This window comes from Photobacterium sagamiensis, assembly GCF_050337085.1.
GTDB lineage: Bacteria > Pseudomonadota > Gammaproteobacteria > Enterobacterales > Vibrionaceae > Photobacterium > Photobacterium sagamiensis.
Map to the genome: position 1 here is coordinate 57,672 of NZ_JAKJSP010000028.1, position 45,197 is coordinate 102,868.

The 45,197-nt window shown below is 44.3% G+C and carries 33 protein-coding genes and 1 pseudogene (1 of these 34 only partly in view); 19 read left to right on the forward strand and 15 right to left on the reverse strand.

All coding sequences use genetic code 11. The annotated features are described in order from the left end of the window. The 3 genes from L4D76_RS14615 to argF all read left to right on the forward strand — a co-directional run. Positions 1–1,149, forward strand: partial view of a YfcC family protein gene (locus tag L4D76_RS14615; RefSeq protein ID WP_428441623.1) — the 3' portion only. 300 nt of this gene lie to the left of the window's left edge; only the last 1,149 of its 1,449 coding nucleotides appear in the window; the start codon falls outside the window, past its left edge; it ends in the stop codon at positions 1,147–1,149. A gap of 183 nt (positions 1,150–1,332) precedes the next feature. After that, the gene (gene arcC / locus L4D76_RS14620; RefSeq protein WP_428441624.1) at positions 1,333–2,244 is read left to right on the forward strand and encodes a carbamate kinase; all 912 of its coding nucleotides are present in this window, start codon (positions 1,333–1,335) and stop codon (positions 2,242–2,244) included. Positions 2,245–2,319: 75 nt separating this feature from the next. After that, positions 2,320–3,324, forward strand: coding sequence for an ornithine carbamoyltransferase (gene argF, locus L4D76_RS14625; protein ID WP_428441625.1), 1,005 nt, complete (start codon positions 2,320–2,322; stop codon positions 3,322–3,324). A 77-nt stretch (positions 3,325–3,401) separates the two neighbouring features. Here argF and L4D76_RS14630 read toward each other — a convergent pair. From L4D76_RS14630 to L4D76_RS14665, 8 genes and pseudogenes are all read right to left on the reverse strand, one after another. After that, positions 3,402–3,551 (reverse strand): annotated as a pseudogene (locus L4D76_RS14630) (DUF6538 domain-containing protein); the annotation flags it as partial. A 336-nt stretch (positions 3,552–3,887) separates the two neighbouring features. After that, the gene (locus tag L4D76_RS14635; RefSeq protein WP_428441626.1) at positions 3,888–4,790 is read right to left on the reverse strand and encodes a LysR family transcriptional regulator; all 903 of its coding nucleotides are present in this window, start codon (positions 4,788–4,790) and stop codon (positions 3,888–3,890) included. A 353-nt stretch (positions 4,791–5,143) separates the two neighbouring features. Continuing rightward, positions 5,144–5,932 (reverse strand): nucleoside phosphorylase, encoded by a 789-nt coding sequence (locus tag L4D76_RS14640; RefSeq protein ID WP_428441627.1) that lies wholly within the window; start codon positions 5,930–5,932, stop codon positions 5,144–5,146. Positions 5,933–6,679: 747 nt separating this feature from the next. Continuing rightward, complete coding sequence (locus L4D76_RS14645) at positions 6,680–7,480, reverse strand: AraC family transcriptional regulator (protein WP_428441628.1); 801 nt, start codon at positions 7,478–7,480, stop codon at positions 6,680–6,682. A gap of 173 nt (positions 7,481–7,653) precedes the next feature. Beyond that, a complete protein-coding gene (locus tag L4D76_RS14650; RefSeq protein WP_428441629.1) occupies positions 7,654–9,066 on the reverse strand; it encodes a hypothetical protein in 1,413 nt (470 codons plus the stop codon). Positions 9,067–9,840: 774 nt separating this feature from the next. Continuing rightward, positions 9,841–11,097 (reverse strand): NupC/NupG family nucleoside CNT transporter, encoded by a 1,257-nt coding sequence (locus L4D76_RS14655; protein ID WP_428441630.1) that lies wholly within the window; start codon positions 11,095–11,097, stop codon positions 9,841–9,843. Between the two features lie 1,158 nt (positions 11,098–12,255). Next, the gene (locus tag L4D76_RS14660; RefSeq protein WP_428441631.1) at positions 12,256–12,534 is read right to left on the reverse strand and encodes a hypothetical protein; all 279 of its coding nucleotides are present in this window, start codon (positions 12,532–12,534) and stop codon (positions 12,256–12,258) included. A gap of 17 nt (positions 12,535–12,551) precedes the next feature. Then, positions 12,552–12,986 carry a Na+ dependent nucleoside transporter N-terminal domain-containing protein gene (locus L4D76_RS14665; protein WP_428441632.1) on the reverse strand — a complete coding sequence of 145 codons (435 nt, stop codon included), beginning with the start codon at positions 12,984–12,986 and terminating at the stop codon, positions 12,552–12,554. A gap of 458 nt (positions 12,987–13,444) precedes the next feature. Here L4D76_RS14665 and aphA point away from each other — a divergent pair, with 458 nt between their 5' ends. Beyond that, positions 13,445–14,158: an acid phosphatase AphA gene (aphA, locus tag L4D76_RS14670; RefSeq protein ID WP_428441633.1), complete on the forward strand. Its 714-nt coding sequence runs from the start codon at positions 13,445–13,447 to the stop codon at positions 14,156–14,158. Between the two features lie 818 nt (positions 14,159–14,976). Then, complete coding sequence (locus L4D76_RS14675; protein ID WP_428441634.1) at positions 14,977–16,821, forward strand: tetratricopeptide repeat-containing diguanylate cyclase; 1,845 nt, start codon at positions 14,977–14,979, stop codon at positions 16,819–16,821. 52 nt (positions 16,822–16,873) lie between these two features. Here the strand turns inward: L4D76_RS14675 and L4D76_RS14680 are convergent, their stop codons facing one another. After that, the gene (locus L4D76_RS14680) at positions 16,874–17,842 is read right to left on the reverse strand and encodes a glycosyl transferase family protein (RefSeq protein WP_428441635.1); all 969 of its coding nucleotides are present in this window, start codon (positions 17,840–17,842) and stop codon (positions 16,874–16,876) included. Between the two features lie 311 nt (positions 17,843–18,153). Between L4D76_RS14680 and dbpA the strand changes: the two genes are divergently transcribed. After that, on the forward strand, positions 18,154–19,542 hold the full coding sequence (gene dbpA, locus L4D76_RS14685) for an ATP-dependent RNA helicase DbpA (RefSeq protein ID WP_428441636.1): 1,389 nt from the start codon (positions 18,154–18,156) through the stop codon (positions 19,540–19,542). A gap of 137 nt (positions 19,543–19,679) precedes the next feature. Here dbpA and L4D76_RS14690 read toward each other — a convergent pair whose 3' ends face one another. Then, positions 19,680–20,102, reverse strand: coding sequence for an Hsp20/alpha crystallin family protein (locus L4D76_RS14690; protein ID WP_428441637.1), 423 nt, complete (start codon positions 20,100–20,102; stop codon positions 19,680–19,682). Positions 20,103–20,396: 294 nt separating this feature from the next. Here L4D76_RS14690 and L4D76_RS14695 point away from each other — a divergent pair, with 294 nt between their 5' ends. The 7 genes from L4D76_RS14695 to L4D76_RS14725 all read left to right on the forward strand — a co-directional run bounded on the left by L4D76_RS14695 (position 20,397) and on the right by L4D76_RS14725 (position 31,056). Beyond that, on the forward strand, positions 20,397–21,164 hold the full coding sequence (locus tag L4D76_RS14695; RefSeq protein ID WP_428441638.1) for a GntR family transcriptional regulator: 768 nt from the start codon (positions 20,397–20,399) through the stop codon (positions 21,162–21,164). After that, on the forward strand, positions 21,161–22,030 hold the full coding sequence (prpB, locus tag L4D76_RS14700; protein ID WP_428441639.1) for a methylisocitrate lyase: 870 nt from the start codon (positions 21,161–21,163) through the stop codon (positions 22,028–22,030). The genes L4D76_RS14695 and prpB overlap by 4 nt, the downstream gene beginning before the upstream one ends. Positions 22,031–22,293: 263 nt before the next feature. Next, on the forward strand, positions 22,294–23,463 hold the full coding sequence (gene prpC, locus L4D76_RS14705) for a bifunctional 2-methylcitrate synthase/citrate synthase (protein WP_428441640.1): 1,170 nt from the start codon (positions 22,294–22,296) through the stop codon (positions 23,461–23,463). A gap of 75 nt (positions 23,464–23,538) precedes the next feature. Continuing rightward, a complete protein-coding gene (locus L4D76_RS14710; RefSeq protein ID WP_428441641.1) occupies positions 23,539–24,990 on the forward strand; it encodes a bifunctional 2-methylcitrate dehydratase/aconitate hydratase in 1,452 nt (483 codons plus the stop codon). A 70-nt stretch (positions 24,991–25,060) separates the two neighbouring features. Then, positions 25,061–26,959 carry a propionyl-CoA synthetase gene (locus L4D76_RS14715; protein ID WP_428441660.1) on the forward strand — a complete coding sequence of 633 codons (1,899 nt, stop codon included), beginning with the start codon at positions 25,061–25,063 and terminating at the stop codon, positions 26,957–26,959. A 584-nt stretch (positions 26,960–27,543) separates the two neighbouring features. Next, positions 27,544–28,503, forward strand: a complete 960-nt coding sequence (locus L4D76_RS14720; RefSeq protein WP_428441642.1) for a phosphate/phosphite/phosphonate ABC transporter substrate-binding protein — start codon at positions 27,544–27,546, stop codon at positions 28,501–28,503. 15 nt (positions 28,504–28,518) lie between these two features. Further along, the gene (locus L4D76_RS14725) at positions 28,519–31,056 is read left to right on the forward strand and encodes an EAL domain-containing protein (protein WP_428441643.1); all 2,538 of its coding nucleotides are present in this window, start codon (positions 28,519–28,521) and stop codon (positions 31,054–31,056) included. Positions 31,057–31,080: 24 nt separating this feature from the next. On the opposite strand, the gene L4D76_RS14730 is transcribed toward L4D76_RS14725, so the two are convergent. After that, entirely contained in the window at positions 31,081–31,680 is a 600-nt protein-coding gene (locus L4D76_RS14730; RefSeq protein WP_428441644.1) for a TetR/AcrR family transcriptional regulator, read from the reverse strand. Between the two features lie 208 nt (positions 31,681–31,888). Between L4D76_RS14730 and L4D76_RS14735 the strand changes: the two genes are divergently transcribed. The 3 genes from L4D76_RS14735 to L4D76_RS14745 all read left to right on the forward strand — a co-directional run bounded on the left by L4D76_RS14735 (position 31,889) and on the right by L4D76_RS14745 (position 35,978). Further along, positions 31,889–32,938 (forward strand): HlyD family secretion protein, encoded by a 1,050-nt coding sequence (locus L4D76_RS14735; RefSeq protein WP_428441645.1) that lies wholly within the window; start codon positions 31,889–31,891, stop codon positions 32,936–32,938. After that, complete coding sequence (locus tag L4D76_RS14740) at positions 32,938–34,467, forward strand: MFS transporter (RefSeq protein WP_428441646.1); 1,530 nt, start codon at positions 32,938–32,940, stop codon at positions 34,465–34,467. Before L4D76_RS14735 ends, L4D76_RS14740 begins: the two co-directional genes overlap by 1 nt. A gap of 224 nt (positions 34,468–34,691) precedes the next feature. Then, positions 34,692–35,978, forward strand: coding sequence for an L-cysteine desulfidase family protein (locus L4D76_RS14745; RefSeq protein WP_428441647.1), 1,287 nt, complete (start codon positions 34,692–34,694; stop codon positions 35,976–35,978). A 113-nt stretch (positions 35,979–36,091) separates the two neighbouring features. Here the strand turns inward: L4D76_RS14745 and L4D76_RS14750 are convergent, their stop codons facing one another. From L4D76_RS14750 to L4D76_RS14765, 4 genes are all read right to left on the reverse strand, one after another. Then, on the reverse strand, positions 36,092–36,655 hold the full coding sequence (locus L4D76_RS14750; protein WP_428441648.1) for a CBU_0592 family membrane protein: 564 nt from the start codon (positions 36,653–36,655) through the stop codon (positions 36,092–36,094). A 348-nt stretch (positions 36,656–37,003) separates the two neighbouring features. Further along, positions 37,004–38,869, reverse strand: coding sequence for an ABC transporter ATP-binding protein (locus tag L4D76_RS14755; RefSeq protein WP_428441649.1), 1,866 nt, complete (start codon positions 38,867–38,869; stop codon positions 37,004–37,006). A gap of 208 nt (positions 38,870–39,077) precedes the next feature. Next, positions 39,078–39,551 (reverse strand): response regulator, encoded by a 474-nt coding sequence (locus tag L4D76_RS14760; protein WP_428441650.1) that lies wholly within the window; start codon positions 39,549–39,551, stop codon positions 39,078–39,080. Positions 39,552–39,987: 436 nt separating this feature from the next. Then, on the reverse strand, positions 39,988–42,393 hold the full coding sequence (locus tag L4D76_RS14765; RefSeq protein WP_428441651.1) for a hypothetical protein: 2,406 nt from the start codon (positions 42,391–42,393) through the stop codon (positions 39,988–39,990). Between the two features lie 198 nt (positions 42,394–42,591). Between L4D76_RS14765 and murQ the strand changes: the two genes are divergently transcribed. From murQ to L4D76_RS14780, 3 genes are all read left to right on the forward strand, one after another. Further along, on the forward strand, positions 42,592–43,506 hold the full coding sequence (murQ, locus tag L4D76_RS14770) for an N-acetylmuramic acid 6-phosphate etherase (protein ID WP_428441652.1): 915 nt from the start codon (positions 42,592–42,594) through the stop codon (positions 43,504–43,506). Between the two features lie 159 nt (positions 43,507–43,665). Next, positions 43,666–44,823 carry a YcbX family protein gene (locus L4D76_RS14775; protein WP_428441653.1) on the forward strand — a complete coding sequence of 386 codons (1,158 nt, stop codon included), beginning with the start codon at positions 43,666–43,668 and terminating at the stop codon, positions 44,821–44,823. A 174-nt stretch (positions 44,824–44,997) separates the two neighbouring features. Further along, on the forward strand, positions 44,998–45,197 hold a 200-nt coding region (locus tag L4D76_RS14780), incomplete at its 3' end, for a helix-turn-helix domain-containing protein (RefSeq protein ID WP_428441654.1).

A 45,197-nucleotide genomic window follows, 5' to 3' on the forward strand; every position in this document is an offset into this window, starting at 1 on the left:
TTCATTCTGATAATTGGCGGTTTTCTTGGCTTGGTGGCGAAAACGGGGGCGATTGATGCCGGTATTGAACGGGTCACGACTCACCTCGAAGGTCGCGAAGAATGGATGATCCCCATTTTGATGGCTTTGTTTGCTGCCGGCGGAACAATTTATGGTATGGCGGAAGAATCATTACCTTTCTACACACTATTGGTACCGGTAATGATGGCCGCTCGCTTTGACCCGGTTGTTGCAGCCGCGACAATCCTACTCGGAGCCGGTATCGGAACCCTGGGTTCGACCATCAATCCATTCGCAACAGTTATCGCTGCTAATGCTGCCGGGATCCCGTTTACCGATGGGATCGGGCTACGCATAGTTATCCTGGTGGTCGGCTGGCTTATTTGTGTGGGCTACGTTATGCGTTATGCCAAAATAGTACGCGCCGACCACAGTAAGTCCATCGTTTTTGATAAATACGAAGAAGACATGGAGCACTTTCTGGGTAACAAGGAAGGTCAGGACATACTGGAACTAACTACCACCCGAAAAGTGATCCTAATCATCTTCGGAGCGGCTTTCGGCGTAATGATCTACGGCGTGGCGGTATTGGGATGGTGGATGGCTGAAATTTCCGCGATGTTCTTAGCTGCAGCGATTATTATCGGCCTTGTCGCCCGTATGAGTGAAGAAGAACTAACCACAAGCTTTATCGAGGGGGCTCGAGACCTATTGGGTGTTGCTCTAATCATAGGTATCGCTCGGGGGATTGTGGTGGTGATGGATCGCGGGATGATCACTGATACCATTCTCAACGCAGCAGAACATGCCGTTACAGGCTTATCAACCATTGCATTCATAAATGTCATGTACTGGTTGGAAGTTTTATTATCATTCCTAGTGCCATCTTCATCCGGCCTGGCCGTTCTGACAATGCCCATCATGTCACCGTTAGCTGATTTTGCCGGCGTTAGCCGTGATTTAGTTGTTACGGCTTATCAGTCTGCATCCGGTATTGTCAACCTGATGACTCCGACCTCGGCGGTTGTTATGGGGGGCTTGGCCATTGCCCGTGTTCCCTATGTCCGCTGGGTAAAATGGGTGGCACCACTACTGTTGATCCTGACAATTTTTATCATGGTAGTGTTAAGTATCGGAGCCATGCTTTAAATCTCAGCAACTAGCCCAAAACCACAACGCTGTCGCATGACAGCTTTGATTTCACGTTCGAATGGGATCAGCCCGGGATATACCTTCGCTGTTATGTAGAATATCTCTATTTTACAGGTTTGAACCATCAGGCATAACACTGATATATATCAGTATTAATGAACCTAAAATAAGGTGAACACTATGACCAAGCAAACGGTTGTTGTCGCATTAGGCGGTAATGCTCTGTTGCGTCGTGGCGAACCACTCGAAGCCGACATCCAGCGTAGTAACATAGCCAAGGCTGCGAAAGCCATTGCTGAAATCGGCAAAGAATATAATGTGGTTCTTGTTCACGGTAACGGCCCGCAAGTGGGCCTGCTGGCCCTGCAGGGGCTGGCCTATAAAGAAGTTGGTCCGTATCCGTTAGATGTTCTTGGCTCAGAAACCCAGGGCATGATCGGCTACATGCTGATGCAGGAGCTTAAGAATTTATTACCGGATCAACACATTTCCTGCATGTTAACCCAAATGAGCGTCAACCCGGACGACCCTGCCTTTGCCGACCCGAGCAAACCCATTGGGCCAGTTTATGATGATTCCGAAGCTCATGAACTGGCAAAAAAACACCACTGGACAGTGAAGCCTGACGGCCAATACTTCCGCCGTGTAGTACCGAGTCCGAAGCCAACCGGCATTATTGAAAATGATGCCATCAATGCCCTGATAGGCCATGAACATCTTGTTATCTGTACTGGAGGTGGAGGCATTCCGGTTGAATACATAAATGGCAAACTAGTCGGGGTGGAAGCGGTAATTGATAAAGATATGTCAGCAGCCTTCTTGGCAAAGCAACTCAAAGCCGATGCCTTGTTGATCCTGACCGATACAAATGCGGTTTATCTGGACTGGGGGACACCAAGCCAGAAAGCACTGCGCAAAACCACACCCGCTGAGCTTGCCCAGTATGAATTTGATGTCGGCTCTATGGGGCCCAAAATCGAAGCCTCCTGCGAGTTCATTAATCAAGGCGGTAAGTTGGTAGGTATCGGTGCCCTGGAAGATGGCCTACACATTCTAAAAGGTGAAGCCGGCACAAATATTACCGCAGAATAACACGACAACTGTTCACTAAATCGCTACTCAGGCCATTTATGCCGGTAGTTCAGCGAGATTTAAGAGGATAACCCTATGGCTTTCAATCTTCGCAATCGTAATTTCCTAAAACTATTAGATTTTACCCCTCGTGAAATTCAGCATCTCCTTGAGTTGTCTGCAGAGCTGAAAAAAGCGAAATACTCTGGTTACGAGCAGCCACGGCTGACAGGCAAAAATATTGCTTTGATTTTTGAAAAATCGTCAACACGAACTCGCTGTGCGTTTGAAGTGGCCGCCTACGATCAGGGCGCAAAGGTTTCTTACCTGGGGCCATCTGGATCACAAATTGGTCATAAAGAATCAATGAAAGATACGGCTCGTGTATTGGGCCGTATGTATGATGGTATCGAGTATCGTGGTTTTGGCCAGGAAATCGTTGAAGAGTTAGGAGCATACGCTGGTGTTCCAGTGTGGAATGGCCTGACCGACGAATTCCACCCGACTCAAATATTGGCCGACTTCCTAACGATGCAAGAACAAAGTCGAGGTAAGCCGCTACATAAAATCACATTTGCTTATTTAGGTGATGCACGAAACAACATGGGTAACTCCTTGATGGTTGGTGCAGCGAAAATGGGGATGGACATTCGCCTGGTTGCCCCCAAAACATTTTGGCCGGAGGCCGATCTGGTAGCACAATGCCAAGACATTGCGAAACACACGGGGGCAAAAATCACTTTAACGGAAAATGTGAAAGAAGGAGTAAAAGGCTGTGACTTCCTATACACCGACGTTTGGGTCTCCATGGGAGAATCAAAAGATGCATGGGATGAGCGCGTAAAACTCATGACCCCCTATCAAATTAACATGGATACCATCAAGGCAACTGGCAACCCTCATGTGAAGTTCATGCACTGCTTGCCTGCATTCCACAACGATGAAACCACGGTGGGTGCAGAAGTTGCGGAAAAATACAACATGAAAGGCCTGGAAGTGACAGAAGACGTATTTGAATCTGAGTATTCAATTGTATTTGATGAAGCGGAAAACCGCATGCATACTATCAAGGCAATTATGGTCGCAACTTTGGGGGACTGATTGATCTGATTTAGCGCGGTTTTAAACGAGGGAAAATATCCGGGAGGTTGTTTCCCTAGCAATCTTCTGACCGATGCGGCCAAAGCCAAATTTCGGGTAACAGCCTCCTCCCGCCTTTTGATCAGAAGGCTGATTTTGAGATGCCTAGGGTAACCTAAATGGACAAGATCCCTAGGCATCACGATGCGAAAATAGTAAACACCACAGGTTTCTTTGAGCAAGTACATATGTCGGTTTTGTCGCAGGACTATCAAACCCGGTAATGCCGGCACTGGCCGCTAGTTGGAGCACTTTCATATAAAATAATACTGTATAAATACGGCTCTGTTGTACTTCTGTGTTGTATTGCTCTAACAAACACACTTTTGCCCCTTTCTGTGTTAGTGCTAATGCTCATTCATAGGCTGTTAATGTGGATTTGCCATATTTTAACTATTGCTATGGGGCAATTAAATGCAGTAACGCAGTTCTATTCTGCGCAAAACTCTAAGATCGTGGCCAATATTTGTTGGCCACTACAAAATCAAGAAAGATAGCCTTGAACACAATTAAGCATCAAGGCTTTATATGGTAGACATATGCTCTGACATGAATTCGATGAAACTTCTTACTTTAGGTGCGAGATGTTTACGTCTTGGATAAACGACATAAATCGGCAACTCTAGATCTGTATTCCATTCAGGAAGCAATTTTATTAACTGGCCGGTTTCTATTTCGTTAGTAAGTAAAAAAGTTGCCAAATACGCAACACCAAAACCCGAACAGGCAGCATCAAGTATGGCTGACGCATTATCAATACGGAAATTACCTTGGGCAAGAATCGCTTCGTGAATGCCGTCACGGGTAAACTCCCATTTCACGTATTTTCTATCCCGGCTTTGGTAAATAATGCAATTATGATGACGTAAGTCACTTGGCGTTTTAGGGGATCCATGTTTGCTTAAATACTCAGGTGAGGCGACAACGGCAAATTTACAGTTGGTCAGTTTTCTGGCTACCATTCCTTCGGGAAGGTACTCGTGTTCCTTAATTGCTAACCAGCAATCAAAACCTTCTTCAAGCAAGTTAGGGCGGTTATCAAATAATCTCACTTCAATTTCAAGCGTTGGGTGGGCTTTTTGGAACGCATCAAAAGCCGATATAATTTGTTTGTTGCCAAATGACTGTGCGACACCAACTCGGAGGATACCTTTAACTTCATTGCGATAACCAGCGACCATTGCTTCGGCTTCTTCTACCGTATCAATCAGTTGCTGACCATATTCAGCATATTGAATGCCGACCTCGGTTAAAGCAACAACTCGCGTACTCCGTTGCACTAATTGGTAACCCAATCTATCTTCCAGATATCGCACCTGCTTACTGACTTGTGACTTGGATATATTAAGTCGTTCTGCGGCACGAGAAAAACTCTGTTCATGTGCAACGGTTGCAAAAATAATGATTTGTTGAAAATTATCGAGCATAAAAGTACCGTTAAATCTAATTATCGCTGGGTTAATAAAATAACTGTAGCAGGAAAAGGGTTAAACAGAAGTGAAAGCTAATGAAAAATTAAATTATTAATAATCAATATATTACGCTACTCTGTAAGTTACGTTAACAATTTAAACTGTTGATTTAGGCACTTTGATATTTTCTTGCTCTTGTCCTAGTTGAACTGTGAGCCAATTAACGATAGATTTCTCAGCACACACATTGAAATCGAAGTCTTTTATGAACAATAAAAACCAAGAAGCAGAAACAAAAACGGCAGTCGAATTCGACTGCCGTTTTGTTAAGGCAGTTATCAAATTGATATTTAACGCATTATATCAATTTATTTATTTTGATCATGCAGTTTTTTGATTGTTTCACAACCCATCAGAGCTAATTTTTCAATATGCGTATCCGAATGGCAGAAGCCGCCCTGTGGATCAAAAACACCACTTTCACCGGTAACTTCCAATACATTATCAAGTGCTACTGAAATAGCGCCTGCGTTTAGCCCCCAGACTCTCGCCAGTACAAAGATTACACTTGCTTCCATTTCCGCGCCAATAACATTTAATCTTTTTAAATCTTCAAAGAAATTTTTCCAATTAGACTGCCAAAAATTATTAAATGACGATCCCGGACGTGAATGACAAGCATAAAATGTGTCAGCAGAACGAGTAATACCAACATGGGAATCAAAACCAAGAATTTTAGCTGCTTCAACAGCAGCACTAACCACCTCATGGCTAGCAACAGCAGGAAATTCAGGTGGAGCATAAAGATGAGAAGTACCTTCATGACGTGTTGCACCATCAGCAATTATCATATCGCCAACATTCACATAATCTTGCAATGTGCCACACGTACCAATTCTAATAAAAGTTTTTGCGCCTGCACGCGCAAGCTCTTCCATTGCAATAGCCGTTGACGGGCAACCAATACCAGTACTGGTACAACTAATCGGTACTCCTTTGTATATACCTGTATATGTTCGGAATTCTCTATTGTCAGCTACAAGCTTAGCTTCATCCCAATAACTCGCAACTACATCAACTCTTGCTGGATCGCCAGGCAATAATACATATGGTGCCACATCGCCTTCTTTAATACGCAAATGATATTGTAATGACATATAAACTCCTAAATATTTTGATTTCGCTTTAATGCTTACCAAATAACTATAGCAAGCTTAATCATTAGCCACCATCAAAGTAGTGTTTCCCCTGAGACATTATCTATTTCCTGCTTTATTGAATAAATTAGATTATACTATTTTAAGTTCAATCTGATCTTACCATTTATACAGATAACACTGATCGATGGTAAAACCAAACACAGAACGTTAAATTGGAAGCAAGATAATTATCTTTGTTATTATATGGATTTCAAAATATCAGAGCCAGGACTGACGATCATATAAATTATGGAAAGTAACGGCTACGGATTATGATATCCTCGACCTATAAAAGCTGCCATAATTACCCCTAATCTTTTATTAACCATAGATATTGCTCGTAAACGGCGAAATTTAATCCATAAATCATATCCAATTAATTACCACATATAAGCACGTTTATGGTTGCGAGTGACAACATCATGAATATTACGCTAAAATTGCTCAATTATATTAACTCCAGGAGTATATACAGGTTAAAAGAATAAAGTGAACTATGGATTATATGAAAGCCATTCTTCAGACTTTAGTGATAATGTAATCATTCACAATTAACGTGATTTCTTTTCCCGAAGATAAAGTTTTTACCTCACCTTAAACATGATAATTAACAAGTCAGTTTAATTTGGATAACAAAGTCCTCTTAGGGTGACTTTGTGACAAAATCATAAATAACATTGCTCAATTGGTTGTACCGAAATTAAGTTAGTTCGCTGCAATATTGTGAGGCGTAACACCAATTATGCGCTTAAAAATGCTAATAAATTCCCGTTGACTATCGAAGCCGACTGTAAAAGCTACAGAGTTAATTGGTCGACCTTCAATTAACATTAGTAGAGAGGCATAGATTTGGATTCTTCGCCTATAGAGCCTATAGTTCATGCCTATTTCACTAATGAATGTTTTTCCAATTGTACGAGAATTGGCACCAACAACTTTTTCCCAGTAGTTAAGATTAGCTTTTTCGGACGGAGATTGAAGAATAGTCTCCGCTATATAACGAGCACCGGGGTCTGAAGGCATTGGCAAATTAAATTTTTTCCTTGGAGCTGTCTGCATGCAATCAATTAATGCGCTAACTAGTCGTGACTGTGGGCCACCAATAGGATAACTTTCATCTAAACCAGAAACTTCATCGATAAGCACTTGCATTAACTGTGTCATACCTATGATATAACAACAGCCATTAGAGCTTTCTGTTAGGCTCCCCGGAAATAGGTTGATCGTTCTTACCTCTGCATCGGTTGGAAAGTCTAGGCTATACACAACTCCAGCGGGAATTATTATTCCGTTGTTAGGAGGGACGACCAACAAAGCTGATGGTGTCGATACTCGAATATGCCCGCTCATTACAAGTAAAACGAGCAGTTGTTCGCGTTGAGAGTATGATTCACAGTAAGATCCTGAACTGAAAGTTTTTTTGGAAATTCGTAAAGGGCAAAAAGGTGTCAGCTGCGAGGAGTTAAGACTGTTTTTAGAATTATTTTTTTGAGCAAGTACTATCATGTATAGATCCCTTCCTTCTAATTAGCCATGAATTCAGCAATGACTTAACTATTTTACCGTAAAGGAAAAATTGCAAAATGAATCAATACCCACATATATGGCTAATGTCCTGACCATGAGTTTATCTATATTAAAACTTTTGGTTATGATTATTCTACATATAAATCCATGTGCTACTCATGGATGCAATTCGCTAATTCATTAATAGGTAGTGCTATTGATGTAAGTGACAATTTCTGTGCAGGGGTTAAGCCTTCATCATCTTGGCGGCATAGATTATGCCAAGCACAATAAATATCTAACAAATGAATAATTAACTTAGATGGTTGACAAGAAGTTACATCGTCAATTAGTGTAACTAACAAATTATGAAAGCTATTTTGATAGTCGGAAATTTTATTATAACTTGCTTTTTCTAACCATCTAGCCTCTTCTTGCCCCTCTTTATTTATATGGCTGATACCTTTTGTGTATCTTTTGTTAAATGCCCATCTCTCTTTCCGCCTCCCAACAAACGTAATAGTCATACCTTCAGCGTTATCTTTACATATATACTCAGGGTCTTCTATTACATAGATTAAATCAATAGCTTTGTTTAGTATTCTGTTGTGAAATGCAGCAATAGTAGCCGCTCGTAAAACTGGCTCTTGAGGTATAAAAAAGGCCAATTCCTTTGTCATTTTTAGATATTTAGCTATTTGTATATAATGAGCGTAAGCAGTATATTGAAAATGCGTTAAATTCAAATCTTTTGAAATATGGTAACTTTCTGTATCTCCCAGTATATTTTCAACATTTGCACGACACATAGCTAATCGATGAGTAATATCTACTTTAATTAATACTGTATTATGCGTACTATTTAGTAAAGATAACGAGTTGACATTTTTATCATTATAATCAACAAATAGATTTTCAATGGTGTGCTTATTATCAGGTTCTAAGTTTAATTGTTGAGATATGATGTATCCGGATTTTGACTCACCAGTTACTAGCCATCTAATACCATTATGCTGATGCGGTAAAATAAAATCCACATTTGATGATAGATGTAGATCGTTTTGATATAATGTTGCTAACTTATCATTGAACATATTCAAAAGTGCACGACAGCTATTACTGATTTCTACGATTTGGCTATAGTATTCTCCTGATGTTAACAAGAATTTTTCACGTATAACTTTACTAGGGTTTCCGTTTAATAGCAGAGTTAATATCTCACGCTTGATACTATTATTATCAAGTGTATGTTCATTTGAATCGCTTGTTTTTTCACTATTTCCATATAAATCATGAACACTTAAATTTTGAACGGGTTTATCATGAATGTTATTGTTGTCAAAATCATATTTTCGTGTTTGTTCACGCTTATTTTGAACAGGGGGGGGACATGTCAAAAATAGCTTTTGATTATCTATCAATGAAGATTCATCGCCACAATGAAGGCAAATTAAGACTGGTAAGTTTGAATCTATATATTTTGCAACGTAGCGTTGATCCTCTTTAACACTAAAATTTGGACAAGTTATTCTTTTGCAGAAGTTCACTTGAATTTGATTAACTTTGTGATAATTATTGAGTTTCATAGATAACATCATCACATCCTTATGCAATATCCAGAAGTAAGTCAAATATACTCATCTGACAATATTTATATTATATATGAACTATTGCCTAAAATTATTGCCACTCGGAAATTTTGATATTCAATTCAGTTGAATGAAAGCAATACCCTCAATAATTGATGATAAAATCAATATAATAAATACAGTATATTTAATGCCTTTTAAGGCAAGTCTGACAATGCTGATTATTTAGGTTAAACAGGTGGCTTATATTAGAAGTTGAGGTGAGACCATATATAGTTATTAAACCTAGAGAGATTTTACAATTGCTTGATATGTTAAGAATACCCCTGGGTAGATCTCCGTCATCACTCATTATTTTTAGCATTATGACTATCAACTTCTCTGGTCGCCACTTTCCTTACGACATCATCCTTCAAGTTGTTCGCTATTACGTAGCTTATAAAATGTGCATTCCAGTTTGCGATATGACCATAATTATTGAGGTCATCCACTCAGACAGTCAAAGGGCCAAAGATAATAAGGCGCTTGTGAATTGAGGCTCGATTACATTCTTGGTTGATGATGATGCGTTATATTCTTGGTGTTGTTCCCCGATAATGAAACCGGAAAATCGCTAGCAAGACTTCGCTCATGACTGTTATCCCTGCCTAGCTAATTCAAGTACAATTTCTGGTGTGGCTTAACCAAAGACAGCACAATGCAGACTAAAATCCATATTAATACCTTGGCAACAACGCCACAGCAAGGCTGTGGCGTTTAATGGCTAAGTTTTTATAGCGATAAAAACAGACCTGCGATGGTTGCAGACATCAGATTTGAAAGGGTTGCAGCGGCAACTGCTTTCATTCCCATACTTGCGATTTCGTGACGGCGGTTTGGTGCCAAGCCACCCAAGCCGCCAAGTAGAATTGCAATCGAAGATAGATTGGCGAAACCACATAAAGCAAATGAGATGATTGCCTCAGTTTTAGCAGAAAGAACGACTTCTGCACCTTCAGCTAAGTATGGAGCGAAGTTCAGGTAAGCTACGAATTCGTTAACAATCAGTTTTTGGCCGATGAAAGACCCGGCGATGGTTGCTTCTTCCCATGGCACACCAATCAGGAATGCAAGTGGGGAGAACACATAACCAAGAATCAGCTCCATTGACAGTTCAGGCATACCGATCCATCCGCCGATACCACCCAGCATACCGTTGAGTAGCGCAATCATGCCAATGAAAGCAAGAAGCATTGCACCAACGACCATGGCTAACTGCATGCCAGAAGATGCACCGGAGGCAGCGGCGTCGATTACGTTTGCTGGCTTGTCATCGATGTCTTTATCAACAGTGGATAGCTCATTGATTGGCTCCTCAGTTTCAGGCTTGATGAGTTTTGCGAACAGAAGACCACCAGGGGCCGCCATGAAAGAGGCTGCAATCAGGTAATCCATTTGCACCCCCAAAGCGGCATAACCTACCAGGATACTACCAGCAACAGACGCCATACCACCACACATTACCGCGAACAACTCAGACTGAGTCATTCTTGATATAAACGGACGTATAACCAGTGGTGCTTCAGTCTGACCAACAAAGATATTAGCTGTAGCCGATAGTGATTCTGCGCGAGAAGTGCCCAGTGCTTTCTGAAGACCGCCACCAATGAAGTTGATGACAATTTGCATGATACCTAGGTAGTAAAGCACACCGATAAGGGATGAGAAGAATACGATGATAGGTAGTACACGCAAAGCGAATACGAAACCGCCACCACCGAAGACTTCAAACATTTTGTCTGACGTTAAACCACCAAACAGAAAATTAATACCTTCGTGACCGTACGCAACAATCTGAGTAACAGCGTCCGATGCTCCGTATAGAATATCACGACCTATAGGTACATATAGAATAAATGCCCCCAGTCCGACTTGGATAGCAAATGCGCCACCCACAGTTTTTAAATTAATAGCTTTGCGGTTATCGGACAAAAGTACTGCAATTAGTAACAGTACCATCATCCCAACTATACTCATAACCAGGCTCATGGTATATGACTTCCTTTAGTTAAATTTTGGAGTATCGACAGTTCGACCTTAAAATAAACCGTCGCATTCTAATCATGCGCTGCGGGACGCAATGAGGTGACATCATACTTTTCACGTAAAATAGGTGCTTATATTTAACGCCGTAACAGAAATCGCAATTCTTCTTCACCAAATAAGCATGTTGTTGCAAATTAACAACTCTTAATAATGGAAGTCGGCTATAAGATTAGCTTTGTCCCTATAGCTATCCCGCTCTAGCTTAGCTAATGGAATTACTGTTCCTATTAAATGATAGCGTTATCCACACCATCATAATTAAAAGCTGTAACAGCAAGGTTTTTTATGTTGGTGCTGTTTGATAATAGCAATATCAATCATTAGCTACCACTAAAGTTTGTTTCCCCTCAGACATTATGTTTTCACACCAAACACAGTTAAAGGTGCTGTGTAATAACCGTGTGGGAAATTCAAATATTATTTATGATTATACTTATCTTTTGGTTATGGTAAATTACGTAATAAAACAATTGGTTAAATTCAAAATGGAGGCCAGGATGGGCCATTCGATTTAGAAGGTTTTCGTGGAAATATAATAGGAAACACGAACTTGATTTAATTCATACGAGGATTAAATGTATCACACTATGAGCTAGATCTTTTATCAAGATTGGTGGGGGAATTTAAGAGATCTTTATCCGAACTTCGGATAAAAGGTTTTAGTTACAACAAGATCACAGAAAAAAGCATGACTTCAACATCCCTGCAAAGCTATTTACTTTCATGGTGATTGCAACGATTAATCATTTTAACCGTGGTAGCGAAAGATTATCTGATGACTACAGACGAAATTATTCCTTCGCAGATCGTTCCCTAAAGGCGATGTCAACAATATTGCTTATGCTGCTAATTTTTAATCTGTAGTAAGTAACACCGATGAAGTTAAACAAAAAGTCATAAACATATAACTTTAAGGTTAGACAACCGATAAATGATGGCTATCAATTTCGTAACATTATGACTAAAAACTTATGGAAAAATGATCCAAAATCTTATGGCAACATCAAAATATCTACGGTTATGATAACAGTACCTTATCAATATCTGTTACGTTATAGAATGAGCTAAAAGAGTAGCCATTGGCGACCCTTTATATTCGCTTCATAGAAGTAAATGATTACCATCAGCCCCTTTAATAATACCTTGGTATATCCGTTCGAGAAGTAATAAAGCTTGCTTGTTGGAAATAAATATCTCTTTTAATACATTATGATTTTCATCACATAATGAAGCCATATAAGGCGTAGGTAGACTAGTCGCTTCAAGTTGAAGCCAGGATGAAATAATAACACCATCAACATCAGTCTCTGTTGACGCCAACAAGTTATTTTCATTACCAGTCATTAACCATATTTGAATAAGTCCATTTTTTGTTTCCATCGACTTGTACCTGCAATTCACCACGCAATAAGAAACATGGTGCGCATACTCCTTTGGTTGTACAAATACCTATATCTAAAATCTAATACAACATTTTGGCTCTGTTCAGCATTGATGTTAGCTGTAGAAGACAGTGATTCCGTACGAGAAGTGCCCAGAGATTTCCGAAGACAACCACCACCGAACACTTCAAACAATTGGCCTGACGTTAAACCACCAAACAGGAAATTAATTCCATGATGACAGTACGCAACAGCGTCAGAAATAGCACAGGGTATGCCGTAAAGCACATCACGATCAATTGGTACATATCGAATAGATGCCCCCTGACCTGCCTGGATGACAAATACGCCACCGACAATTTGTAAATTAATAGCTTTGCAGTTATCAGACAAAAGAAATGCAATTAGCAACATTGCAATAATCCCAACCATGCTCATAACCAGGTTCATGGTATATGGCTTCCTTTCAGTTAAAGTTTGGAGTATCGATAATTCGACTCTTTAAGAGACCGTCGAATTATAATCATGCGACGCTGGACGCAATGTTGTGGCATCATACTTTTCACGATAAAAAAAATGGATGCGTACATTTACGTCCGCGGCAGAAATCGAAATTCTACCCACGCCAATAAGCAAATCGTAGTTGAACCTGCTAGTCGAGCCAAATCGTAGCGTAATTCACACCATCATAATTAAAAGCTGTAACAGTAAGAATTCTTTTATGCTGGTGCCCACTAATAATATCAAGCTCAATCATTAGTCACCATCAAAGTTGTGTTTCTTCTGAGACATTATGTTTTTACGCCTAGCACAGTTAAAAAGGTTCTAATGTGACTTACTTCTACTTCCCCGATGTCGTTGATGAGTATTCTGCATAACCATCTAATCACTGACAAAAAATAACAAAAATGAAACTAACTACAATTGCAATTTCTTCCCTGTTAGCTTGCGCTTTTACATCGTGTTCTGCGTTCGCTGATCCAAAATTACCAGGTACGGAAACGGGCTTCAGCTCAGTTCAAATTATGCGGCAAGGCGAACCGGCTCAGTTGCATTGGATATCGGTTGACGATATTGCGAAAAGCCTTAAAGGTAAGCAGCCAATAACTGTCGGCTTTGATATCGATGATACTGTGCTATTCAGTTCTCCTGGTTATCATCGTGGTCAGCAAGAATTCTCACCAAATAGTTTTAGCTACCTTAAATCCCAGAAATTTTGGGACAAAATGAACTGCGATTGGGAGAAGTTCAGTTTGCCAAAAGAGGTAGGTAAGAAGCTAATTGAAATGCATCAGAAACGTGGTGATGATATTTATTTCATTACTGGCCGTACAAGTTCCGACTGCGAAATTTCGACTCAGTATCTGAAAGACACATTTGGCATTAAGAACATGCACAAGGTGATTTTCGCAGGTTCAAGCAAAACGGAATACACCAAAACAAAATACATCAAGGCGAACAACATCAAGATGTACTATGGGGATTCCGATGGCGATATCATTTCTGCTCGCAATGCTGGTGCAGAAGGTATCCGCATCATGCGTACAGCCAACTCTAGTTACAAGCCCGTCCCTCAGAACGGTATCTATGGTGAGAAAGTCGTGAAAGACTCTCAGTACTAATATCAAACTGAATAATTATCTGGTCAGATTTATGGGGTTATCGCTCGAAACATTAAGAAGATAGCTCTAGTAGTGAGTTACCATTCAAGAACCCTCGATTAGTGCCATCATTCTAACAAGCTAATACCCCAAGCAATTTACCCAGTGATAATTCTGGATTTCGCAACGCACGCTTTTCAGAAAAGCGTGCGTCATTTTTGAAGTCATGTTGATCAGTTAGAAAAGTCCTACTCTCATTTTTCCCGTTTGCGAGCGTCACAGTGTGAATCAAAATGTCGATAGGCGCAGCGTAGTGCTTGATGGTTGAGATACTTTACCTTATGCGATGAGTCAGAATTGAAGCATAAGCTCTAACGAAGTTCTGTCCCTAAGTGTGTTTGCTTCTTATTGATGTTTTTTATGAAATTTTCTTACTATCCGCTAGATGCCAGTTTGGTATGTTAGAAAAAAGGACACTTTATGGTTTTGCTTTGGGACAACATATGGTTTTGGTCATTTTTTAACTGATTGATTTAAATAAAACAGATAGGACGCTTTATGGTTTCAGCGACAGTATTTCGCCTGCCTGTCAGGCAGGCGCTGGAAACAATAAAGTACAGTGTCTAATTGACTATTCTTACAGGGAATAGTTGACTCTCTAGTGATTGAATATGAAGATAGCTTATTGATTATTTTTTACTCTTCACTCTATGCCTGAACCCCATACAATAAAAAAATCACTCTGGCGTGCTGTCGTTATAGCAACCTCTTTCTTGGCGAGTTTCTGCCAAGTATCCGTTCAAGCCAACCCGGTATCCTCTTCTGAGTTTCTGAACAGTATGGCTGCTCCGCAGGATCGGGGGTTACTGGAAATTTACATGCTGGCTGATACCCAGCCAGATAAAGCCCGCAAGAGGTTGAAACAGCTGCCACTGGAACAAATCCAGCGGGACGAAGGTTTCCGCTTGGCACTTTACTACCTTATTTTGTTCAAGCTAGAGAATGCGCTGGGCGCACATGAAGTCTCTGCCGAAGAATATATCGATGATCTTAAAGCGCTGGGTGACCGTCAGGGGCAGGAATGGATGGTTGGTGAAGCCTTGCTTGAGTATGTTATTAATTTAATAAAGCACAGTGAGTTTGATGAAGGGCTGGAATTTGTCGGTCAGGTCATTGAGATTGCGGAGACGTCGGATTATTCGCACCTGCTGGCCCGTGCCCTCAAATGGCGAGCCAATATTCACGTTGAACGCTCTCATTATAACAGGGCGATGGATGATTATCGTTCAGCCATGAAAATCTTCCGCGAGCAACATGATGAAATTGAACTTTCAAAGGTGCTTTCAAATATTTCGACGGTTTATTTTCGCTTAGAAGAGTGGGACCGTGCGGCGAAATATAATCAGAAGGCTTTCAGCCAAATTGAAAATGGTGGTTATGATAACCCCAACCTCAAAGCTATGTTGCATATCAATGCCGGCATTATTGCCAGGCACTTTGATCTATCGGAGCAGGAAGCCGAGCATATCAGAGAGGCGGTGAAACTGTTTGAGCAGACAGGTGCCAAGTTTTCGCAACTGGCGGCTCTGAACAATCTCATTACAATGCAGCTTAAGGATAACGAGATTGAAGCGGCATTGGCCAACTCTTTTCGCTGCCTGGAACTGGCCACCGAAATATCGGACAGATCAGGGATGGCCCATTGCAATGAGTCTCTGGCAGAAGCCTATTTGATGCGGGGAGAGTTGAAAAAAGCCGCTGAGATTGCGTTGCAGGCGCTTGAGGTATTTAACCAGCTGCAAGATCAGAAGAACTATATGGAGACCAGTGAACTGATCGCTGATATCTATGAAGCGGCTGGCGATTATCAGCGTGCTTTGCAGTATTACAGGCAGTATGCGACAGAAGGTAAGGAATATCTGTTTGATGAGCGGCGCAAAGAGCTGTTTGCATTGCAGGAAAGCTATGAAGCAGAAGCGAGAGATCATGAGATAGTCTTGTTGAAATCAGAAAATGAATTAAAAACAGCTCGATTAGCCGAACAGGAAGCGCGCGAGGAGCTATGGATTTTTGTGACTGTTTTCACTGTTCTATTGCTTTATATTTTTTATCGGCGCTATAGCAATATCAGTCAGGATAACACCCAGCTGCAGCAGTCGAATGCAACATTAGCGACCCAATCGCTAAAGGATCCACTGACTGGCTTGCACAACCGTCGGCATTTGGAGCAGTGGCTCGAGTCTGTGGGAAATGATAGCCGATCATCGCCCTATCACTATTTGTTAGTGGAATTGGATTTGGATCATTTTAAACAGGTCAATGATCGCTGGGGCCATGATGTCGGTGATCAGGTCCTTGTCGAGGTTGCCCGTCGACTGAAGAAGAGTGCACGCAGTAATGATCTCGTGATCCGTTGGGGAGGGGAAGAATTTGTGTTGGTGTTGGCACTCAAGCCTGATACGGGCGCTGAACTTATATTAAACCGCCTGCGTGAGTCGATAGCAACAGTGCCTGTTAATACCAGCCAGGGAGATCTGAAGGTGACAGTTTCGATAGGGGCCGTCGGTGCAATAACCATTGACGTAATGATCAATGAATGGGATGTGTTACTGAATAAGGCTGATAAAGCACTCTATGCTGCCAAATCATCAGGCCGGAATTGCGTGGAGTTATCAAGTTATTAAAGGGAGTGGTGATGAACGCGAGTCCTTTCATCACCTATTATTTGAGTATATGTTAGTGGCGGGATTGCCACCAGTGCTCAGCCTGTGCCAGTGCCGAAGCCTGATCCGGACAGATCCCCATCAGTTTTAAGACGATCGAGAGGGTCGATATTACGGCATGATCACCGTAGTTGTTGTCGGCGTCACCGCGCCAGACCGACTGTAAATAATCACCACTGATCTCGCCATGTTTACCAGATGCGCCTTCAAGATATGTCGGCCACTCTTCGTCAAAACGCTGGCCGTTACAAACCCCCGCGACATGGCACGAAGTGCGTGGGCTACGCTCACTTTCGCCACCTTCGCCTTTAAAGGCAACCATATTTTTGTCGCCGACAAGGGCAGCCGCATCGGCATGTAATGTCTCATATCCCTGATGGAAGATACCGTGAATGGCAAACGGGGCGGTGGTTGGGTTCAATGCCCGAGCCACGGTATTTAGCGGGGTACGTAAACCAACCTGACCTCTCAAAGCCAGCAAATCAACCAGAGGCTCACAGTAGGATGCCAGTGGTACGTAACAAATATTGTCTAGCGATAAGATCTCTCTGGCCTGCTCGGGGGTTGTTGCCTGACGAATACCAAGTGCCGGGCAAGCGGATTCAATCTGATACTTCACCATATCGATGGCGGCATGGCCGTGAAGGAAAACACGAACACCGTTTTGGGCCAGCAGTTTTGCGGCCAATAACAACCAGGGTGGTTGACGGCGTTTACCTGCAAAACAGGGCCAGTCAAGATCGACACTCAGTGTCTGCCACTCGGGAGCAACTCGGCTGCGCAGCGCTTCAATGTACCCCGCGGCTTCTTCGCCTGTTTCACAACGTACCCGTTGCAGCATTAGCAGCACCGCCAGTTGCAACCGATCGGCTTTGCCATCGAGATAAAGGGTTAACGCTTCCCGCGCTTCATCCTGAGTTAACGGACGGCGGCCTTTCTCTCCGCGCCCTACCTGTTTAATAAATTCTGAAAAGGCTGGCATGCTCTGTCCCTGCAATATACGTTGCGTCTATTTGTCCAGTTTTGTTACTGGAAAGCAATGATAAGTTTATTTTCTGTTAAATCCTTTTGCTGGATATTGCGAGCAGTTCTCTGTTTCCCATGCCTGCGGGCTTGGTTTTATTCGTAATATCAATCGGGCAAATGTCTCGATTGATATTACAATCGAGGGTTGCCAGAAGTGTCGTCGAGGTAAAAACATCACATCCATTGTTTAGCGCTGCATAAACTGGTAGTGTCGCTGCCCTTGTAACCGTATTTTCGCGTTCAGCAAAGACTAATAGGACAATCACCTTGAGCCAAACTGCTTTTTCAACCCTTAACCTGCATTCTGATTTGCTTAAAAATATCTCTTCCCTTGGTTACGAGGCGATGACTCCGATCCAGGCGCAGAGCCTGCCGCACATCCTGGCAGGTAAAGATGTTATTGCCCAGGGTAAAACTGGCTCGGGTAAAACAGCAGCCTTCGGTCTTGGCCTGTTAGAAAAGCTGAATGTTAAGCGTTTTCGTGTTCAGTCTCTGGTGCTTTGTCCTACTCGTGAACTGGCTGATCAGGTAGCCAAAGAGATCCGCAAACTGGCGCGTACTATTCATAACATCAAAGTACTGACCTTATGTGGTGGCATGCCATTCGGCCCGCAGATTGGCTCGCTTGAACATGGTGCACATATTATTGTTGGTACGCCTGGTCGTATTGAAGAGCACGTTCGTAAAGGTACGTTGAACTTAGACGATCTCGAGATGCTGATATTGGATGAAGCTGATCGCATGCTTGAAATGGGCTTCCAGGACGCATTGGATGCAATCATTGATGCAGCGCCGAAACAGCGCCAGACTTTACTTTTCAGTGCGACATACCCGGATCAAATTAAGTCGATTGCTGATCGCATCATGTTTAAGCCGGTAATGGCGAAAGTTGAAGCGACCCACGACGACAGTAGTATTCAGCAGCATTTCTACAAGGTTGATGGTAACGAGCAACGTCTGACAGCTCTGCGTCTGTTGCTGTTGCAACACCGTCCGGAATCAGCGGTAGTATTTTGTAATACTAAGCGTGAAGCACAGGAAGTGTCTGATGATTTGGTCGACTACGGTTTTAGCTCAATCGCTTTACATGGTGATTTAGAGCAACGTGAACGTGACCAGACGTTAGTACGTTTTGCCAACAAAAGTTCATCAGTACTTGTTGCAACCGATGTGGCCGCTCGCGGTCTGGATATCGACTCGCTTGACGCGGTAATCAACTACCACCTTGCTCGTGATACTGAAGTGCATGTACACCGTATTGGTCGTACTGGCCGTGCAGGCAGCAAAGGTGTTGCGTGCTCTCTGTTCAGTGATAAAGAACACTATAAAGTGGCTTTGCTGGAAGATTATTTAGATAGGACTATCGAAGGTGAAGCTCTGCCTCCGATTAGCCTGCTTGATCAGCCTACATTCCGTCCTGCAATGACTACGCTTCAGATTGATGGCGGTAAGCGACAAAAAGTTCGCCCGGGTGATATTTTAGGTGCGCTAACTGGCGATGACGGTATTGCCGGGGCGGAGGTTGGTAAAATCCAAATCTTCGATAACTTTGCCTATGTTGCGGTTAAGAGTGAATCAGTACGCGCTGCGCTTAAGAAGCTGGAAAACGGTAAACTGAAGGGACGTTCGTTCCGAGTTCGCCAGATCCGCGGTTAATACCTAGGGTATAAAGCCAAGATCAATTGAACAAATGAAAAGCCCGCATAGTATCTGAGCGGGCTTTTTGCTTTCAGAAAAAAGGCTGATGGAAACATCAGCCTCTGTACCCATATTTTTATCACCTCAATTTGTACTTACTTCACCTTGATATGGGTGGTTTGAGGGTGGCTTGCTTTAACTTTGGGTACCAGAATTTTCAGTAAGCCATTATGGAATTCAGCATGGATATGATCTTGTTGAACGTTCTGGCCCAGATAGAAACTGCGCATAAATTTACCGGTGTAGCGTTCCTGCCGGATGACTTTGCCATGCTCCTTCTCTTCACTTTCTTTTCGTGTGGTGGCTTCTATCACCAGAGAACCTTCATTGAGCTGCAAAGAAATATTTTTTTTATTCACCCCAGGTAGTTCTGCTGTTATTTCGTAGGCTTTTTCTTTTTCAACAATATCAACTCGTGGTGTCATCATCTCGGTATCAAGTTTTGGCCGCAGCATTGGAAATGCATTGTCAAACATTTGAGGGAAATCAAACCAGGAGTCACGAGGGACTAAACTCATACTTGCCTCCAATCCATTAGTCGTTAACGCATCTATAGTCTAGTTCAATATTGTTAATTAAAGACTAAAAATTACCATAAATTGATTAAGGTCAAAAACTGTCCAAGGCTCAGATATTTCAAAAAAAAATGTAAAAATTGGGTTGGGTTATATTGTTTTTTTACTTTCCCCTCAAACCTTGCACTGTTAACGCAATAGACCAAGGTCTAATACACATTGTTAACAATTATCTTGAATTAATCCGATTTTAGCGCTAACTTTTGTTCATTAACCGATCAATTGTTGACAATCTGAATGAGTAAACAAGATGTAACCCTGAAACCTGTCGACACGTTGGCCGGGAATACGATAACCAAAGAACTGACAAAATCTGAGGATCTGACCGAGCGTCTGATTGAATCTATCGTCAGTGGTGAGTATCCGGCAGGAAGTAAAATATCCGAGCCTGAATTAGCGCGCTGTTTTGGTGTCAGCCGGGGGCCATTGCGTGAAGCCATGATGCGGGTGGAATCACTGGGTCTGGTTGAGCGGGTTCCTCACGTTGGTGCCAGAGTAGTCGAATTGAGTCAGCATAAGTTAATTGAAATTTATGCGGTGCGTGAAGCGCTGGAAGGCATGGCAGCACGCTTAGCCTGTATCAATATTACGGACGATGAGATTGATGCATTGCAGGATCTGTTAGAACAGCATCAACGTCATATCGAACAAGTTGACGGTGCCTCTTATTTCCATCAGCAAGGTGATTTTGATTTCCATTATCGAATTATCAAAGCGAGTCGAAACACCAAGTTGATTAGCCTGTTATGTGACGAGTTATATCACCTGCTACGCATGTATCGGTTCCAGTCACCGCGACAGCATTCTCGTCCAACTAAAGCACTGAGCGAACATATCCATATTCTTGCGGCAATACGTGAACGCGACGGGGAGCTGGCAGAAATGCTGATGCGCCGCCATATCATGCGCAGCCGCCAACTGATTGAGCGTCAATTAACGGCAGAGCAGTTAATTGAAGATGACTGTAATGATGACAATAAAGATGACAAGGAGACAGTATCATGAGTCCAGGGAAACGCTTCCGTAATGCGGTTGCACATAATCACCCATTACAAGTTGTAGGCACAGTTAATCCTTATTGCGCGATGATGGCTGAGCAGGTCGGGCACCAGGCAATTTACCTGTCAGGGGGCGGTATTGCCAATGCCTCCTATGGCCTGCCGGATCTCGGTATCACGACTCTGAATGATGTACTGGAAGATGTCCGCCGTATCACTGCCGCAACCAACTTGCCGCTACTGGTCGATATCGACACCGGTTTCGGCGGCGCGTTTAATATCGCGCGCACCATAAAGGAAATAGAACGTGCCGGTGCTGCCGCGATACACATGGAAGATCAGGTGGCGCAGAAACGTTGTGGTCACCGTCCGAATAAAGCCATCGTCAGCCAGGAAGAAATGGTCGACCGTATTAAAGCCGCGGTTGATGCCCGCACCAATGATGACTTCGTGATCATGGCGCGTACTGATGCGCTGGCTGTGGAAGGAATGGATGCCGCGATTGAGCGTGCCATTGCCTGCGTCGAAGCGGGGGCTGACATGATTTTCCCAGAGGCAATTAATACCCTTGAACAGTATCAGCAGTTTTCCGATGCGGTGAAAGTGCCGATTCTGGCGAACATTACTGAATTTGGTCAGACCCCGTTATTCTCTGGCGACGAGCTGGCTGAATGCGGTGTTGATATGGTGCTGTATCCGTTATCGGCGTTCCGTGCCATGAACCAGGCTGCATTGAATGTGTATCAACATTTAATTAAAGATGGTCATCAGCGCAATGTGGTTGATCAGATGCAAACCCGTGAACAACTTTATCATTATCTTGGTTATCACGATTATGAGCAGAAGCTTGATAAGTTGTTTAGCGGGAAATAACTAAATTCAACGAGTTATTTAAATAGAGCGGGATTAATAGAATAAGAGATTATTTAAATATAAATAACCTGAACAGAAAACGTAATTAAATTTCCGGCTAAAGCGGGAAGATAGAAAATAATAATTAAATCCAATTAATTTGTAGCTATTCAGCCTGAAGCTATTTCGACTCTTTGCACCTGTGATTTAGCAAAGAAAGAAATAGTAACGTGATGAGAGTTATAACCAATCCAATAACGTGAAACAACTAAAAGGAGTCTGCTATGTCTGCAATAGCCGTAGCTGATAGTCAAAAGGACAAAGCAATCACCAATGGCGCCGGATTACGTGGTCAAAGCGCGGGATCAACGTCGTTATGTACCGTAGGTAAAACGGGCACGGGGTTAACCTATCGTGGTTATGATATTACGGATTTAGCGCACCATGCTGAATTCGAAGAAGTCGCGTATCTATTGTTGAAAGGCAAACTGCCGACGCAAAGTGAATTAGATAATTATAAGCGGGCACTGAAAAGTATTCGTGGCTTGCCGCCGGCTTTGTGTCAGGTATTAGAAGCCATTCCTGCGGATGCTCATCCCATGGATGTCATGCGAACCGGTTGCTCTATGTTGGGTAATCTGGGTCAGGAAATGGACTTTTCCGAGCAGGGCGAAAAGACTGATACCCTTTTGGCTATGCTGCCTGCGATCATCTGCTACTGGTATCGATATAGCCATCATGGTGTACGCATAGATACCGCAAGCAGTGATCAGGACACCATTGGCGGATATTTTCTCAAAATGCTGACGGATAAAGCGCCATCAGAGCTGCATAAGCAAGTCATGCACTGTTCGCTAGTGCTGTATGCCGAGCATGAGTTTAATGCCTCGACGTTTACGGCGCGGGTGTGTGCCTCGACCTTGTCCGATTTACACTCCTGTATTACCGCTGCCATCGGTAGTTTACGTGGTCCGTTACATGGCGGCGCGAACGAAGCAGCAATGGCAATGATTGAGCAGTGGCAAAGTGCTGACGAGGCTGAAGCAGGGATCATGCAAATGCTGACCAATAAAGACAAAATTATGGGCTTTGGTCATGCCATTTACCGTGAATCCGATCCGCGTAATGCGCTGATTAAAGAGTGGTCTCGCAAGTTGGCGCAAGATGTGGGTGATACCCATTTATTCGCGGTATCTGAGCGTGTCGAGCAAGTGATGAAGCGAGAGAAAGGTTTGTTCCCGAATGCAGACTTTTTCCATGCCTCTGCTTATCACTTCATGGGGATCCCAACCAAATTATTTACCCCCATTTTTGTAATGAGTCGCGTAACAGGCTGGGCTGCCCATGTGTTTGAGCAACGAGCGAATAATCGCATTATTCGCCCGAGCGCCGATTACGAAGGGCCTGATCATCAAGACTGGCTACCGATAGAGCAGCGCACCTCTGCCAAATAGCGAGCCTTTTCTGAACAGCGAACATAGCCAGAATCAATCTGGCTAACGACCAGATAATGAATAGGGGAGTAAACCATGAGCATGAATGTCGAAATGAATGAACGTCCGGCACCTGATGAACTGTTAGTGCAAATTGCCGATTATGTTGCCAATACAGAAATTAATTCACCAGAAGTGTACGACACCGCCCGTAACTGTTTGATCGATACTTTAGGCTGCGGTTTGTTAGCACTGCGTTTTCCTGAGTGTACCAAGCACCTCGGACCGATTGTGCCGGGAACGACAGTACGTAATGGGGCCCGCGTACCGGGAACCTCCCATGAACTCGATCCGGTCATGGCGGCTTTCAACATCGGCTGCATTATTCGCTGGCTTGATTTCAACGATACCTGGCTGGCAGCCGAGTGGGGCCACCCCTCTGACAACCTCGGCGGTATTCTGGCAACCGCAGATTACCTGAGCCGGGTAGCCGTCTCTCAAGGTAAAGCGGCGCTCACCATGCGTGATGTACTGACTGCGATGATCAAAGCCCATGAAATCCAGGGCGTGCTGGCACTGGAAAACAGCTATAACCGCGTAGGACTCGACCATGTATTGCTGGTACGCGTTGCCTCAACGGCAGTGGTGACTAAAATGCTTGGCGGCAGCAAAGAGCAGATCATTGATGCCGTATCTCAGGCATGGGTCGACGGGTGTTCATTGCGTACCTATCGCCATGCACCGAATGCCGGCTCCCGTAAATCGTGGGCGGCAGGCGATGCCACTTCTCGTGCGGTTCGCCTGGCGATGATCACCATGAAAGGGGAGATGGGGCTGCCATCAGTACTGACTGCGCCTCAATGGGGATATTACGATGTGCTGTTTAAAGGCGAGCAGTTTAAAGTCAACCAGCCGTTTGGCAGCTATGTCATGGACAATGTCTTGTTCAAAATTGCATTCCCGGCAGAGTTCCATGCGCAGACGGCTGTGGAATGTGCGGTTCAGCTGCATGAACAAGTCAAAGATCGTATTGATGACATTGACCACATTGAAGTGACAACACATGAATCGGCAATTCGGATCATTTCAAAATCGGGGGGTCTGGCTAACCCGGCAGATCGCGATCACTGCCTGCAATACATGATTGCCGTCCCGCTGTTGCATGGCGATTTGATTGCTGAGCATTATGAAGATGATTTCCACCGTGGTGACGCCCGTATTGATGTGTTGCGTAACAAGATGGAAATTAAAGAAGATCCCCGTTACAGCGCGGAATATCTGGAATCCGATAAGCGCTCCATTGCCAATGCCATTCAGGTGTTTTTCAGTGATGGCACCGCGACTGAAAAAGTCGCAGTGGAATATCCGATTGGTCACCGTCGTCGCCGTGAAGAAGGGATCCCGGTGCTGGAACGCAAATTCAAGCGTAACCTGCAGACCCGATTCCCAGAGGGAACCTGTCAGAAAATTTTCGATTTGTGTTGCGATCAGGCGAAGTTAGAAGCCACGCCGGTTGATGAATTTATGGCGCTGTTTGTTATTAACTAAGCAAACCCATAACCATCATTATCTAGAATTTCATATCGAGATTGCTGGCAGAGCCTATCAGCCAGCTCACTTGAATAGGCGAAAGGAGACCACTATGTCAGCCTATCAGGACGCTTTTGATTTAGCGGCAAAGGAGCCGGAAATTTTCTGGAAACAGCAAGCGCAATCTATTGCCTGGTTCCGGTTTCCCCAAACTATCTTAAGTCAGGATGAGCACGGTATTGAGCGCTGGTTCGCCGATGGTGAATTAAATACCGCTTATCTGGCGTTGGATCACCATGTCGACAATGGCCGGGGTGATCAAACGGCACTTATTTATGACTCCCCGGTAACCGGAAAAAAAGCCCGGTACAGCTACCGCGTATTACGGGATCAGGTCGCGAAAACGGCCGGTATGCTGGCGAGTTTAGGGGTTGGCAAAGGGGATCGGGTGGTGATTTACATGCCAATGATCCCCGAGGCGGCCATGGCGATGCTTGCCTGTGCCCGATTGGGAGCGATTCATTCGGTGGTCTTTGGCGGTTTTGCCCCCAATGAACTGGCGGTCAGAATTGAAGATGCCGAGCCGAAGGTGTTGATGACCGCATCGTGCGGTGTCGAAATCAGCAAAGTGATCCCGTACAAGCCTTTGGTGGATCAGGCGATCATGGATAGCCGCTGGAAGCCCGATAGTGTAGTGGTATATCAGCGTAAAGAATGTCTGGCAGAATTAAGCCAGCAGCGGGATGCTGACTGGACGGCATTGCTTAACCGCGCCCAGCCCCATGATTGTGTACCTGTGAAAGCGACCGATCCGCTGTACATTCTTTATACCTCCGGTACCACGGGAAAACCCAAAGGGGTTGTGCGTGATAACGGGGGCCATGCTGTCGCAATGCAATACAGCATGAGTACGATTTACAATGTAAAGCCGGGGGAAGTGTACTGGGCGGCATCGGATGTCGGCTGGGTCGTCGGCCACTCTTATATTGTTTATGCCCCGCTTATTCATGGCTGCACCACCATTATGTATGAAGGCAAGCCCGTACGTACGCCGGATCCCGCAGCATTCTGGCGAGTGTGCGAGGAATATGGTGTCAGTGTGCTGTTTTCTGCTCCTACGGCGTTCCGGGCCATTAAAAAAGAAGATCCCGATGGCGAGCTATTAGCGCAATATCCGATGCCGAAATTGCGGACGATATTTATGGCGGGCGAACGTTTAGATCCGCCGACGCTGGAATGGGTAGAAAGTAAAACAGGGCGACCAGTGGTTGATCACTGGTGGCAAACCGAAACGGGATGGGCAATAGCAGGTAACCCGCTTGGCCTGGAGAGTTTCAGTCTGAAACCAGGCTCGACAACCAAACCGCTCCCCGGCTATCAGGTCGAAGTACTCAATGAGCTGGGTAAACCTCAGGTGGCTAACGGGCAAGGCTACATTGCGATAAAGCGGCCCTTGCCTCCGAGTTGTTTACCGACTGTCTGGCGCAATCACGACCGGTTTGAATCGGGTTACCTTAGCCAGTTCCCGGGCTATTACGTCTCGGGTGATGGCGGTTACATCGACGAAGATGGCTACCTGTTTGTGATGGGACGAATTGACGATGTGATTAATGTCGCGGGTCATCGGTTATCAACGGGGGAGATGGAAGAAGTCGTGGGGGCACACGAAGCCGTTGCGGAATGTGCGGTTATCGGCATTCATGATGAACTTAAAGGCCAGTTGCCATTAGGGCTGGTGGTGCTGAAAGACGGCTACATCTCCGAAAATGGTGCGATCGAGGCTGAATTGCTGCAACAGGTACGCGCTAAGATCGGCGCAGTAGCATGCTTTAAACGTGCATTGATAGTGGATCGTTTACCGAAAACCCGTTCAGGTAAAATTTTACGGCGGGTGATCAGACAGATTGCCGACGGTGAACAATATGTCGTGCCATCGACTATTGATGACCCTAGTAGTTTGAATGAAATTGAGCGGGCTCTGCTGTAAAAAAGCTGAATGGTCATTTGATTTTCCTGATTGCTATAACCCCGTTTTTGCGGGGTTATTTTTTGATTTGCAAGAAATCGTCAGAACCCGCCACAAATACCATCAATTATTTCGCTTGAATTGAATTCCCAGAGGAAGCTCTGAATCATGCATCTTGAAGTGGTTTGGGTATAAAGGTCCTACTTGACGACCACCATTATTAATTCCGTTGTGAAAACATCTTGCTAACCGACTCATCTTATAAATTACGACGGCTTATAAGAAAAGAGGTTTCTTAATGATATTTCTTATTGGAATGTCATTGTTTCTAGGCATCTGTAGCAGGCGGCTCAGAAGGGGTCTTATTAGTTGCATATGAAGTCGGTGTCATTGTTTTTGATGTAATATTCGCCTAAATCAAAATATTAGGACTAATATGTAGAAGGAGTATGGCAGTGTTAATCACAAGAGGAACACTATTGAGTGTCTAGTTATTTAAGCATATGCCGCCGTATACCTTGCAAATCAAGGTTTCAATTGGGCTGGAGCCAAGAGCACTTAGATTTTTGGGTAATTGGATAAACCTTAATTAAAAGGATACTGGAATGGAAATCGGTTCGCTTCGTTGTATTTTTCGTACTCTGTCTATCGCTATCACGATGTGCTTGGTCGGTATTGTTACGCCTGCTCAGGCTGGTTCTGAGACTAATCAAACAGATTCTGTTGAGTCTGTGAAGGGCTATGTCCTGAAGCTGGGGCGCATCTCGGTCAATCCGCGAAAAGACTACCCCAAATACAAGACACTCGGGGATTTTTTGGTAAAACGCCTTAATCAGGCGGGTGTCTCTGATTGGGAAGTGGTTTTTGCAACAAGTCAGCAGCAGATGAGTGAGTATGTTCGTGATGGTAAGGTCGATATCGTCCCCGCATCTGTGTACACCGCCATTGTGCTTAAAGAGCAAGCGGGTGCTGAGTTGTTACTAAAGGAGTGGCGCAATGGTATGAAAAGTTACCAGACTCTCTTTGTAACCAGTAAGGCAAGTGAGATTAATGAACTTTCTGATCTGCTCGGACAAAAAATCGCCTTCGAGACCCAGCATTCAACCCCCTCGTATTTTGTTCCCCGAATGGTGCTTGAGTCTCAGGGGCTGCCTTTGGTTGAGGTAGATAGCAGAGAAGTCACTCCGGAACAAACCCATATTGGCTACCTCTTTGCAAAGAAAGAAGTCAATATTGCCCAGTGGGTATCCTCTGAATGGGTGCAGGCCGGAGCAATCAGCAGCCGTGACTGGAATGATCCTAAATATATTCCAGAAGGACTAAAGAAGAAACTGCGTGTTTTTCACCGTACTGAACCGTTTCCAAGAGCGGTTTGGGCAGTCAGGAGTGACTTGTCAGAGCCGCTCAAACTTGAAATTCAAAATGTCTTGCTGGCTGTAGCAAATGATCCTGAAGATATTAAGGAACTAAAGCGCTACCGAGGTGTTACCGGGTATGAGTTACTAAAAGAGGGCGAACTCACCTGGTTTCATGAGCAACTTAAAAAGCATGATTCATCACTATAGTTAGAGAGAGCTAATATGCGTATTCGCTATCAGTACTTTATTGTGATCAGTCTGTTGCTTTTGCTTATGTTCAGCATGACATCTGTGATTCTTAGTCATCAGGCAGATAAGGGCATTAGCAATATGAGGTTGGAGAGTGAGCGCGTATTACGGCAGGCGATTATCGAGCAGTACGAACAACGCGGCTATCAACTTGCAGCAATGAGTGCTGGCGCTCTTACTAACCCGCTAATATTGAGTGATGTCGATGCGATTGGTGAGCTAATCTATGCGCTCCATGCTGAGTATGATATTTCGCAAATTTATGTTTACGATAAAACCGGCTCAGTTTTGCACGATGGCACTTCGGAGGTAAAACTGAGCGGAAGTAATATTCTGGATTTGCAATCTGACTTAACGGTCATTCCTGGCAATCTTGTTGCTTATCACGGGCGTGAATCCATTCATGTTTTTGCCCCGGTAAGAATCTTTAACGAGACCGTTGGCGGTATTTATATCTCCCTGCCTCTTACATCGTTGACCACTCAGCTTGATAATCTTCAGGCGGTACTTCTTGCTAACGGACAAATCATTCGAAACGAAAGCCAGCAGTCACTGTTGATTATGGGCATGGTTCTTATTGTTTTTTCTTTGTTCGTTTCTTTGTTTTTTTCTCGGAGCCTGAGCGCACCGATCGTCAACCTGACTAAGCAGCTACTCCGTGTCGGTCGTGGCGACTATGAAGCAAAGATTACCGTTAATCGTCGCGATGAAATTGGTGATTTGGCAGCGGCTTATCGCACGATGGTCGATGATCTGAGAAGGACTATTATCACCCGGGATCAGTTGGATCAAGTTCTGCAAAGTATGCAAGATGCTGTGATGGTCACGACCGCATCGGGAAAAGTCCGGATGATGAATCCGGCGGTTACCGCTTTGTTTGATGTGACGGAATCGGAATTGTTAGAACTGAAACCATTGGAATTTCTCGACTTAAATGATAGTGAAAGAGCCGATCTGACTCAGACTATAGAGCGTGATGGTGCAATCATGAGTCAATTAGGTTTGGTTCTGAGGGGGAATAACGGGCATAAACATGTATTATTTTCTGTAACCCAATTAGGTGCTTTGAGTGGTTTTCGAGGTGAAACGCTCTATGTATTTCATGATATTACTGAATTAAAGCAGGCCGAAGCCGAGATCCGCCGATTGGCCGAAACCGATAGTCTCACCGGTTTATCAAATCGCTACCATTTTAAGCGCCTGGCTGAGCAAGCACTGCTAAAAACCCAGCGCGAACAGTCTTTAGCCGCGGTACTCTTTCTTGATCTGGATAACTTTAAACGCATCAATGATACATTGGGACACGCCATCGGTGATCTGTTGCTAAAAGCCGTTGGTCAACGCCTGAGCGGCATTTTGCGCTTGTCCGATATAGGTGGCAGATCCTCACCGGAAGATTTGATCACTGCTCGGCTGGGCGGGGATGAATTTACCATTTTTCTTCCCCATTTATGTCACTCTGAGATTCCTTCGGTTGTTGCCAAACGACTGCTAAAGGCCCTGGCAGAGCCTTTCCAGCTTACGGGTTACAGCATTTCTATTAGCTGCAGTATTGGTATTGCGCTCTTTCCCAATGATGGTAGTGATATAGAAAGCCTGTTTAAGTATGCTGATACAGCTTTGTACAAAGCTAAACACAATGGTAAAGGGTGCTATCAATTTTATAATGCCTCAATGGGTATAGGCAATCTCAATCACCTGGCCATAGAACAGTCATTACACAGTGCACTGGCTAATGATGAATTCCAATTGGTGTATCAACCACAGCTTAATCTGAGCACGAATACAATAGTCGGATCCGAAGCCCTGTTGCGTTGGCATCATCCCGTTATGGGAAACATACCGCCTGATACTTTTATTCCCATCGCCGAGCAGACCGGATTGATTATTCCTATCGGTGAATGGGTACTTAGAACAGCCTGTAAACAGGCAAGAAAGTGGCAGGAATTGGGGTATCCAGCCATGCGTATAGCCGTCAACCTCTCAGCCCGGCAATTTGAACAAACTAATTTAGCCAAGGTTACCGCTGATATTTTGCAGGAAACGGGCTTGGCTCCTCATTATCTGGAATTGGAAATCACGGAAAGTATGTTGATGCGTAATGTTGAACATGCGATTGAATGTATGAAAAAAATCAAATATATGGGAGTCGATTTAGCCATTGATGATTTTGGTACGGGTTATTCCAGTTTGAGTTATCTCAAACGCTTTCCTATCGACCGACTTAAAATTGACCGTGCTTTTGTCAGTGATATCCCCCAGAATGGTGATGATAGCGCCATTGTATTAGCCATCATTGCGATGGCTCACAGCTTAGGGCTTAAGGTTATCGCAGAAGGTGTTGAGACTAAATCACAGATGGACTACCTGGCCCATAAATATTGCGATGAGTTACAAGGTTATTATTTTAGTCATCCTTTATCACCGGAAGAGTTTACTAATCTGCTGAGTAAGCAACACCATCTTCTACCATCGCTTGATCAGACAGACTCAATTGGTTCAGGTTATTAGTCTGTCATCAAGCTCATTCTTCGCCTATGCGGCATAACCATATAAGAAACACTTCACGGCCTGAGAGGCATATTGTTTCATTTCCTGATCTGTCGGGATGTCCATGCCTACCAGCGCTTCCTGGAAATAATCACCTCTTAGCATGCTCAGTAACTGGGTACAGGCAAATTTAGGATCATCTAACTTAAGCTTTTCTTGCTTAACCTGACTTAGCAGAAAATCAGTGAGCAGGTCGTGAATACGGTGCGGCCCACGGGATAAGAAAAGTGCGGCCAGCTCTTTATCGTGGCGTGATTCGGCTGATATGACTCGGTACATATTGAGTAACTCCGGCGAACAAAGTGCTTTGATGTACTCATAGCCAAATTGAGTCAGTTGCTCGTCCAGCGGGATCTCGCTGTCAGGTTCAAACTGAAACACCGCTTCCATTTCTTCTGTGCACTGGGTAATAACTTCGACCAGAATTCCTTTTTTGTCACCAAAGTAACGGTAGAGGGTCTGTTTTGAGCCCCCGCACTGTTCAATGATTTGATCCATACTGGTTTCAGGATAGCCTTGCTCGAAAAATAGCTTAGTTGCTACTTCAATGATTTTCTGTTGCTTTTTCAGGGTTGATGGACGCATTTCAATACCTCATTATCTGGCTACATTAGACCAGTTCTCTCAATTTCATGCAATTTATGACCTAAACCTTCTATCTCTGATCCGCAACATTTGTTCCTGTTTCGCTGATGTTTTTACAACCAGGCATTAAATATTACTTGAACTAAATATATCAAATGATTTATCGTACTGTCCAGTACGATACTGAAAGTCAGTGGGAAGATAAGATATGAAAACAAAAATTAAAGCGAGTGTGGTCGCTCTGGCCTTGGCTGTTTCGGGTTGCACAATCTACAGTACCTTTGCGCCTAAGGCCGATCAGGTGAAAACCGAAAACGCCTATGTGCATGGCGAGATCACCCAAATCAGTGCTGAAGCTTCAGGCCGCGTTACTCAAATATTTGTCACAGATAATCAGCAGGTAGAAGCCGGGGAACTACTGGCAACCATTGATGACCGTGATTACGTTGCTCGCCGAGATCAGGCGCAAGCCGTTCTGGCAATGGCTGAAGCGACACTGGACAACAATCTGGCGCGAATTGATTTACAGCAGGTAAAGATCAAAGAAACGGCGGCTTATCTTGATATCGCAAAAGCAGAAAATGGGCTCCAGCAAAGAGAATTGGTTCGCTATTCCAAGTTGGTTAAAAATGGCGCGATAAGTAAGACCCAGCACGATTTGCAAAAAACCAAAGCAATAGAATCCAGTGCCAACCTTGAGGCAACACAACTCCAACTGGCGGCAGCTAACCAACAGCTTAAAACCTTACATACAGAGCGCTCACAATTGCTGGCGCAGCAACAGCAGGCTAAAGCGGGACTAGATCTGAGTGAGCTGGCACTGGAAGACACGAAGATACTTGCGCCGATCAGCGGGATCGTGGGTAACCGCTCCCTGCAGGTGGGCAAGTTTATCAAAGCGGGTTCAGGGATTCTGGCTATCGTGCCAGTCGATGATCTGTGGCTGGAAGCCAACTATAAAGAAACCCAGCTGACCAATGTGAAACCCGGGCAGAAAGTGGATGTGGTATTAGATATGTTCCCTGACACGCAGCTCAAAGGCACGGTGAGCAGTATCTCACCGTCTACCGGTACCCAATTCAGCTTGCTTCCACCGGATAACTCGACGGGTAATTTCGTCAAAGTGGTTCAGCGCGTGCCAGTGAAAATTCAGCTGGAGATCCCCGCAGAGCTCAAAGGCCGCGTTGTGCCGGGCTTGTCTGCCGAGGTTATTGTTCTTACCAACAGTGCCGTAAGCACCCGTAATACAGGGGTATAATGATGAACCGGCGCTATGAACTTATTCTGCTTGTATCGCTGGCAATGATCCCGTTTGGCATCACGTCAGCAATCTATAACGCAAGTGCTGCTGAGATGGCCGGAGCCTTGGGCTTATCGGCAGATGACGCATCCTGGTTCAACATCCTTTATATCCTGGCCCAATTGGTCATGCTGCCTTTTGCTTCCTGGCTGACTTATCGTTTTGGTGCGACTCGCATATTCGGTGCCGGTGTTGTTATCGGTTTAACCAGCGCTGTAATCAGTGGTTTTACAATGGTGGAACCAGCCCACTATCTGGCATGGTTCGGCCACGGCATTGCCGCCAGCGCCATGCTTGTCGCGGCGCAGGTATTGGTACTGCGAAATCTAACGGTCAGAGAAATTGCTTATGCCGAGGGTTGTATGCTGCTTATGACCACCCTCTTGCCTTTCGGGGTATACCCATGGATATTTGCCGAGCTGGCTGAAAGCAACCTTTGGCAATTCTCTTTCGCTGTCCAGATTATTTTCTATATCGCATTGGTAGGTTGGCTTTGGTTACGTCCCTTCCCTGGTGAAGATGAGAAACAGCCTGTCACGTTTAACCTGATCCAGGCTTGCTTAATGACAGCTGCCATCTCGGGTGTGGTATTTGTGCTGATGCGTGGCCAGTTCTACAACTGGTTTGACAGCCCTGTCATCATTGATGCTGCCATGATAGCTGCAGCTCTGATCCTGCTTTGTGTCTTTGCGATCAGAAAACAGTGGGGAAGCGGCGAGTATCTTCGCTCTGATGTGTTGGCTTCAGGTAAGAACATAGTCTCGATGTACAACGGTGCCCTAGCGGGGTTTGCCGTGCTGGGCACATCGATGCTGATTACCAGTTATCTTTCGGGGGTGTTGCGTTATAGTCATAGCGAGCTGGGTTGGATCCAGGTTCCCGCTTTCGGCACGATGTTACTGGGGCTGGTGGTCAGTATCTGGATCAGTAACCATCCGCGGTTAAAAGCCGATGCGGTGGTTCCTGCCGGGGTACTGATGATCCTGATTTCCAGCGCATTTCTTTCCACCAGTAATGCCTCAAGCGGTGAAAGCGACATGTGGCTGGCACTGCTATTACGTGGTTTTGGTGTCGGTGTTCTGAATGTTACCGTGACCATCTCGATTCTTTCCAGCTTTGATAAAAAGCATATTCCTCAAGGGGTCAGCTACTTTTATCTGTTCCGGACACTCGGCGGTCTTGCTGGAGTTGCTTTGTTCTCCCGTTTAATGAGCAAAGAAGCCTCTGGCGTGATGAATGTGCTGGGTGAAAACTTCAATGAAACCAATAACGCCTTTATTCACTACCAGAATGCAATGGTTCAGGTTTTGCAAAATGGCATGCTGGAAGCGACTCCTGCCCGGGTTGCCACCTTGCTAAGTGGGCAATTAAAAACCCAGACGGCTGCTGTCGCCGGGGTAAATAACTTTCAGTGGTTTGTTATTTCCATATGTGTGCTTGCCCCTATATTGATAATTGGTAAAAAATGGGCGGGACGAAAGGCATAAACTGTGATCACTATAACAAACCATCTTTTCAAGCGCGTAATTGGAGAAAATTTTTCTATATAAAAGTGAATTGCTAGCAAAAAAAGCGAAAATATTCCTTAGAAGACACCGTATATTAATGCCATAGAAAGTTAAGGGTTAGCCCTTTGCAAAAATACATTTCAAGCAACCGTTGATGGTGGTTAGTCGATCATGTCTGCGTTGCATGCATTAAGGTGAAAGAAATGAAAACGCACCTATGGAATAGTTTCATTAATGTGGTTAAGCGAGAGGTTGTTCCTGCTTTGGGCTGTACTGAGCCAGTTTCAGTCGCGTTAGCCGCAGCGATTGCCAGGGGAAAACTAAATGGTAAGCCCGAAAAAATAACGGCGTTAGTTTCACCGAACCTGATGAAAAACGGAATGGGCGTCGGTGTACCTGGTACCGGAATGGTGGGATTACCTATTGCTGCTGCGGTGGGAGCGCTGGCTGGTGATGCAAAAGCAAAACTGGAAGTGCTTAAAAATATTACGCCTGAAGATGTGGCAGAGGCGAAGGCACTGATTGATGCTGATTGTGTCTCTGTTGGCGTCGCTGGTGTCAGTAATATTCTGTATGCAAAAGTTACGGTAAATAGTGGTGCTGAATTTGTCTCGGTCACTATTGCCGACAGCCATACGCATGTTGTGGCCATTGAAGAAAATGGCATCACAACGTATATCGCGGAGCCTGCCACTACAGACGCAGGCAATAAGTCTGATAACCCGTTTACAGAAGCTGTGGCAGAAGATATTTATGATTTTGCACTACACGCGCCGCTAGAAGATATCCGTTTTATTGAACAATCCTATGAGCTCAATGATGCATTATCTGCTGAGGGGTTAACGGGTAAATATGGCTTACAAATCGGTGCAACGTTCCAGCGTAATATTGACCGGGGTTTATTGTCTGGCGGGTTGTTAACCGATGTGCTTCGTCGTACTTCTGCAGCGTCCGATGCCCGCATGGATGGTGCAATGAAACCTGCGATGAGCAATTCAGGTTCTGGTAACCAGGGCATTGCGGCGACGATGCCTGTGGTCGTTGTGGCAGACTTCCTGAACGTCGATCAAGAAAAAACGATCCGCGCATTAATGCTATCCCATTTAATGGCTATCTATATTAAAAGCCACCAAAACAAACTCTCAGCGCTATGCGGCGCAACTACCGCATCCATGGGAGCGGTGGCTGGGATGACCTGGTTGCTTGGTGGTGATTTTGACAAAATCAGTAATGCTATTTGCAGCATGATTGGTGATATTGCCGGCATTATCTGTGACGGTGCAAAAACCAGTTGTGCCATGAAAGTCTCGTCATCGGCTGGCGCTGCGGTAAAGGCTGCGTTAATGGCGCTCGATGGTATTCGGGTGACGGGCAACGAAGGGATTGTAGCGGACGATGTTGATACATCAATTCGTAATCTTTCAGCGCTAGCCAATGGTTCGATGACTCAAACCGACGTACAGATTTTAGATATTATGGTAAATAAATAGAGGTGAAAACCTGAATAATATCCCGCGGGTTGGCTAGTCTATTAATTTGCCGCGCGACTAGGGGCTGTTTATCTTCCAATATTGAAGTAATTATGTTGAAAGATAAACAGGCCTTAGCACGGCAATATTGTTCTTACTTGCCTTGACCGGAACAGGCTGATTAGTGCGACGATCATCCAGATAGTGTTTGAAGCAAAGTTCGGCCAGTTTTGGTCGATATAAAGCACTGGCAGAATGGTTAGAGGAGCGATAACACCCCAACATCTGTATTGATGCAATGTTATGTTTTCACTAAGAAAAAGCGAGTAGCCTGCCAGGTATATCCAGGTTGAAATCCAGCCCAGCATATCTATCACCAAAGTCATATTCTGATGGTACAGCGCTCCAATTTGGCCAACCAGCAACCCGATAAAGCCTGCAGCAAAGGTACGGTTATCCACGTGTTGAAATACGGGGAGCTTTTTCTTGTGAGCTAACAGGCTAATGATGATCCACAGGCTATTAATAACAGCGATCTGATACGATGAAATAACCAATGAATAAATAATCAGCAAGGATGAACCTAGTGTATTAAGCAACAAGTAAAGTTTGTTGGCTGGAATAATCTTCAAGCTCAAGAGCGCAAATGCTGATAGGTAGAGCCCTGCTCCTAACCAGCCTAGAAAAAGTATGTCCATTGGTTATCTCTTCTATTACAAGATGCCTTTACTAATGCAGCCTAATACTGCGACAAGTCATTTCAGTTAAGTTATTTTTTAATTAGTGTGATGCGAAAGCGATTTTATTTGCATCGGGATGACACACCGTCCGTAATACCTTGTTGTACACCGTTTTGGTATTAAGTAATGTGATAGACATTCTTAAATTTAAGAAAAACCAACATATATTGTGATGTTATACGTGGTGAGGATATCTCTCGATAACTAGCGTCATTCAATTTTAGGATTGGTAGCGGTTGCGACAAAATGAAAAAAGGCTCCGACATGCCGGAGCCTTTTATTCAGGAGTTTTCGCTTAACCGGCAATTATACTAATCGGGACAATTTTTCCGGCAGGTTTTCAACGTCACTGCCAATAAAACCGCCAGTTTGGTGCGCCCAAAGCTGAGCGTAAATGCCATTCTTATTGATCAATTCCTGATGCGTTCCCTGCTCGACAATCTCCCCTTTATCGAGAACAATCAGGCGATCCATGGCGGCAATGGTTGATAACCGGTGAGCAATTGCGATAACCGTTTTGCCTATCATTAACTCGTACAGACTTTCTTGAATAGCCGCTTCCACTTCGGAATCCAGTGCTGATGTTGCCTCATCCAGCAACAAAATAGGCGCATTCTTTATCAATACCCGCGAAATAGCGATACGCTGGCGCTGACCGCCGGAGAGTTTGACTCCACGCTCGCCAACCTGGGCATCGTAGCCTGTATTGCCATATGTGTCGGACAGAGTGCTGATAAACTCATGAGCATGTGCCTGTCGGGTGGCAGCCAGTAGTTGTTCTTCGCTGGCATCAGGATTGCCATACAAGATGTTTTCACGGATTGAACGGTGTAGCAGTGAGGTATCTTGCGTCACCATACCAATTTGTCCGCGCAGCGAATCTTGAGTCACATCAGCAATATTTTGATCATCAATACTGATAGTTCCTGACTCCACATCGTGGAAGCGCATTAACAGGTTAACCATTGTTGATTTACCTGCCCCCGAGCGCCCTACCAGCCCTACTTTTTCACCCGGCTTGATATTCAGGTTCAGCTTTTCGATGACTCCGCTTTTTTCGCCATAGTGGAAACTGACGTTATCAAATTGTATTCCGCCAGATCGTACTGTCAGTGCCGGGGCATTGGGTTTGTCGACGATATCGACAGGTTTTGACAGGGTACGCATACCATCAATAACCGTACCGATATTTTCAAACAGACCACCGATTTCCCACATGATCCATTTCGACATCCCGTTGATACGCAATGCCAGGCTGACAGCGACAGCAATAGCACCGATGGTGATGGCGGAACCGGTCCATAACCAGATAGAAATAGCAGCAATAGCAAAGACCAACGCGTAGTTGATGATTTCTACACTGATGTTAATCCCCGTTACCAGACGCATCTGGCGGTGAACGGTATCAAGGAAGCCATTCATGCCTTGCTCGGCATATTCAGTTTCCCGATCAGTGTGAGAGAACAGTTTGACGGTCGCGATATTGGTATAACTGTCGACAATACGGCCCGTCATCAATGAACGGGCATCTGCCTGCTCGGTCGAAACGGCTTTCAGCTTGGGTACGAATAATAACTGAATGCCAATATAAGCCGCTAACCAGACCAACATTGGCAGCATTAAGCGAAAATCAGCTTGCGCCATCATGACAAGCATCGAGGTGAAGTAGACCGAAATGTAGACCAGCACATCCAGCAGTTTCATCACTGTTTCACGAACAGATAACGAAGTCTGCATCACTTTGGTGGCAATGCGGCCGGCAAAGTCGTTCTGATAAAAAGAGACACTTTGTTTAAGCAGGTAACGGTGCGCCAGCCAACGGATAGACATTGGATAGTTACCCAGCAAGGTCTGGTGCATCAGTAATGAGTGCAGCAACACCAGCAATGGGACGACAATTAAGACGATAAGCCCCATGCCCATCAACTTGCCGCCTTCTTCGGCAAGGAATGTGTCGGGATTATGGGTGGTCAGCCAGTCGACAAGTTGTCCCATGAAGCCGAAAAGCGAGACTTCAATGATCGCTATCAGCGCGCTGAGTAGTGACATCGCAAGCAATGGCAGCTCAAATCCACGGGTGTAATGTCGGCAGAAAGCAAACAGGCCTTCGGGCGGCTGATCGGGCTCTTGAGCGGGAAAAGCTGATGTCAGTTTTTCAAAAAATTTCAACATAAATGGACGTTTCCAGTTGGGACGTATTATATCAATCAGAAAATGATGCTGATTGCTACTCTTCCAAACTGATTAGTTGATGAGCTGTTGAGCTGTTGAGCGACAGTCTGGATTTTCGATAGGGTGTTATATCGATTGGTATTAAGCTGATTATCTATTGTGCACAATGGAAGGTAAAGGCTTATCATTACCGACGATCCATAACCGCTTACTCTGTTGCGATAGCGTTACGGCCACTGGTTTTCGCCTGGTACAAGCATTTGTCTGCACGACCAATAAGATCATGAATATTACTATCACCATTAACCACACCTGCACTGATATTTTCCAGACGCTTTAAGATCGGAATGATAGAGGCAATACAGGTTGGGCTGTCTTTAGGGATATAGTCGATAACCGTTTTCGCCAACACTTTTTCACGTGTTCTTTCATCCATTAAGGCAGTAAGAACAATCACTTTAATGTCAACGGAAAGACAGACATCAATGATTTCGCCATCCTGGCCATCAGGCAGACAATAATCAAGAATGGCACACAGAAAATCGGTATTCTCATCCAGTACTTTTTCGGCGTCGGCAATGCTTTCAGCGAACACGGGTGAAAACCCGGCTTTTCTGAGTTCAATTTCGATTACGCGTCGAAAAGGTCGGCTATCTTCTACAACTAATATTTTATTTTCCATCGATCACAACCTTTGAGGCGACACGCGAACAGTTGGCTCATTTTTTGGTGCGAGATTATGCGCCTTTTTTTAAATGGATACAATTAATGCTCTGACCAAATAGGAATATAAATATTGCGCTGCAGGAATATATAAAATCGAATGAAATGGCATTCATTTGATTGGTGTTGTGTATGTACTCTTAATTAAAGCAGTGTGTTTGCTTTTGTGTGTGGTGGATTAATAGGGGTAATTAAATGAAGATGCAGACATCTGATTTGATTTATGGTTTGGAATGATTACGCGTACTAATTGATGTTGATATAAATGATCTCCTTGCTGACTGCTCCTTCCAGAGGCGAATTCTCTCCATCGTCAAATCCTCCTCTTTGTAACGAAAGCAGATCCCCCTTGTGGAGGGGGGATCTTTGTATTTTATTTTTTGACTAATTTAAATCTATTTAAAAACAACCCCTGATATTAACAACTCTCCGTTGTCATGTTCTTCCTCATTATCATCCCACGCATCTGCGATATTTGAATAGTGCGTAAAGAAGTCCAGCGTATATTTTGCTGTTATATCAATTAATAATTTAGGCACAGCAACTTCAATGTATTGGGAAGTAGTGTGAACACTGGTTATGTCAGCAATTATGTCTGCTGTAGGATCGGGATTGCGACCGGAGTCCTTTATATTCCATAATGTTGGGTATGGTTTTGGGTATGGTTTTGGGTATAATGTTGGGTCTGCATTATCTCTAGCATGGAATAGCGATACAGCAAACTCTGGGCCCTCACCATTAGACTCAAAATAAACCCAGTAATTATAATATGCACCGTCAATTGGTAACTTATTCAACGACGCTTTATCTAAGCGTAGGTAGAGGTTAGTATCATCCTGTGCAAGATATATCGCCGTTAGATCCATGCTGCTAATACCGGCATCCCCTTCAGCATCAACTAAGGTTGGTTTTACACCATCCCAATCAGTGATTGCACCATCAACACTAATCGTTGCAATAGCAATTTTTACAGGGGGAGTAACGCTAAAGTTGTCTAAGATCGCATCCCTTGCCGCAGCATTAAAAATTAGTGATTCATCATTATCAGATGTTTCTTCCCAAACTTTCCTTACAAATCCTGCATGTTCAGCAAAATAAATTGTGCCGTCGTCATTAAAATGGTCGGTCAAGGTATAAACGGGTACTGGAGCAGTTACCTTTATTAGTATTTCGTCATAAGCACTGATCTCGCTCCAAGAGCCAGATGCTAGTGGTGTGCTTTCCAGATCATCAACTTCCCAAAAATCAACAGTTCCATCACTCTTGAGTTTTGCTGTTATCTCATTGGAACCGTGCCAACCTACCAGTAATTCATTCTCTTTTAGAGCAGATAATGTCGTAATATATGTACCACTCTGAGCAGTCGGAGTTTGTATGTAGTTACATATTCCGTTTAATTGGCCTTTAATAGTTTCTTGATCTAAGGTTCCACTACTATCATGGCACCATGAGTCATGTGATTCAAATTGGTATATGGCTTGTTGGCTGAAACTAACCTTGTAGCCAAAGGCCCCCTCAGGGAATGTAGCATCAATCTTAATAGTTTTTGACCAGGTATCATCACCGTCAGTGCTCTTTAATGCAGTTGCAATGTTTAAACCTGACAAGTCAATTTTAGTGCCAGTTACTGTTTCATCAAATTGCTCTCCATTCGCATAATGGAGTATGATTGAGTTATTATTGGCAGTAACTGATGTTATTGTTTCATTATCGTTAATCCAGTCATTACTTTTAGTCAGTACCCATGTTTCATCATCTACATTAAGACTAATGTTGTCAGTTGACCGTACCGTTTCAGACACAAATTCACCTGTCCAAAAATCAAACTCGTTAAACTGATCTTCTACTGTCTCATCTGATAATTTTAATGTGCCATATTCTAGCTCAGCTCCATTACTATCAGTTTCACCCCAGAACCAATTAATGCCATCTGTTTTCATCAATTCAATTAAGTTGGCAACAGCTGCCGACTTTTCGGCTTCTTTTTGTTTAACTTGCTCTTCCAGTGTACTGGGGTCAATTGCAACCACTTCACTATCAATATTTGTGGCGATGGAATCCGGATTAAATTCGACGGTGCTGTCTGCTTCTGCCTTTGTGACTTCCTGCGAAATTTCATCAAGAGCTTCAAACACCTCATCGACAATCAGGCTAACTAATTTATCGACGGCAATACCCTCGTTTGCTGCCGTATCTTCCAGTTTGGTCATGTTACTGGCGATAACACGGGCTGTTACCTGTGCTACCTGGTGTAACCTTTCAAACTCAGCCAGGTCCTCGCTGCTACCCTCTTTTTGGCCCGCTATATAATCTTCACTTAAGGGTAAAGTTGTGCCCAGTTTTTCTTGAACTGACTTTTCAGCATCCGCGGCGGTACTACCTTTTTCTACTTCATTTTGTACCATAGTGGTGATCGGGCTGACAAAAGTAAAACCGGCCGGCGCACTCAGTGTGTAACCTTCCGTCAGCGCAACGCCAGGATTATCTTCATCGATCGTCTGGCCCTCAACTACCTCTACCAACAACGGAAATTGATCAATTTGTGCCTGAGTGACCCCTGCTAAGGTAAAAACGCCACCTTCAGTGCTTGTTGCAGATGGTTCGCCTGTATCGCAAATTTTATTTTGATTTAGATCCAGACATACAGTTGCCCCGCTTAGGTAGCCATCTGCGACCTTACCAGAGAGGCTTGTAGTTGGGACTTCAGGAGAATCTGGAGAATCTGTAGAACTAGACGATCCCCCACAACCCGATATAGCAATTGCTATAAGTAATGAAAGTAGTTTACTTTGAAATTTCATGATTATTCCTTTAAACACTTTTATTGGGCGTTAGTCGCCTGCAAGATAATCAGGTTGATCTTGCTGGCGTAAAAAAATGGTATCACTATGGTAATAGCTGATAAGAAGGGAGTTGATGAGTCCCCATATGGGGACAATTTGAAAGCGTTGTCTTATTTATGAGATATTGGTCCAAAAAATTTGTCAATGAGAGAAATAATGAAGATTGATTTATCAAAGATGATCACAGAGAGCCGAAACGAAGCCAGCCAACACATCGATACTTTATCGACGCTGGATATGCTGAAAGTGATCAATGATGAAGATAAAAAAGTGGCTACAGCCGTTGAGCAGACATTGCCGGAAGTGGCTAAAGCCGTGGATGCCATTGCTGTTGCCTTTCAGCAAGGTGGCCGTCTGATTTACGCCGGCGCGGGGACATCCGGCCGTCTTGGTATTCTGGATGCAAGTGAGTGCCCGCCAACTTACGGCACGAAACCAGAGCAGGTCGTTGGTTTGATTGCGGGAGGGCACCAAGCTATCTTCAGCGCAGTAGAAAATGCCGAGGATAACCGTGAATTGGGTGCCGGAGATCTGAAAGCGCTCAACTTTAACCAGAAAGATGTGTTAGTGGGGATCGCTGCAAGCGGTCGTACACCGTATGTGCTAGGGGCAATGGCCTATGCTAAATCGGTTGGCGCAACGGTTGCCTGTATTAGTTGCAACCCGCAAAGCCCGATGACAGAGGCGGCAGAGATCAGCATCACCCCTGTGGTCGGCCCTGAAGTGGTGACAGGATCTTCCCGTATGAAAGCCGGCACAGCGCAGAAGCTGGTTCTGAATATGCTGACTACAGGAGCGATGATCCGCACTGGCAAGGTCTACGGTAACTTGATGGTCGATGTAGAAGCGACCAATGCCAAATTGGTTGAGCGTCAGAAGAATATTGTGGTTGCGGCAACAGAATGTACTCGTGAAGACGCAGACGCGGCGCTGCAAGCATGCGGTGGTCACTGCAAAACAGCCATTGTGATGATCCTTGCCTGCCTTAACGCAGAAGAGGCACAACAACTTTTGCAGAACAATGATGGCTTTACACGTCAGGCGATTAGAGATGCAGACCAGCACAAGTAAGTCAGGGCATGTCTGTACGTGCTGTCTGAACTGTTACCATTAGGGCTTATTTATCTTTTGGCAGCAACAATGTTGAAAGATAAACAGGCCCTAGTGTAATTTGTTAAGATCGATAGAATATCTCTAGCTGATCATTATCAATAAAAGGATGTAACTAACGTGCACGAGCTGGTCTTACCTAACATCCCGACGCTTTCTAAAATCAACGTTTTCCCGGTGAAATCAATTGGGGTATTGAGCCAGTCGCAGGCTTGGGTTGAAAAGCAGGGGCTCTGTTTCGACCGCCGTTTTATGGTGGCCCTGAAAGACGGCAGTATGATCACTGCCCGTAAATATCCACAAATGGTCAAGGTAACCGCCACGCTACAGTCTCACGGTATTACGCTCAGCTATCCGGGAATGTCTCCATTGGTGTTGAAGTATGCGAATTTCACCATGACCGAAACCAATGCTCAGGTCTGGAATGATCAGTTCAGTGCCTATACCACTTCATTGAGAGCAGATGCCTGGTTTACTCATATTATCGGTGTTGATGTTCGGCTGCTTTATACCGGTGAACAGTCGAATCGGGTGCGAGCAAAAATCCAGCAGAACGTCAGTTTTGCCGATGGCTATCCGTTATTGGTGATCAGTGAAGCCTCATTAGAGGCCCTTAACGATCGCAGCAGCCAGCATCATACGATGGATCAGTTCCGTACCAACCTTGTAGTATCAGGTACAGAGGCCTTTGCTGAAGACAGCTGGAAGCGGATCCGTATCGGTGAAGTGGAATTTGCCGCGGTCAAACCGTGTGCCCGTTGCATACTGACGACGGTCAATCCGAAAACCGCAGAATTTAATTCCTTGAAAGAGCCGCTTGCAACCTTATCGACATTCCGTGCGGATCACTCTGGTGACGTCTATTTCGGCCATAATCTGGTTGCACTCAACGAAGGGGTCATCCGCGCTGGCGATACCATTGAGGTGCTGGAAACCAAACCGAAAGAAATCTATCCTGATAATAGTGAGCAAAATTTGCAGCTTGCCGGTACTGAAACTGGTGTTGCAAATAACGAGACAAAAAACGTTACCATCAGTATTGATGGCAACCTGTTTCAGGGTAATAACCAGCTGCCATTATTGGAACAAGCTGAAAATGCCGGCCTGATGATAGCGAACAGTTGCCGTGCCGGTTTATGCGGCGCATGTAAAATCACGCTTGAATCCGGCGAAGTCGATCAACCCGATGTGCCCGCTTTACTTCCTGAAGATAAGGATAATGGAATGGTTCTGGCTTGCTGCTGTGTGCCCCAAACGGATGTGGAACTGAGAAGCTGATAATGTAAGCCATATTAATACCAAATCTATTAATTATCTGATCAATGGTTAGATAATTAATGGAATTGGTACCTAGCTCCAACGTAAAGAAGGCCGTAATAAGTGCCTAAGGAAAACCAAATTCATTAAGCTACACTTTTATTATCACCTGACACACGCCGATTGAACCGCACGATGCAATGTACTGTACAGCTAACTGAGTTTGAACGTCATACCCTACAGCAACTGTCGTTGAACCATATACACCGAGATATCCGCACTCGAGCCGCAGGAATATTATTATTAGCTCGTATGCTTACGCCTAAAGAGATCGGCGCTGAACTTTGTGTCACTCCTAGAGTGGTATATAACTGGTACCACGCATGGTATGAACT

What these genes read in the sequence shown, in the direction of transcription:
- arcC (WP_428441624.1), top strand. Translation starts at nt 1,333, where the DNA reads ATGACCAAGCAAACGGTTGTTGTCGCATTAGGCGGTAATGCTCTGTTG.
- argF (WP_428441625.1), top strand. Translation starts at nt 2,320, where the DNA reads ATGGCTTTCAATCTTCGCAATCGTAATTTCCTAAAACTATTAGATTTT.
- L4D76_RS14635 (WP_428441626.1), bottom strand. Translation starts at nt 4,790, where the DNA reads ATGCTCGATAATTTTCAACAAATCATTATTTTTGCAACCGTTGCACAT.
- L4D76_RS14640 (WP_428441627.1), bottom strand. Translation starts at nt 5,932, where the DNA reads ATGTCATTACAATATCATTTGCGTATTAAAGAAGGCGATGTGGCACCA.
- L4D76_RS14645 (WP_428441628.1), bottom strand. Translation starts at nt 7,480, where the DNA reads ATGATAGTACTTGCTCAAAAAAATAATTCTAAAAACAGTCTTAACTCC.
- L4D76_RS14650 (WP_428441629.1), bottom strand. Translation starts at nt 9,066, where the DNA reads ATGAAACTCAATAATTATCACAAAGTTAATCAAATTCAAGTGAACTTC.
- L4D76_RS14655 (WP_428441630.1), bottom strand. Translation starts at nt 11,097, where the DNA reads ATGAGCCTGGTTATGAGTATAGTTGGGATGATGGTACTGTTACTAATT.
- L4D76_RS14660 (WP_428441631.1), bottom strand. Translation starts at nt 12,534, where the DNA reads ATGGAAACAAAAAATGGACTTATTCAAATATGGTTAATGACTGGTAAT.
- L4D76_RS14665 (WP_428441632.1), bottom strand. Translation starts at nt 12,986, where the DNA reads ATGAACCTGGTTATGAGCATGGTTGGGATTATTGCAATGTTGCTAATT.
- aphA (WP_428441633.1), top strand. Translation starts at nt 13,445, where the DNA reads ATGAAACTAACTACAATTGCAATTTCTTCCCTGTTAGCTTGCGCTTTT.
- L4D76_RS14675 (WP_428441634.1), top strand. Translation starts at nt 14,977, where the DNA reads ATGGCTGCTCCGCAGGATCGGGGGTTACTGGAAATTTACATGCTGGCT.
- L4D76_RS14680 (WP_428441635.1), bottom strand. Translation starts at nt 17,842, where the DNA reads ATGCCAGCCTTTTCAGAATTTATTAAACAGGTAGGGCGCGGAGAGAAA.
- L4D76_RS14690 (WP_428441637.1), bottom strand. Translation starts at nt 20,102, where the DNA reads ATGAGTTTAGTCCCTCGTGACTCCTGGTTTGATTTCCCTCAAATGTTT.
- L4D76_RS14695 (WP_428441638.1), top strand. Translation starts at nt 20,397, where the DNA reads ATGAGTAAACAAGATGTAACCCTGAAACCTGTCGACACGTTGGCCGGG.
- prpB (WP_428441639.1), top strand. Translation starts at nt 21,161, where the DNA reads ATGAGTCCAGGGAAACGCTTCCGTAATGCGGTTGCACATAATCACCCA.
- prpC (WP_428441640.1), top strand. Translation starts at nt 22,294, where the DNA reads ATGTCTGCAATAGCCGTAGCTGATAGTCAAAAGGACAAAGCAATCACC.
- L4D76_RS14710 (WP_428441641.1), top strand. Translation starts at nt 23,539, where the DNA reads ATGAGCATGAATGTCGAAATGAATGAACGTCCGGCACCTGATGAACTG.
- L4D76_RS14720 (WP_428441642.1), top strand. Translation starts at nt 27,544, where the DNA reads ATGGAAATCGGTTCGCTTCGTTGTATTTTTCGTACTCTGTCTATCGCT.
- L4D76_RS14725 (WP_428441643.1), top strand. Translation starts at nt 28,519, where the DNA reads ATGCGTATTCGCTATCAGTACTTTATTGTGATCAGTCTGTTGCTTTTG.
- L4D76_RS14730 (WP_428441644.1), bottom strand. Translation starts at nt 31,680, where the DNA reads ATGCGTCCATCAACCCTGAAAAAGCAACAGAAAATCATTGAAGTAGCA.
- L4D76_RS14735 (WP_428441645.1), top strand. Translation starts at nt 31,889, where the DNA reads ATGAAAACAAAAATTAAAGCGAGTGTGGTCGCTCTGGCCTTGGCTGTT.
- L4D76_RS14740 (WP_428441646.1), top strand. Translation starts at nt 32,938, where the DNA reads ATGATGAACCGGCGCTATGAACTTATTCTGCTTGTATCGCTGGCAATG.
- L4D76_RS14745 (WP_428441647.1), top strand. Translation starts at nt 34,692, where the DNA reads ATGAAAACGCACCTATGGAATAGTTTCATTAATGTGGTTAAGCGAGAG.
- L4D76_RS14750 (WP_428441648.1), bottom strand. Translation starts at nt 36,655, where the DNA reads ATGGACATACTTTTTCTAGGCTGGTTAGGAGCAGGGCTCTACCTATCA.
- L4D76_RS14755 (WP_428441649.1), bottom strand. Translation starts at nt 38,869, where the DNA reads ATGTTGAAATTTTTTGAAAAACTGACATCAGCTTTTCCCGCTCAAGAG.
- L4D76_RS14760 (WP_428441650.1), bottom strand. Translation starts at nt 39,551, where the DNA reads ATGGAAAATAAAATATTAGTTGTAGAAGATAGCCGACCTTTTCGACGC.
- L4D76_RS14765 (WP_428441651.1), bottom strand. Translation starts at nt 42,393, where the DNA reads ATGAAATTTCAAAGTAAACTACTTTCATTACTTATAGCAATTGCTATA.
- murQ (WP_428441652.1), top strand. Translation starts at nt 42,592, where the DNA reads ATGAAGATTGATTTATCAAAGATGATCACAGAGAGCCGAAACGAAGCC.